At 39.8% G+C, this 57,671-nt stretch carries 43 protein-coding genes (2 of these 43 running past the window's edge); 26 read left to right on the forward strand and 17 right to left on the reverse strand.

The window, feature by feature from the left end; translation table 11 throughout:
- The 3 genes in view from PL9214_RS03665 to PL9214_RS03675 are tightly spaced (at most 6 nt apart) and all read right to left on the reverse strand, a layout consistent with a single transcriptional unit that may run on beyond the window.
- Positions 1-919, reverse strand: partial view of a hypothetical protein gene (locus PL9214_RS03665; RefSeq protein ID WP_072717491.1) — the beginning only. 1,313 nt of this gene lie to the left of the window's left edge; 919 of the gene's 2,232 nt are visible here — the first part of the coding sequence; it begins with the start codon at positions 917-919; its stop codon lies off the left edge, out of view.
- Positions 920-925: 6 nt separating this feature from the next.
- Entirely contained in the window at positions 926-2,842 is a 1,917-nt protein-coding gene (locus PL9214_RS03670) for a GtrA family protein (protein WP_245824166.1), read from the reverse strand.
- A 6-nt stretch (positions 2,843-2,848) separates the two neighbouring features.
- Positions 2,849-4,525, reverse strand: a complete 1,677-nt coding sequence (locus tag PL9214_RS03675; protein ID WP_072717494.1) for a hypothetical protein — start codon at positions 4,523-4,525, stop codon at positions 2,849-2,851.
- A gap of 258 nt (positions 4,526-4,783) precedes the next feature.
- On the opposite strand from PL9214_RS03675, the gene glmM reads away from it, so the two are divergent.
- The 12 genes from glmM to rdgB all read left to right on the forward strand — a co-directional run bounded on the left by glmM (position 4,784) and on the right by rdgB (position 18,042).
- Positions 4,784-6,259, forward strand: a complete 1,476-nt coding sequence (gene glmM / locus PL9214_RS03680) for a phosphoglucosamine mutase (RefSeq protein ID WP_072717495.1) — start codon at positions 4,784-4,786, stop codon at positions 6,257-6,259.
- A gap of 184 nt (positions 6,260-6,443) precedes the next feature.
- A complete protein-coding gene (gene hpsL / locus PL9214_RS03685; RefSeq protein WP_072717496.1) occupies positions 6,444-8,060 on the forward strand; it encodes a hormogonium polysaccharide biosynthesis protein HpsL in 1,617 nt (538 codons plus the stop codon).
- A 92-nt stretch (positions 8,061-8,152) separates the two neighbouring features.
- Positions 8,153-9,142, forward strand: coding sequence for a hormogonium polysaccharide biosynthesis glycosyltransferase HpsN (hpsN, locus tag PL9214_RS03690; RefSeq protein ID WP_072717497.1), 990 nt, complete (start codon positions 8,153-8,155; stop codon positions 9,140-9,142).
- A gap of 85 nt (positions 9,143-9,227) precedes the next feature.
- The gene (gene hpsO / locus PL9214_RS03695; RefSeq protein WP_072717498.1) at positions 9,228-10,400 is read left to right on the forward strand and encodes a hormogonium polysaccharide biosynthesis glycosyltransferase HpsO; all 1,173 of its coding nucleotides are present in this window, start codon (positions 9,228-9,230) and stop codon (positions 10,398-10,400) included.
- A gap of 205 nt (positions 10,401-10,605) precedes the next feature.
- Positions 10,606-11,097, forward strand: coding sequence for a hypothetical protein (locus PL9214_RS03700; protein WP_072717499.1), 492 nt, complete (start codon positions 10,606-10,608; stop codon positions 11,095-11,097).
- A gap of 23 nt (positions 11,098-11,120) precedes the next feature.
- Positions 11,121-11,297, forward strand: a complete 177-nt coding sequence (locus PL9214_RS31110; protein ID WP_186440292.1) for a hypothetical protein — start codon at positions 11,121-11,123, stop codon at positions 11,295-11,297.
- A 199-nt stretch (positions 11,298-11,496) separates the two neighbouring features.
- A complete protein-coding gene (gene accA / locus PL9214_RS03705) occupies positions 11,497-12,477 on the forward strand; it encodes an acetyl-CoA carboxylase carboxyl transferase subunit alpha (protein WP_072717500.1) in 981 nt (326 codons plus the stop codon).
- A gap of 59 nt (positions 12,478-12,536) precedes the next feature.
- Positions 12,537-14,105, forward strand: coding sequence for a HAMP domain-containing methyl-accepting chemotaxis protein (locus PL9214_RS03710; protein WP_072717501.1), 1,569 nt, complete (start codon positions 12,537-12,539; stop codon positions 14,103-14,105).
- A gap of 169 nt (positions 14,106-14,274) precedes the next feature.
- Entirely contained in the window at positions 14,275-15,000 is a 726-nt protein-coding gene (locus PL9214_RS03715) for an SDR family oxidoreductase (protein WP_072717502.1), read from the forward strand.
- Positions 15,001-15,068: 68 nt separating this feature from the next.
- The gene (gene folE, locus PL9214_RS03720; RefSeq protein WP_072717504.1) at positions 15,069-15,788 is read left to right on the forward strand and encodes a GTP cyclohydrolase I FolE; all 720 of its coding nucleotides are present in this window, start codon (positions 15,069-15,071) and stop codon (positions 15,786-15,788) included.
- A 142-nt stretch (positions 15,789-15,930) separates the two neighbouring features.
- The gene (locus tag PL9214_RS03725; RefSeq protein WP_072717505.1) at positions 15,931-17,361 is read left to right on the forward strand and encodes a phosphoglucomutase/phosphomannomutase family protein; all 1,431 of its coding nucleotides are present in this window, start codon (positions 15,931-15,933) and stop codon (positions 17,359-17,361) included.
- 108 nt (positions 17,362-17,469) lie between these two features.
- Complete coding sequence (rdgB, locus tag PL9214_RS03730; RefSeq protein ID WP_072717507.1) at positions 17,470-18,042, forward strand: RdgB/HAM1 family non-canonical purine NTP pyrophosphatase; 573 nt, start codon at positions 17,470-17,472, stop codon at positions 18,040-18,042.
- 61 nt (positions 18,043-18,103) lie between these two features.
- Here rdgB and PL9214_RS03735 read toward each other — a convergent pair whose 3' ends face one another.
- A complete protein-coding gene (locus PL9214_RS03735; RefSeq protein WP_072717508.1) occupies positions 18,104-18,442 on the reverse strand; it encodes a P-II family nitrogen regulator in 339 nt (112 codons plus the stop codon).
- 30 nt (positions 18,443-18,472) lie between these two features.
- Positions 18,473-18,607, reverse strand: coding sequence for a hypothetical protein (locus tag PL9214_RS32645; RefSeq protein WP_281250302.1), 135 nt, complete (start codon positions 18,605-18,607; stop codon positions 18,473-18,475).
- Between the two features lie 649 nt (positions 18,608-19,256).
- Between PL9214_RS32645 and ilvB the strand changes: the two genes are divergently transcribed.
- Both ilvB and PL9214_RS29980 read left to right on the forward strand, forming a co-directional pair.
- The gene (gene ilvB / locus PL9214_RS03740) at positions 19,257-21,092 is read left to right on the forward strand and encodes a biosynthetic-type acetolactate synthase large subunit (protein WP_072717509.1); all 1,836 of its coding nucleotides are present in this window, start codon (positions 19,257-19,259) and stop codon (positions 21,090-21,092) included.
- A gap of 365 nt (positions 21,093-21,457) precedes the next feature.
- Positions 21,458-23,371, forward strand: a complete 1,914-nt coding sequence (locus tag PL9214_RS29980; protein ID WP_083579869.1) for a tetratricopeptide repeat protein — start codon at positions 21,458-21,460, stop codon at positions 23,369-23,371.
- Between the two features lie 21 nt (positions 23,372-23,392).
- Here PL9214_RS29980 and PL9214_RS03765 read toward each other — a convergent pair whose 3' ends face one another.
- From PL9214_RS03765 to PL9214_RS03775, 3 genes are all read right to left on the reverse strand, one after another.
- Positions 23,393-24,109: a DUF928 domain-containing protein gene (locus tag PL9214_RS03765; protein WP_072717510.1), complete on the reverse strand. Its 717-nt coding sequence runs from the start codon at positions 24,107-24,109 to the stop codon at positions 23,393-23,395.
- 69 nt (positions 24,110-24,178) lie between these two features.
- Complete coding sequence (locus PL9214_RS03770; RefSeq protein ID WP_072717511.1) at positions 24,179-26,053, reverse strand: CHASE2 domain-containing protein; 1,875 nt, start codon at positions 26,051-26,053, stop codon at positions 24,179-24,181.
- Between the two features lie 180 nt (positions 26,054-26,233).
- Positions 26,234-29,362, reverse strand: a complete 3,129-nt coding sequence (locus PL9214_RS03775) for a tetratricopeptide repeat protein (protein ID WP_072717512.1) — start codon at positions 29,360-29,362, stop codon at positions 26,234-26,236.
- 554 nt (positions 29,363-29,916) lie between these two features.
- Between PL9214_RS03775 and PL9214_RS03780 the strand changes: the two genes are divergently transcribed.
- Positions 29,917-31,512 carry a tetratricopeptide repeat protein gene (locus tag PL9214_RS03780; RefSeq protein WP_083579870.1) on the forward strand — a complete coding sequence of 532 codons (1,596 nt, stop codon included), beginning with the start codon at positions 29,917-29,919 and terminating at the stop codon, positions 31,510-31,512.
- On the opposite strand, the gene PL9214_RS03785 is transcribed toward PL9214_RS03780, so the two are convergent.
- Positions 31,487-32,263 carry a 16S rRNA (uracil(1498)-N(3))-methyltransferase gene (locus PL9214_RS03785; protein ID WP_072717514.1) on the reverse strand — a complete coding sequence of 259 codons (777 nt, stop codon included), beginning with the start codon at positions 32,261-32,263 and terminating at the stop codon, positions 31,487-31,489. The genes PL9214_RS03780 and PL9214_RS03785 overlap by 26 nt on opposite strands.
- Positions 32,264-32,327: 64 nt before the next feature.
- Positions 32,328-34,322: a sulfite reductase, ferredoxin dependent gene (gene sir / locus PL9214_RS03790; protein ID WP_072717516.1), complete on the reverse strand. Its 1,995-nt coding sequence runs from the start codon at positions 34,320-34,322 to the stop codon at positions 32,328-32,330.
- A 209-nt stretch (positions 34,323-34,531) separates the two neighbouring features.
- Here sir and PL9214_RS03795 point away from each other — a divergent pair, with 209 nt between their 5' ends.
- Positions 34,532-34,789, forward strand: coding sequence for a CRR7 family NDH-1 assembly protein (locus tag PL9214_RS03795; protein ID WP_072717517.1), 258 nt, complete (start codon positions 34,532-34,534; stop codon positions 34,787-34,789).
- A gap of 194 nt (positions 34,790-34,983) precedes the next feature.
- Here the strand turns inward: PL9214_RS03795 and PL9214_RS03800 are convergent, their stop codons facing one another.
- Positions 34,984-35,529, reverse strand: a complete 546-nt coding sequence (locus PL9214_RS03800) for a DUF2854 domain-containing protein (RefSeq protein WP_072717518.1) — start codon at positions 35,527-35,529, stop codon at positions 34,984-34,986.
- A 156-nt stretch (positions 35,530-35,685) separates the two neighbouring features.
- Here PL9214_RS03800 and PL9214_RS03805 point away from each other — a divergent pair, with 156 nt between their 5' ends.
- The 4 genes from PL9214_RS03805 (at position 35,686) to PL9214_RS03820 (ending at position 38,750) form a co-directional block, all read left to right on the forward strand.
- Positions 35,686-35,952, forward strand: coding sequence for a hypothetical protein (locus PL9214_RS03805; protein ID WP_072717520.1), 267 nt, complete (start codon positions 35,686-35,688; stop codon positions 35,950-35,952).
- Positions 35,953-35,989: 37 nt separating this feature from the next.
- Positions 35,990-36,670, forward strand: a complete 681-nt coding sequence (locus tag PL9214_RS03810) for a response regulator transcription factor (protein WP_072717522.1) — start codon at positions 35,990-35,992, stop codon at positions 36,668-36,670.
- A complete protein-coding gene (locus PL9214_RS03815; RefSeq protein ID WP_072717524.1) occupies positions 36,633-37,967 on the forward strand; it encodes a sensor histidine kinase in 1,335 nt (444 codons plus the stop codon). Before PL9214_RS03810 ends, PL9214_RS03815 begins: the two co-directional genes overlap by 38 nt.
- A gap of 204 nt (positions 37,968-38,171) precedes the next feature.
- Entirely contained in the window at positions 38,172-38,750 is a 579-nt protein-coding gene (locus PL9214_RS03820) for a PepSY-associated TM helix domain-containing protein (RefSeq protein WP_072717526.1), read from the forward strand.
- Between the two features lie 188 nt (positions 38,751-38,938).
- On the opposite strand, the gene PL9214_RS32650 is transcribed toward PL9214_RS03820, so the two are convergent.
- A complete protein-coding gene (locus PL9214_RS32650; protein ID WP_281250303.1) occupies positions 38,939-39,145 on the reverse strand; it encodes a protein kinase domain-containing protein in 207 nt (68 codons plus the stop codon).
- A gap of 470 nt (positions 39,146-39,615) precedes the next feature.
- Here PL9214_RS32650 and PL9214_RS03830 point away from each other — a divergent pair, with 470 nt between their 5' ends.
- Complete coding sequence (locus PL9214_RS03830) at positions 39,616-41,766, forward strand: polyribonucleotide nucleotidyltransferase (protein WP_072717529.1); 2,151 nt, start codon at positions 39,616-39,618, stop codon at positions 41,764-41,766.
- A gap of 122 nt (positions 41,767-41,888) precedes the next feature.
- On the opposite strand, the gene PL9214_RS03835 is transcribed toward PL9214_RS03830, so the two are convergent.
- On the reverse strand, positions 41,889-46,238 hold the full coding sequence (locus tag PL9214_RS03835) for a Calx-beta domain-containing protein (RefSeq protein WP_072717531.1): 4,350 nt from the start codon (positions 46,236-46,238) through the stop codon (positions 41,889-41,891).
- Between the two features lie 514 nt (positions 46,239-46,752).
- Between PL9214_RS03835 and PL9214_RS03840 the strand changes: the two genes are divergently transcribed.
- On the forward strand, positions 46,753-46,938 hold the full coding sequence (locus PL9214_RS03840) for a hypothetical protein (RefSeq protein ID WP_072718638.1): 186 nt from the start codon (positions 46,753-46,755) through the stop codon (positions 46,936-46,938).
- A 104-nt stretch (positions 46,939-47,042) separates the two neighbouring features.
- On the opposite strand, the gene PL9214_RS03845 is transcribed toward PL9214_RS03840, so the two are convergent.
- On the reverse strand, positions 47,043-47,996 hold the full coding sequence (locus PL9214_RS03845) for a GDSL-type esterase/lipase family protein (RefSeq protein ID WP_072717533.1): 954 nt from the start codon (positions 47,994-47,996) through the stop codon (positions 47,043-47,045).
- A 150-nt stretch (positions 47,997-48,146) separates the two neighbouring features.
- A complete protein-coding gene (cpcD/petH, locus tag PL9214_RS03850; RefSeq protein ID WP_072717535.1) occupies positions 48,147-49,349 on the reverse strand; it encodes a bifunctional rod-capping linker CpcD/ferredoxin--NADP reductase PetH in 1,203 nt (400 codons plus the stop codon).
- Positions 49,350-49,669: 320 nt separating this feature from the next.
- On the opposite strand from cpcD/petH, the gene PL9214_RS03855 reads away from it, so the two are divergent.
- Positions 49,670-50,467 (forward strand): sulfite exporter TauE/SafE family protein, encoded by a 798-nt coding sequence (locus PL9214_RS03855; protein ID WP_139294960.1) that lies wholly within the window; start codon positions 49,670-49,672, stop codon positions 50,465-50,467.
- Positions 50,468-50,523: 56 nt separating this feature from the next.
- Here the strand turns inward: PL9214_RS03855 and PL9214_RS03860 are convergent, their stop codons facing one another.
- Positions 50,524-51,537, reverse strand: coding sequence for a tetratricopeptide repeat protein (locus PL9214_RS03860; protein ID WP_072717538.1), 1,014 nt, complete (start codon positions 51,535-51,537; stop codon positions 50,524-50,526).
- A 522-nt stretch (positions 51,538-52,059) separates the two neighbouring features.
- A complete protein-coding gene (leuS, locus tag PL9214_RS03865; protein ID WP_072718639.1) occupies positions 52,060-54,627 on the reverse strand; it encodes a leucine--tRNA ligase in 2,568 nt (855 codons plus the stop codon).
- Between the two features lie 156 nt (positions 54,628-54,783).
- Between leuS and PL9214_RS31115 the strand changes: the two genes are divergently transcribed.
- The 3 genes from PL9214_RS31115 to dxs form a co-directional block, all read left to right on the forward strand.
- Entirely contained in the window at positions 54,784-54,960 is a 177-nt protein-coding gene (locus tag PL9214_RS31115) for a hypothetical protein (protein WP_186440330.1), read from the forward strand.
- A gap of 134 nt (positions 54,961-55,094) precedes the next feature.
- Positions 55,095-55,670, forward strand: coding sequence for a DUF924 family protein (locus PL9214_RS03870; protein WP_072717540.1), 576 nt, complete (start codon positions 55,095-55,097; stop codon positions 55,668-55,670).
- 153 nt (positions 55,671-55,823) lie between these two features.
- Positions 55,824-57,671, forward strand: partial view of a 1-deoxy-D-xylulose-5-phosphate synthase gene (dxs, locus tag PL9214_RS03875; protein ID WP_072717542.1) — the 5' portion only. It continues 66 nt past the right edge of the window; only the first 1,848 of its 1,914 coding nucleotides appear in the window; its start codon is at positions 55,824-55,826; the stop codon falls past the right edge of the window.

Here is a 57,671-nt window from a genome sequence, read left to right on the forward strand (position 1 = left end):
ATAAAATAGTTGTTTTTTTAGGTAAAAATAATGATAAAATAGAAGCACATAAATAAACCGCTATAAAATATATTGCTCGATCATAAATATAGAAAAAACTACTGGGAATTGATGCTCCAATTAAAACCGATAACCATTGTGCTTGGTTTGTTCGCGTTTCAGCTATTCTAAAAAACCGTAAGGTTAAGGCTAATTGAATAATAAAACTGGTTCCTCTGCGTCCATCGAATTTATAAAAAATTCCATCGAAAACACAAAATAAAATACAGGATATCAAAAATATTTTTAATCTATTTTTATGAATGTTAGCTAAATTAATTAATTCCCACAATATCCAAAAATAGCCTAAACAGGTGATCACATTTTCTAAGTTAACAAATAACCGAGTTAAAGCGATTCCATTATCTTGAGTGGCGAGATTTGTAGCTAACCAACTGGGAAGAACATCAACGCCATACCCATGAATTAAAATAGTATTGATAAAGGGTTTTGGAAGTTGTAGAAAGTTAGGTAAAAAGCCTAAAAATTCTCCTTCATGAAACGAATCCTTTAAGGTTGAATTAATTCTAAATTGGTTAAAAGGAGTATTAATTAACCAAGTCAGGAGTAAAATAGAACTGACTCCTATCCAAGTATAACGATGGTTAATAACCTCTAAAATTGCTGTTATTGGTTTTTGCTTGAGGTTTAAAACCAAAGTAGCAATTAAGGGGGGAGTCAGAAGTAAAATAATATATTTGAGATAGTCTGTATAGGGACTAATATTCTCAATACTGGCTAAAGAAATTACCCCAGTTTGATTATTTCCAAAAGGGATTTTAATGGAATTGACCCAAGGAACTAGAATTAACCAAGTCGCTAAAGTAATCACGAAAATAGCGGTTAAATTAACCTTAGCTTGTTGTTTTTGTTCAGACATTGTTAATTAAGATTGCAGTTCAGAAACTTGATTAGATGATTGATTTTGGGATGAAAAGGAATACAATTTATGTCCGGTAAAACTAATCATAGCGACACAAGCAGCACTCGCTAAACGAGATAGGGTTGGATGCCAACCTAATTCATTTATTAACAGTTGTAATAGCCCTAAATTAGCTAATAAACTATTTAAAGCAACCGTCGCAAACACGCCATATTGGACAAACCAATTTTTCCAATACACTCCAAATACAAACCGACGACTTAACCAAAAGTTGGTACTTAATCCCAAAAAATAACTAATTCCTAATGCAAAAACATACCATAATCCCGACTGGATGAGAATCGAAAAAACGAGAACATCAACAACCGTAGCCGCGCCGCCTGTGAATAAATAGCCGCCAAATTCTCGTAAAGTTTTTAAGGTTTGACGACGACGGGATAGGCGAGTATTGGTTGCTGCGGTTGTGGCGGCTTCTGCATGAGCTTCTTCCACATATTCACTATCACTATTAACATTCCAGAGGTTATGTTTACCGGGAGTTACAACGTTCTCCGCCGCAAAAATTCCCATTAATAAACTATGGTCTTGATTATTATACTTAAAAGCACCATAGCGTCCCACTAATTGCAAGTTTTGAAAGGTTTGTAAATAGCCTTGAATTTCTGATAAAGCAGACTGGTAATTTCCAGCATAAATAGGATAAGTTCGAGGTAAACGAACAATAAAGCCATCAGAAATTGCTTGATTTTTTAATAATCCAATTTTCCTTAATTCTTTTTCGGCTAATATTCGCAGTTCATCTTCTGGACATTGCCATAAATCATCGCCAAAATTACACCAATATTCACAACACAGGGGGGTTTGTTGAGTATTGGCTAACATTTCTGGCGACCAGTTAGCAAAATTTGTGACTCGTCCAACTTGAACTCTGGGGTCATTAATATATAACCAATTATCAGGAAAAAGATTTCCACCTTCTACCATTAAATACACTAAAATTGTATTTCTAAATTTAAGCGACTTAGCAGCCTCGATAACTTTTTCAGGGGGGGAAGATTGCAGTTGCTGAATAAAATGTGTCAGAGGAATAGAAGAAATCACACCCCCACAAGCAACGGTGTTTTCCTCCTTGGTGATGCGGTTTCTGAGGGTAATATGGGTGACTTGGGAATTTTGATGATGAACTTGAATAACTTCTGTATTTAATAAAATGGGTTGTTGATGTTGTTGTAAATAGTCGGCAATTTTTTCATACAGTTGACCCGAACCCAAACGGGGAAATTGAAACTGGTCTATGAGATTTTTAACTTTTCCATCATTGCCTAAAATAGCATTTTTAATCGCTTTTGATAAGGATAAACCTTTAATTCGTTGTGCAGCCCAATCTGCACTAATTTCTGTACAGGGAATTCCCCATAATTTCTCGGTGTAACCTTCAAAAAATATCTCAGATAGGCGTTTTCCAAATTTATTTTCAACCCATTCTGCAAAGTTATTAGTTTGAGATTTAGGAAATAATCGAACAGCTAAATAGGAGATAATAATTCTGAAAGTTTCAACTAATCCTAATGCAGATAAAACTTGTTTGGCTTTTAAGGGATAACTAAAATATTTTTCCCCATAATAAATCCGAGTCAGACGATTAACCGTAACTTGTTCATCTCCTAAAACCTCATCCCAAAGTTGCAAAACCGGAGCAATTTTTGTATAAAATCGATGGGGGCCGTAATCTAAGATAAAGCCTTGATATTCTATACTTTTAGCTAATCCTCCCACTTGACTATCACGTTCAACGACAACAACGGATTGACCTTGTTTTGTTAATGTATAAGCCGCTGCGAGTCCGGCTGGGCCAGCACCTAAAATATAAATGGGTTCCATCACACCTAATATTATCGTTGGATAAATTGTCTCTATCATACAAGATTAGTTCGATAGTTTAACAAACTGACCCGATGAATACAACAATAAATCCTGAAAACGGCTAGGATTGTTCAAATTTAGGGTGTAGGATTGGGGTTGTACATTGTTGATGTGATAATCTTGAGTGACGACTGTATTTTTGGGCGTGAGAAAAAATGTGGTTTGGGGATTGGATAATTGAAATTGATATTGATTGAGTTGGGGAGAATTAACAAGAATTTTGTCAGTGGGTTCTAGCAGCGTATTCATCATAACCAATAAAATGTTATCGGTATAGAATCTAACTTTTTCAAAGGGTTTATCGGTTGGTTTTTGCTCAAATTGAACGTTAAAGCGATTCTCAGGATCAAAAAGATAAAGACCTTGAATTAATCCGGTTCTGTATACATAAGCTCCTCTATAGTTATCGGGAACACTGGTAATTATAGGTGATTCTATAGGAATTTTTTGCAAACTAGATAATAAACTTTGAGAGAGTTCGCCTGCAAATTTCCAGTTTTGGTTAATAGAATGCAGGGATAATCCTAAACTGACTAATATAATCGAGGATAGAATTAAAGTCAGTTGAAAATTACTCACTAAAATTGTGATCACTAAGGCGATATAAATAGAGGTGAAACTAGAAGCCCAATATAAATAACGTTCTCCTTGGGTATCAAAGGGAGAGACAGAAACATTAATAGCGGGTAAAACACAAATCCAAAATCCGACAATGAGTAAAATTAAGGTTTGAGGAATTTGAGAGTTTAGTTGATGTTTATAATAACTTAAAAGGAAAACCAATAAAGAAATTAAAATAATGCCTATAAAATCTATAATCCAGACGGTAAAACTAGAAGCGTTAAATTGAGGAGGTAAAAAGCTACGAGGGGGATAAATAATTAAATTGTATAAAATTTGAATGGGATTAAACTGAAGATGAATACCTTTTCCATATCCCCCGATAAAGGTTCCTAACTTTAGATATCGGCAAACAAAATAAAACCCTAAGAATATTACATAAAATGAAACGATTGTCAAGAGTTTATTCAAAGTTCGAGGTTTTTCTTGTAAATATTGGTAGAGTTCATAGGCTAAAATTAACCCTGGAAAACTGACAATTGATTCCTTACACAATAACGCGGCTAAAAAGGCGGCTAAAGATATCCATAATTGTAAGGGTTGATAAAATTGTTTAAAGGTTAAATAAGTTGAAAAGGACAATAAGGCAAAAAACGTAGCAATAACATCCGTCCGAGCAGAAATCCAAGAAACAGCTTCTGAATGGGAAGGTAATAATAGAAAAATAAATCCAGCAAAATACGGAATAAATCGTTTTAATTTTAATTCTAATCTTAAATTTAAACTTAATAAATAGGTGATTCTTCCCACCAAAAAAGAATTTCCTAAATGAAAGCCAAAATTAGTGAGATGGTAGCCAAAAGCATTTAACCCCCAAATTTGATAATCTAAAAAACTAATTAATCCCAATAAAGGTCTAAAAAATAACGATTGACCGTGTTGTTGATTCATCCATAATCCCAACGGCCCTAATTTAGACAATAAGGCAATTAAAACAAAATCATCTGAGAGAAAAAAACTATTAAAAATGTTAGAATAAGCCATCACCCCCGTTAGGGTAATAATTCCCATTAAAATCATTGAATAACGATAGACTTTAGAGAAAGATTTTGTCTTCATTACCGTGCTAAAATTTAGGCAAGCCTATTTGAGGTAGGTTTATTTAGTATCGAGTTTGGAGGTGTTCCTGTCAAGCCATTAATCTGTCTAACACTATTGAAACGTTTGGTAAAATATAAATTTTCAACGCATAGTATTAAATGAGTGAATTTTTTACCTCGTCATTGTACATATCTTTGGCTAAAAGACTTCACCTCCGTTTCTGACGTGCTATGCTCCACAAAGAGTGTGTGAATATATTTAAGAAGAGTGAATTTTATGGTCGCAATACCCCCTCAAACCCAGAACTTAAGTTCTTTCCAAAAAGAAGTCAACACCGCCCAACCTCGAACCATATCTCATTTCGGCTTTACCGATCAAGTTGGGGAACTCCCCAGCACCCCCCTATTTGGAACCGATGGTATCCGGGGACGGGTTGGAGGACTCCTGAGTGCCCCTCTGGCTTTACAAGTGGGCTTCTGGGCGGGTCAAGTTTTACGACAACAAGCCCAGCATCCCGGCCCGGTCATTTTAGGCCAAGATACCCGCACCTCTGGCAATATGTTAGCAATGGCCCTTTCTGCCGGATTAATTGCAGCCGGGTTAGAAGTCTGGCACATTGGAGTTTGTCCCACACCGGGAGTCGCTTATTTAACCTCCCAGTCTGAAGCCCTGGGTGGAGTGATGATTTCCGCCAGCCACAACCCCCCAGAAGACAACGGAATTAAATTTTTTGGAAAAGATGGTACAAAACTATCCACCGCCCTACAACAGCAAATAGAAGCCGGAATTAGAGGAAATGCCGATTTTCCGATTGTTTATAGTGACTGCGGCCAGCACTATTACCGTCCAGAACTGATTCAACAGTATGCCCAATCTCTACATGGGCCGTTACTCCCCCTCACCAATTTACACCGAATGCGGGTGGTTTTAGATTTAGCTTGGGGCGCCGCCGTTCCCCTCGCCGCCCAAGTATTCACAGAAATGGGGGCTGAGGTGATTTGTCTCCATGATCAACCCAATGGCCATCAAATTAACGTTAATTGTGGGTCTACCCATTTACAACAGCTACAACAAGCAGTTTTAGAATATAATGCCGATATTGGATTTGCCTTTGATGGAGATGCAGATCGAGTTTTAGCGGTTGATGGTCAAGGGCGGGCTGTTGATGGAGATTATATTCTGTATTTTTGGGGCCAAACCCTCAGCCAAGCCGAACAACTCCCCGACAATTTAATTATTTCAACGGTAATGGCTAACCTCGGTTTTGAACGAGCTTGGCAACAGTTCGGGGGCCAATTGATTCGTACCCCCGTCGGCGACCAACACGTTCACGCTGAAATGAAACGCACCGGGGCGATGTTAGGGGGTGAACAGTCGGGACATATTCTCTGTCACCATTATGGAATTAGTGGGGATGGGTTACTGACGGCTTTACATTTAGCAGCCTTAGTCAAACGTTCCGGTCAATCTTTAGCAGAATTAGTCAATCAAAGTTTCCAAACCTATCCCCAACTGTTAAAAAATATCCGAGTTGAAGATGTGTATCAACGCCGTCATTGGCAAGAGTGTGAACCATTGATGAAAACCATTGAAACCGCAGAAGCTGCGATGGGAAATCAAGGCAGAATTTTGGTTCGTGCATCAGGAACAGAACCCCTGATTAGAGTTATGGTAGAAGCAAAGAGTGCAGATTTAGCCGACTATTGGGCAAATCAGTTAGTATTAGTCGTTCAGCAACATTTAGCCGTTTAACGTTTTTTAAATACAGACTTTATCGCTGGTCAGGAAGAGTTCGATTATCGCACCATCCGCCAGCGATTTCGTTTGTTGTTTTTCCACAGCCCCTTAAAACTTGATCTATAATGAAGGCTAAATTTATAGCATCTATTTTTTTAATCCCTAACAAATAACTTCTGACTCCTAACTCTTAACTCCAATGGTTACAAAAGCCAAAAAAAAGCGAAAGAAGGTTAAAAAAAAAGCTAAAGCCAAAAAACCTACATTAAGTAAACAAGAAATTAAACTTCGCCAAAAGCAACGAGTAAAAGCGATTCAAAAAGTTATTTCTTCATCATCAGGAATTATCACAACGGCTGTTGTTGTGGGAGCGATTTTATTTGTGGTTGCTGGCCCTAAATTAGCGATCGCCGGGGGAGGAGGAATTTTAGTGGTTTCCCTATCCTATCTTTACCCAGATATGGCATTATGGGGATTTTTAATTTACCTCCCCTTTAATGGCACAGTTACCTATTGGATTGGGGGAGGAAGCCCCATTTTTCAACTCGCTAAAGATGGCTTTTATTTTCCAGCCTTATTTGCCAAATATAAGGAATGGAAACGCAAAGGAATGCCCATGATTGTTCCTAAAGCCTTAAAGCAACCTTTGATGGTACTTCTTGCCATCTGTGGTTTAACGTTACTCTTAGTTAATGGATTACAACAACTCAAACCCGAAGGCGGCGACAAACCCATTTTGCTCGGACTTATGGGGTTAAAATCCTTTATTGGATACTTGCCATTAATTACCTGTTCTTACTACCAAATTAAAGGAAAAAAAGAACTCTTATTTTTAACTCGTTTAACCTTGGTTTTAGCCATCATTTGTTGTGTTTTAGGAGTCATTCAATATCAAATGCTGGCTAGTGGTCGTTGTAAAGGAACCGGTGACCTCACCGGAGATGATTTATTTAAAGCTACCATTGATGCTAAATGTTTTGTGGGCGGATCTTTAGTCTTTAGTCCCTCCCAAAATATGATTCGTTTACCGGGAACTTTTGTGGCACCTTGGCAATGGGCTTGGTTTTTAATTGCTAATGCTTTTTTTACCTTTGCGAGTGCTTTTAGTGATCCATCTCCCCTCTGGCGAACAATGGGTTTAGTCGGAATGGCACTGGTATTTGTAAATGCTGTGATTTCCGGTCAACGAATTGCCTTAGCGTTAGTTCCCGTTGTCACCATTATTCTATTAGTTTTAACTGGACAAGTTGCCAACTTAAAACGATTTCTTCCCATTGTCGCCGGACTCGGTTTAGTATTAGGAATTGCAGCAGCAGCCAGCCCCGCATTTTTGCAAGAACGAATTGATAGTTTTGTCAGTCGTTGGAATGCTTCACCCCCCACCGATTTCATCTCAGAACAGTTTGGAAACAGTAGCGGAGGACAAAAAGGGATTTTAGGAAAAGGGTTAGGACGAGCAACCAATGCAGCTCGCATTTTTGGAAAAACTCAGTTGATTGAAACCTACTATCCTAAAATGATTTTTGAAATAGGGCCAATTGGAGTCGCAGGTTTTCTCTATCTCGTTACAACCATGACTATTGTTGGGTTTAAATCCTATCGTTCTGTGAAAGATAAAAATTTACGGAGTTTTGGGGCTTCTTTTTGGGTTTTTGTGTTAGTCATTAGTTACAATACCTATTATTACCCTCTGGATGTTGATCCAGTTACAGTTTATTATTGGTATTTTGCAGGTGTCCTCTTTAAATTACCCGAAATTGATCGGGAAGAACGGAAAAAACTGATCGAAGCAGGTGAACTTGATCCAGATTCTTAAATCATGATCTGAATCATTCAGTGGGTGCATTGAGAGTAATTTTTTATAAAAACTATCCAATCAACGGTTAAACAATTTAAGGAGAAGAACTCATGAATTTACCCTTAATTTCTGTTATTATTCCAACCTACAACCGAGAACAAGTATTACGAGAAACCTTAGCAGAAGTCTTCAAACAAAATTATCCGAATTTTGAAGTTTTAGTGGTGGATCAAACCCCAACCCACGAACCCGAAACCCAAGCTTATTTAGAAGAATTAGCCCAAGCTAAAAAAATCAAATGGTATCGTTTAGATTGGGCGAGTTTACCCGGTGCTAGAAATTACGCTGTCCGGCGTTCTCAAGGCGATATTCTTTTATTCATTGATGATGATGTTCAACTTCCTGAAGGGTTTTTAATGGCTCATGCTCACAATTATATTCCTGGAGAAACTTCTGCACCCGAAAAGATTGGAGCCGTTGCTGGACGAGTTTTTGATCGTATGAAATTAAGTGATTCCGGTGGAGAATTAACCATTGAAAATTTGCCTCCCGAAGCTTATGATCCTGGCATTGCTTGGTATCATATTGATTTAGTTCATACCATTAAACCTCAACAAGTAATTTCTGCTAGAGGATGTAATATGTCCTTCCGCCGAGAAATTTTTGATCAATTTGGGTTAACCTTTGATGAACGATTTAAAGGCAGTGCGGTGCGAGAAGAATCGGATTTTTGTTTAAGATTAAGACAAACAGGTTATGTGATTTGGTATGACCCGGACGCTTATTTAATTCATTTGGGAGAAGAAGCGGGAGGGTGTCATGATATGAGTACCCGTTCTGTTCAATATCAGATTACCTTTTATCATAATCACTTCTTGATGGGTTTAAAAAACTTAACTCCGGGTCAATGTTTCCGCTTTTTTGCTAAATTATTCGATTGTCATGTTTTAGGTCATCCCCCTTGTAATAAAAGTGGTTCTCCTCTCAAAATTATCAGCCGTTTCTTCTTCTATAAATTAGGCTTACTTAAAGCATTAGGAACCTGGATTACATCCCTTTGGGATCAAGGACAAATTTACACACAACAAGACCATCTATAGTCTCACCTGCTGTTGCTCAATCACAGCAACAGTTTGATCAGAATTATTCACCCGACCCAGAAAACCGTTAATTAGGAGGAAATTAATGAAAATTTTAGTTGCAAGTCATACCTATATTGTTGACTTAAACCGAGAAAAATTCAGAGCCTTAGCTCGTTTACAGCCTAATATCGAAGTAACCCTTGTTGTTCCCAAACGTTGGCGACCCGGAGGGGTTCAAAATAAAATTATTGAGTGTCAATATTTGGATGAAGGGAATTTTAAGGTTGTTCCTGTTTCTAATTTCAGCGAAAATAACCAAGGTTTACTCACCTTTGGCTTGGATTTAGTTTCCCTTTTAAAAACCTTTAATCCGGATATTATTCAAGTTGAACAAGGGTCTAAAGCCTTAACCTATACTCAATTAATTACCTTGAATAACCTTCTGGGTTTAAAAGCAAAAAACGTCTTTTTTACTTGGTGGAATTTGCCTTATGAATTAAAATTTCCCGTTTCTGTGTTAGAATCCTATAACCTAAAATATACCGATGGTATTGTTGTTGGAAATCAAGACGGAAAAGATATTTTAAAACAAAAAGGATATACCAGAAAAATTGAAGTCATGCCCCAATTAGGCGTTGATGAAAACCTGTTTAAACCCGAACCCCAACCCCAATTAAAAGCCGAATTAGGAATTAACCCGGATGAATTTGTTGTCGGGTTTGTGGGGCGGTTTGTTGAAGAAAAAGGATTGATGACTTTAGCAAAAGCCTTAGCTGGGTTAAAAGATTATTCTTGGAAATGGATATTATTAGGTCGGGGGGAATTGCGATCACAACTTTTAGAAATGGCTGAGAATTTAGGATTTAAAAACCGATTAGTTTTAATAGAAAGTGTCCCTCATGATCAGGTACAACGCTATATTAATTTAATGGATACCCTGGTTTTACCCTCAGAAACAACCTACAAATTTAAAACCCTAACGGCTGTGGGGTGGAAAGAACAATTTGGTCATGTTTTAATTGAAGCAATGGCTTGTCAAGTTCCCGTAATTGGTTCTGACTCCGGCGAAATTCCCCACGTTATTTCAGATACAGGATTAATCTTTCCTGAAGGCAATGAACACGCTTTACGAGATGTTCTCAGCCAGTTAATCACACAGCCAGAATTCGCAAAACAGTTAGGACAACGAGGCTATCAACGGGTAATGACGCACTACACTAATACAGCACTGGCTCAAGAATTATTGGCTTTTTATCAGCAACTGCTCACTAATTAAGTTATAGCATTTTAGGAAATTACCTCTAAATGATCTTACCTGAGAATCAGATACAGAGAAGTTAGACTTAAGATAGTTGGTATGAAACTACCATTAGCTTAGTCTAAAACTTGGTATTCTTCATAAAGAATGCTAAAATAAGGCTGTATTCTATATCTCCGTACCTTATGGCCATAATTTTTTGGCAAGGTTGGATAATATTTTAATGTCAAAAGTAAGAATTAATAAGCAGTACAATTTATTATGTTGCATAAAATTTCCTGAATCAAGTTATTATCAAGAAATCAGAATTGTAAATCCTCAAAACTTTAGCAAGGATTTTTTGATTACCTTTGATCGTGTTTTAAATTTAACAGAAATAGATCCTGATTTAGATGAGGAAGAGGAAGATGAGATCTTAAATCCTTCAAATTATGCAATCTCACAATCAGTGGAAAAATTGACCCAACTATATCAAAAATTAAATCAATCTTTTCCTCGTGGTTTCTCCTCTTTGGAAAGTCGAGGAGGAGTTGATTTGATTTGGTCTAATCAAGATTTTGACAAAGAAGTTTGGGTTAAAATTCCTTTTAATAGCCAGCTTGAAGAGTCTGTTTATTATAGAAAAGGCAATGATAGCGAGTTAATTAAGAATCCTTCCTTAGAGAAAGTTTCTGACCTTCTTTTCTGGCTCTCTAATCAGCAACCTATTATTTAGTTAAGCATCTGTGGATAAATTATATGATGATACGATACTGTATCGAGCTATTACAAAAAAAGCCTGATCATGTAAAAATTATTAATGTTCCTAATCCTGAAACCCAGGAAAAAGAAGCAAAAGATATTGCGGCTAAGTTAGCTAAAAGAGCACAGTTGGTTTTAGATTGTTTAGATAATCCTATTATCAATAAAAAGTAGATTCCTATTATATTTAATTATCTCCTTCTTCTCCGTTGATGTTGAGGTTTAACATTACAAATGATTTGGCTTACTCCAAGTTTTGTGAAAAGCTAATAGGCTTTGCTTGGTTGGGTATTTTTGAGGCTTAGGGATCAAACATCCCCGTTTTCAGATAAAATCTTAAAAAAGATTCACCCCTGTAATAGTAAATTTGAGTGTGGCTACTTCCAATCGAAAACCAATTCTCCTTGACTTTGAAAAACCTCTAGTCGAACTAGAAAGCCGTATTGACCAAATTCGTCAATTGGCGAGTGAAAATGGTGTGGATGTGTCCGAAGAAATTCGACAACTCGAAACCCGCGCCAATCAACTACGACAAGAAATTTTCAGTAGTTTATCTCCCCTACAACGGCTACAACTCGCCCGCCATCCCCGACGACCCAGTACCTTAGATTATATTCAGGCGATGACCGATGAATGGATGGAACTCCATGGCGATCGCCGAGGCTATGATGATCCGGCCTTAGTGGGAGGAGTTGCCCGTTTAGGGGGACAACCTGTGATGATTCTAGGCCATCAAAAAGGACGGGATACCAAAGATAATGTCGCCCGTAATTTTGGCATGGCAGCCCCCGGAGGCTATCGCAAAGCTATGCGGTTAATGGAACACGCCAACCGTTTTGGAATGCCCATTCTCACGTTTATTGATACTCCGGGGGCTTGGGCTGGGGTAGACGCGGAAAAACTCGGTCAAGGCGAAGCCATTGCCTATAACCTCCGAGAGATGTTTGATTTAGACGTTCCGATTATTTGTACAGTTATTGGTGAAGGGGGTTCGGGTGGGGCGTTAGGGATTGGAGTTGGAGAAAAACTCCTGATGTTAGAACATTCTGTCTATACCGTCGCCACTCCTGAAGCCTGTGCTGCGATTTTGTGGAAAGATGCGGGTCAAGCACCCCAAGCTGCCCAAGCCCTGAAAATTACCTCCCAAGATCTCAAACAATTAGGCATTATTGATGAAGTTGTATCTGAACCCGATGGGGGAGCCCATAGCAACCCTTTAAAAGCGGCAGAACTGCTCAAAAATGCGCTCTTAAAATCCTTAGCTGAACTCCTTCCTTTAACGTCCCAGCAGCGTCGAGAAATGCGATATCAGAAGTTCAGAAATATTGGGGTTTTTGCCGAAGCCAAAGTTTAACGATCAGATCATACCAGGGAGAAAAAAGTAGCAGTCAGAAAATCAAAAGATTTGAAAATATGACGAACAAAATTCCTTTAGAAGTTAAAATTAGTGGTTCATTTTTCGCCCTGGTATTTGGTATTGTTCTTCTTGGTTTATATGGTGTTTTTCGTCTCAATGGACAAATTGAAAAATTGGGGTATAATACAATTCCCAGTATTCGTTCTTTAAGCAAAATTAATCAAGGGCAAACCCAAATTCAATCCGCAGAACGGCTATTGCTGAATCCTTTGTTAACTGATCAAGAACGAGAACAAGAATTAAATCGGATTCAAAAAGCATGGGAACAAATTAATCAGGGATTTGAAGAATACGCCCAAGCCGGAAAAACAGAAGCAGAACAAAAGAGCTATGAAAAATTTTTAATCGATTGGGATCAATGGGTTAAATTTCATAAAAGTTACTTAGTCTTAGAAGCACAATTTAATCAATTAGGCATCCGAAATCCCTGGAATAGTTTACTGCTTTTAAAAGCTCAAAATCCGATTGATAGAGCCGAAATTTCTAAAGTAGAAGAAGCTTTAAGATTAAGAACTGAACTGGATAAAATTCATCAGGAAAAACGAGAAAAATTTGCTCAAGTTTTTCAATCTATTTTTGCGGTTTTAGAAATTAATGATGAGTGGAGTGAACTCACCCAACAAGAAGCGATTAATGATGTTAAAATAATTACTTTTTTAATGATAGCTGCATTGATTGTTTGTCCCCTCCTGGCGTTAATGTTAGGTAAAACCTTAAGTCGAGGAATTATTAAACCGATTTTAAATAGTATTAATCAAATTGCCACTTCTTCGAGCCAAATTGCCAGTAGTGTTGAAGAACAAGAACGAATTACGGCTCAACAAGCTGCTGCGGTGAATGAAACCACAACCACTATTGATGAATTAGGCTCTAGTTCTCGCCAGTCGGCTGAACAAGCAAAACTCGCCGCCGACAATGCGGTTGAAGTCGCTCATATTTCCGAAGAAAATAAACAATTAGTTCAAAAAACCTTAGATGGAATTTCGATTTTACAATCAACCGTTGAAGAGATTGCTAACAAAATTACCGGTTTACATAACCAAATGAATCAAATTGGTACCATTACTAATTTAGTCACCGATTTAGCGAATCAAACCAATATGTTAGCTTTGAATGCTTCTGTCGAAGCCGTGAGAGTCGGAGAATATGGCAAAGGGTTTGTTGTGGTTGCGGGAGAAATTCGCAAATTAGCCGATCAAAGTAAAAATTCGGCTACTCAAATTAATTATTTAATTACAGAAATTCAAAAATCCCTCCAGACAACGGTTTCGGTTACTGAAACAGGCAAAAAAAATGCTGTAGGGGGAATTAAATTATCTCAACAAACCGCTATAGCACTAGAAAAGTTGTTTAATGGGATCAATGATGTCATGGTCATTAACCAACAAATTTCTTTAACCTCCCAACAACAAGCCCAAGCAGTCGAACAAGTTGTCACTGCCATGAATATGATTAACCAAGGGACTAAACAAAGTATCTTAGGGATTCGGGAAACTCGGAGTAGTGTCCACCAACTCAACCAAGTTGCCATTAATCTTCAGAACCTGGCGGGTAAAAAAAGCTGAGGAACCCAATCACGCACCTTGATCTCGATTGCCCAGGAAAATCTAAATTCCAAAAGCTTTTTAGTGATATAATCAAAACAGTAACAAATCTTTACACATTTCTCAGATTGAATTATTTACAGATTTGTGACATCTGTTCGAGTCCCATTGGAGACGACTTAAAGCGGACATGACTTCTCCCATTCAAAAAAGAGCCTTGATCACAGGAGCCAGCAGTGGCATTGGTCGGGCTACAGCCCTCGCCTTTGCGGCATCCGGGATTGACATTGCATTAGTCAGTCGCCAGGAAGATCGCTTAGAAGCGGTAGCCAAAGAAGCCCGAAATTTCGGGGTAGAAGCGAAAGCCTTTCCCCTGGACTTGGCAAAAGTTGAACAAGTCCATGCCCAAATCGATAGTATCGTAGCTGCGTTTGGCCCGATTGATATTCTCGTCAATAATGCAGGCATGGGATACACCGGAGACTTAATCAACACATCCCTTGCAGATTGGCAACGAGTGATCGATTTGAATCTGACCAGTGTTTTCCAGTGTGTGCAAGGGGTTTTACCAGGAATGCGAGATCGGGGGTCTGGAACCATCATTAATATTGTCTCCATTGCTGGTTTGCAAACATTTCCCAACTGGGGCGCGTACTGTGTCAGTAAATTTGGTTTGATGGCCTTATCCAAAACCCTGGCGATGGAAGAACGTGCGAATGGAATTCGGGTGACAGCCCTGTGTCCAGGTTCTGTGAATACTCCTATTTGGGAAACCGAAACCGTTAAAGCCGACTTTGATCGCGCTGCCATGCTGACACCAGAGATTGTAGCCGAGTCAATTCTCTATGTCGCCTTATTGCCGACGGTTGCCGTTATTGAAGAATTAACGCTCATGCCGAGTATCGGCACGTTTTGAATCGTTCTTCCTGTCGATTCTAAAACCATTCACCTTTGTCGTTTCTAAACCTTGATTCAAGATACACCATGACTATCTCACCAAGCACCAATGGGGTCAAAAATTTAGAGATCTCCATTACAGAAGCCAAAAATGAAGACACCAGTGGGTTTCCCATTAGACCCGATCGCACTTTATCTCATGGTCACAGCACCCACTCCCAACCCTGCACGGAAGTGAGTGATGAACAAATGATGGATGCGGTTCGCACTATGCTGTTAGGGGTCGGGGAAGATCCTGAACGCGAAGGGTTACTCAAAACACCAAAACGGGTGGCTGAAGCCATGCGGTTTTTAACCAGTGGTTACAATCAATCCCTCGAAGATCTGGTGAATGGGGCGATTTTTGATGAAGGCCATGAAGAAATGGTGCTGGTGCGGGACATTACGTTCTTCAGTATGTGCGAACACCATATGTTACCGTTCATGGGTCGGGCGCACGTTGCTTATATTCCCAATCAAAAAGTCATTGGGTTAAGCAAACTGGCTCGAATTGTGGAAATGTATAGTCGCCGTTTGCAAGTTCAGGAACGTCTGACTCGCCAAATTGCTGAAGCGATTAAAACTATTCTTGAACCTCAAGGGGTCGCGGTGGTGATGGAGGCAACCCATATGTGTATGGCGATGCGCGGCGTTCAGAAACCGGGGTCTTGGACAGTTACCAGTGCCATGGTGGGTCTATTCCAAGATGAACAAAAAACCCGTGAAGAATTCCTGAATTTAATTCGCCATCAACCTGCATTTTTTTAAGTAATAGGGATTTTAGCTGGGAATTAAGAATTTAAGATTGAGAATTAAGAAAAATTTAACTTATGCTAGAAACAGCTTAAAGAGTATCATTCTTAGTTCTTAATTCTTAATTCTTAGTTCAACGTTAACTGCAAAATTCATGATGACTCAACCCATCAAATTTGGAACCGATGGCTGGCGGGGCGTGATTGCTTCGGACTTCACCTTTGAACGAGTCGCTTTAGTGGCTCCCATTGCAGCCCAGGTTATCTATCAAACCTATGGAGAAAGTACCGGAAGCCGGACTGTAATTGTCGGCTATGATCGGCGTTTTTTAGCTGAAGAATTTGCCCGATGTGCCGCGGTCGCCATCCAAACGGCAGGATTTGATGTCAAACTCAGTGAAACATTCGCTCCTACTCCGGCTTTTTCGTTGATTGCTTATCAACAACAAGCTTTAGGGGCGATTGTTTTAACCGCTAGTCATAACCCAGGTAAATATTTAGGGTTAAAAGTTAAAGGAGCTTTTGGCGGTTCAGTGGGGCCAGAAATTACCCAACAAATTGAAGCGTTATTAACGGAACCTCCTACTTTTGAAACAACACCCGGAACTTTAGAACATTTTAATCCTTGGCCGAGTTATTGTGAAACGTTGCGTTCTAAAGTGGATATTGGAGGAATTCAAGAGGCACTGAATCAAGGAAAAGTAACGGTTTTTGCTGATGTCATGCACGGGGCGGCGACCGGAGGATTAACCCAATTATTGGGGGATAAAGTTCACGAAATTAATACAAATCGTGATCCTTATTTTGGGGGCGGTGCGCCGGAACCTTTACCTCGTTATATTCCTGAATTATTTGAAGAATTGCAGGCTTTTCAAGCTGCTGATGGGGGTTTAGCCATTGGGTTTGTGTTTGATGGGGATAGCGATCGCATTGCGGCGGTGGATCAAAATGGCAATTTCCTGAGTTCTCAAATTTTAATTCCCGTTTTAATTGAACATTTATCAACTCGTCGAGGATTTACCGGAGAAATTGTTAAAACCGTCAGTGGTTCTGATTTAATTCCTCGCATTGCTAAATTATTCAATTTATCGTTGTATGAAACTCCGATTGGTTATAAATATATTGCTGATCGAATGTTAACCACTGAAGTCTTAGTCGGGGGTGAAGAATCTGGCGGGGTAGGCTACGGAACCCATATTCCTGAACGAGATGCGTTGTTATCGGCGCTGTATGTCTTAGAAGCCATGGTACAGTCGGGGGAAGATCCGACGCAAACCTATCAACGTTTACAACAACAAACGGGTTTTGATTCGGCTTATGATCGGATTGATTTACCGTTAGCGAGTATGGACGTGCGATCGCGCCTTGTTGAACAATTGGACACTCAACCGTTACAGGAAATTGCGGGACAAGCTGTTGTTGATTGTTTAGCTGTCGATGGTTACAAATATCGCCTCGCCGATGGTCGGTGGTTATTAATTCGTTTTAGTGGGACAGAACCCGTTTTACGCCTCTATTGTGAAGCACTCACCTTGGATCAGGTTCAGGAAACCCTAAACTGGGCTAAAAACTGGGCGAATCAATTCTAGGAATCAGTTATCAGTTATCAGTTATCAGTTATCAGTTTTTGGATAATTACGAATTACGAATTACGAATTACGAATTATGAATTATTAATAATAAGAGTTAATATAATTATGAAAAAACTAATTGTAGCAACGGGAAATCTGGGTAAGTTGAAGGAAATGCAGGCTTATTTGGAGGGTTTAGAGATTGAATTGCAGCTTAAGCCTCAAGATTTAGAAATAGAAGAAACGGGAACAACGTTTATTGAAAATGCGGGTTTGAAAGCGTCGCAAGTGGCGTTAGCAACGGGAGAATGGGCGATCGCGGATGATTCGGGGTTAGCCGTTGAAGCGTTAAATGGCGCACCCGGACTGTATTCTGCTCGTTATGCACCCACAGAAGCAGAATGTATTGTGCGACTGCTGAAGGAACTGGGGGATACTCCCAACCGCAATGCTCAATTTATCTGTGCTGTAGCTGTTGCGCCTCCCGATGGTTCTATTGCTATCGAGTATGAAGGAATTTGTCAAGGAACCATCACTCTGGAACCGCAGGGAACTGGGGGGTTTGGCTACGATCCGATTTTTTATGTTCCTGAAGTTCAAATGACCTTTGCCCAAATGCCTGCGGAATTAAAACATCAACTTTCCCATCGAGGTCAAGCCTTTCAAGGTGTTTTACCTCAACTTCAGGCTTTATTATAGGGAACAGAAAGAAAAACAGGGATACAACAAAGCCGTATCCCCCTTTTTGTTACACAAACAATTAAATGGCTTCTAAGTTTTTTTCTCCAGTACGAATGCGGATAATTTCTTCCACTGGAGAGATAAAGATCTTACCATCACCAATTTCCCCGGTGCGAGCGGCGGCGATGACTTTCTCCAAAACCATATCCACTTGGCTATCTTCTACAACAATTTCGACTTTGAGTTTTTGCAAGAACTCAACAGTATATTCCGAACCTCGATAACGTTCCGTTTGACCCTTCTGACGTCCGAAACCTCTAACTTCAGAAACGGTCATCCCAACAATACCGGCATTGACCAGGGCGATTTTGACCTCATCAAGCTTAAAAGGCCGAATAATTGCTTCTATCTTCTTCAAGATCCTCACTCCTCAAGCTGAATACTTCGTTTAGTCGTCACTAGAAAAATAATCGACAAAAATTGTTGTATTTGCCGATTCCCGTTTTTTCGGGATTTCTCCCACTCCCATTACTGGGGTAAAGTTCGCTTCGCCAATGTTATCTGAGCTTGTTAGGCTAACCACACTGTCTTACCCCTCGTAAGACTGTTTAATGGTCAACGATAGAGCCACAAACTAGCGTCGCATTCGTGGGTATCATGACTCAGGTAACGTAGTCCGTTGCGGACTCAGGCTGGTCAACTATCTAAAGTTAGAGGCAATGTTGGCAGTGCCTGCGCTCCGCCCATAGCCCCATCTCTTTAGAGCGGGGTGCTGACTTAGCATTCTATCTTTTGATATCACCGCCAAGAGACTGTTATTTGTAAAATATGCTACAATTGATCTCTAAAATGGAAGATGGGTTTGTTCCTCCTGACACCTCTATCCGAATTTAATCTAAGCCGGATGAACAACGAGGCAAAAGGGGGAACCAGCCCCAGAGCCAGAGAGATTTTACCATACTTTGGACAGTTGGCTTGACGGTTTCAGAATCGATCTGTAGATTCGGCAATTTTCAGCCGAAGAAAAATCTATCCGATTCCCTTAAAAACTGCACGCGGCTGATATTGTAAAATCTTGTTAAAAGTAGCAGTTTCTCAAGCGTGAGAGCTTGGTAACTTTTAAAATAAAACAACTATGTATGGGCAGGTTAATCAAAAGCATCTTTGAACGTGATTATGTGCATTGAAAAACCTACCCCCAAGTCAACTAAAACACAGTTTGAGGAATTACTGTGCAACTAAAAACTAAAATAGCTGCAAAACGGGCAACGGGTGCTTACGCTTTGATGGATAGTTTGAAACGCCATGGCGTAAAGCATATTTTCGGTTATCCAGGTGGAGCGATTTTACCGATTTATGACGAACTCTACCGCTTTGAAGCCACTGGAGATTTGCAACATATTCTGGTGCGCCATGAACAGGGAGCCGCCCATGCGGCGGATGGTTATGCACGAGCAACGGGTCGAGTCGGGGTGTGTTTTGGCACGTCTGGGCCGGGAGCGACGAATTTAGTCACCGGAATTGCAACAGCCCAAATGGATTCAATTCCAATGGTGGTGATCACAGGACAAGTTCCTCGTGCTGCCATTGGTACAGATGCGTTCCAAGAAACGGATATCTATGGAATCACCCTTCCGATTGTGAAGCATTCCTATGTGGTGCGTGATCCCAAGGATATGCCTCAAATTGTGGCTGAAGCGTTCCATATTGCCAGTAGTGGACGTCCTGGCCCGGTTTTAATTGATATTCCTAAAGATGTAGGTTTAGAAGAATTTGATTATATTCCCGTTAATCCTGGGGAAGTCACCTTACCCGGATATCGGCCAACGGTCAAAGGCAATACTCGCCAAATTAATCAAGCGATTAAATTAATTCGCCAAGCAGAACGACCGTTGTTATATGTGGGGGGAGGCGCGATTTCTGCTGGAGCCCATTCGGAAATTCAAGAGTTAGCAGAACTGTTTAACCTACCTGTGACAACAACCCTCATGGGTAAGGGGTCGTTTGATGAAAGCCATCCCCTATCGGTGGGAATGTTGGGAATGCACGGCACCGCCTATGCGAATTTTGCGGTGACAGAATGTGATTTATTAATTGCCGTTGGTGCCCGTTTTGATGACCGGGTAACGGGGAAACTAGATGAATTTGCCTCCCGTGCCAAGGTGATTCATATTGATATTGATCCGGCGGAAGTTGGGAAAAACCGCGCCCCCGATGTTCCCATTGTTGGGGATGTTAGACAGGTGTTAGTGGATTTGTTACGTCGATGTCATGAAACCGGAGGTGGAACTGAAACCACCCAAACGGCGGAATGGTTACAACGAATTGACCATTGGCGAGAAGATTATCCTTTAATTGTGCCGAACTACGAGGATGAACTTTCTCCTCAAGAGGTGATTGACACCTTGGGGAAAATGGCTCCAAATGCCTACTACACAACGGATGTGGGACAGCACCAAATGTGGGCGGCTCAATTCCTGAAAAATGGCCCCCGTCAGTGGATTTCCAGTGCTGGCTTAGGGACGATGGGCTATGGAATGCCCGCAGCGATGGGAGCAAAAACTGCCCTACCCAATGAAGAAGTGATTTGTGTGGCTGGGGATGCCAGTATTCAGATGAATATTCAGGAGTTGGGAACCCTGAGTCAATATGGCATTCATGTGAAAACCGTGATTGTCAATAATGGTTGGCAAGGCATGGTGCGTCAGTGGCAAGAAACCTTCTATGGCGAGCGCTATTCTTCTTCTAATATGCAGCCCGGAATGCCTGACTTTGTGATGTTAGCCCAGGCTTACGGGGTGAAGGGGATTAAGGTGACTCGCCGGGAGGAACTCAAAGATGCTATTGCAGAAATGTTGGCTTATGATGGCCCAGTGTTGATGGATGTTCAGGTGAAACGGGATGAAAACTGTTATCCGATGGTAGCACCGGGTAAGAGCAATGCTCAAATGATTGGTTTACCCGAACGGACAAAACTCGAAACCATTGAGTTAGTATATTGCAGCAATTGTGGCGCGAAAAATGTAGGCAGCAATCATTTCTGTCCTGAGTGTGGAACGAAACTTTAATTCACGTTATTAACAGGATAAGCAACCCCGATTTGGGGTTGTTTTTTTGTTGATTTAATGTATTGCTTAACCTCCTTAAGTCCTAATGCCCTGAAATAAATTTCGGGCTAAAAGCTCAAACCCGTTAAAACGGGTTAAGAAAGACAAGCCTTCAGTTATCTTTAGATGACTTTAGCTTTAAGCCTGAAATTTATTTCAAGGCTTTTAGGGTTAAGTTGACGGACTTTGGGCGTGCCTCGCCCCTATGATGACTTGGATTTTAAGTCATTTCTACAACTGATTTAGACTTGTTATAGTGATTGAAATAGACTACTCCTGAACCTTAAGGGAGACTATTTTTCACCTTATTCCCTATTCCCTTAATTATGTCTGAATTTCCTATTTCTGTTGATTTATATGTGGCTTCTAGTGAAGAAATTGTTGAGAATTTAATACCTTTTTTTGCTCGGCTTGATGATGATCGAGTTCAGAAAGCGATCGCTCATTTCTTTGTTAAATTTCAGCAAAAACCGGGGTTGGGTGCAGTTATTTATCAGAAATTAGCTACTTACTATTACCAACAAAATCAAGTTAATTTAGCCATTAATCTGTATCAGTATTCTATTCAATTAAATCCTAAATTTGAACTTGCTTATTATGAACTTGGAAATATTTTTACTCAACTTCAACAATGGGAAAAGGCTATAACTACTTATAATAAAACTTTAGAATTTCAACCGAATGCAGGTCATATTGATGAAAGAATTGCCGAGGTTTATTACCAACAAGAAATCTGGGAACAAGCTCGATTTTATTATCAAAAAGCGGTTAAATCTCAGCCGAATCTTTGGCTTTCATTTTATAAACTCGGTGAAATTTATTTTCGCCAGCAAGATTGGTTAGAAGCGATCGCCACTTACCAAGTTTCAATTTACCACAAATCAGACTTTCCTTGGTCATATTTCCGTTTAGGGGAATGTTTCGCAGTAGTAGAAAATTGGCAAGCATCAGCCCAAACTTATGAAAAAGCAATTGAATTATTACCAGATTTTTATTGGGGTTATCAAGCCTTGGGTCAAATTTATTTAAAATTAGAAGCTTGGGAAAAAGCGGTTAATCTGTACCAGCGTGCTAGTCAATTAAAATCAGATTATTATTGTTGTTATAAAGATTTAGCTTATGCTTATCTGAGGTTGGGAGAATGGGAAGAAGCGTTAAAAAATTATCAGAAAGCAGTTGAACTGAAAATAGAACTTTCTCCCCAAGATCAACACTGGAAAAATCTTTTAAACCAACTCAAAGATCAGCCTATTGAATTCAGCAATACTATTGATCATCTTAACAGTATTAAAATATTTCTTCCCTTTCCCATTAGTTCACCCTTGTTTAGTCCTGATAGTTATTTTGTGATTGAACAACTCAAAAAACATCATATTGAATTTACCTCTAACCCAGAACAGGCAGATTTAATTATTGCTGAAAATTTGAAGATTTTGGAACTTTTTAGTTATAAATATCAAGATTATAAACGATATTTTTTATATACGGAAGAACCTCGCTTTGATATCAATTTTTCTCAACAAATCTCTTTAAATAACATTAATATCCAGATTATGAATATCTATACTGAGGATGTTTTTATCAATAACTATACTTGTTGTATTTGGCATAAAAGGGTAGATGCTGTTAATCAATGTTTATCCTTATTAAAAGACAGTGATTTTAATCGCAAAAAACAGAAAAAAGTAGTAACATTAACGACGAAAAAGCAGAATTCTAGTTTATTGAGAGAGGGAAGGAATATTGATTTGAATGGGTTACGCTGTGAAATTGCCTTAACAGGGTATTATTTAGGAAAAGTTGATATCTATGGTCAAGGTTGGGAGGAAGGTGTGTCTTTAGAAGATTCTAGGGAGGGAGATTGGACAATTAGAAAATTTGAAATTTTACAAGATTATCATTTTAATCTTTGTTTCGAGAATACCATTGCTCCTTATTATTGTACGGAAAAGATTTGGGATGGGATTATTGCAGGGTGTTTACCGATTTATTATGGGGGAGAAGATTCAACAATTTATGAAGATTTCCCACCGAATAGCTTTATTGATTATTGTCAGTTTAACAGTTCCATAGAACTCTTCAACTATATTGATCAGATGGAATGGTCAGAATATCAGCACAGGATGAATTTATGTATTGATACGTTTAATAAAATGGCTAAAATTATGAAAGACAATCAATATTTTATCCCAAACCGCACAAAACGGTTAATTGAAAAAATCATCACGATGTTTGCTTGAAAAATTCTTAAAACCTAGTTTTTAAGGTTGAATTAGAGGCGCTTTTGCCACAGCATCAAGTTTAACACTTTGGAGAAGTTCTTGCCAATTCGATTCTAATTGGGGATTATTCGGTTCAGCTTGACGCAGGGTGGCTAAAGTTGCGATCGCATCATACCAAATTCCGGCTTTAGCATAGACTAACCATTGTTCAGCAGGAGTTTTTTGTAAGGCTTGAGTTAATTCAGGATTCGGTTGAATTCGCTTAATCCATCCTTGAACAGAAGGATCAATTGAATCAGTACAGTCTAAAGAAACAGTCCAACGATAGACAACTTCATCTTTTAGTTCCGGTTGATTTTTAGGCATTTCTATTGCTAGAATTCCGGGTTGTTTTTGCAGATTAATTTCTGTTTTATAAATAGGTTTATTCGATTGATCCTCAACAATAATAAATTTGACAATCTTTGCCTCGGTTTTTGGGATATAAATTAAAACTGTTGGATGGGGTAATGTGGTTAGTTCCAACGGTTGTTCTGTCCGTTGTTCTATAGCGGGAATTAGAGCGGTTAAGGATTGAGAAGTCGTATCGCCTAAGCACGTTCCCCGTGTCCCTCCTGGCTTCGTGTCTCCTGTTCCTCCTGTACCAGGGGGTACAGGGTCGTCTTGAGCTTGTAAGGGTAAGGGAATCAGCAATAGGTTTAAAGCCAAGGTAGAACCAATAAAAATTAGCTTTAAAAATAATGAGGGTTTTAGCATTCCAATTTTGCCCCCTGGATTTTAATTTTATCTAAATATATCATAAGTTGATGAGATTGATCCCATCTTTTAAAATTTTCCTAAAACTTGATAGACTGTAATCGGGATTTCTTTCCCTTTTAACGTTAGTTCTCCCCAGGATTCTACTACAAATCTGCCCTTTAAATAATTTAAGGTTTCTTGAGCGATTAAAATTCGACAGATGCCACCTTCTCGGTGTTTTTCGCAGCTTTCTAAACGGGATGCAATATTAACGCTATCTCCAATTAACCCATATTCTAAACGATTCTTTCCGCCTAAACTTCCGACGGTTACGGTTCCAGTATAAATTCCTACTCGCATTCCGACAGACGGTAATCCTTGTTGTTGCCATTGTTCGTTGAGTTGCTGTAAATGTTGACCCATTTCTAAAGCTGCATTAACGGCATTTTCAGCATCTTTTGCGATCGCTTCAAATGTAGTTCTAGCAACTGGAACCCCAAAGGCTGCCATTAACCCATCTCCGGTGAATTTACTCACAATACCTTGATGTTTTAAAACAATATCGGTCATGGCACTCAGGTATTCATTTAACCAAATCATTAAGGATTCTGAGGATTGCTTTTCGGCGATGGTGCTAAAGTTTTTTAAATCAGTAAATAGGATCGTTGCGGTTAGAGTTTTTGGGGGTAAAAGACCAGAGTTAATTAAATGCGATCGCTCTGTCCAAAGTGTTTCTGCAATATCTGAAGAGGTTTGTTGTCCTAACAATTTCATCACCATATATTGTTGCTGTTGAGATTCCCGAACTTGAGCAATCACCGTCCCAGTAAAGGTTAGAATAAATCCTAACATGGGTGCAGCCACCGGAACCCAAAACATCCGCAAAAAAAGTCCGTAACTGATGAGTCCTAATCCACTTAAACACAGTAAGCTGCCTCCAATTAAAAGACTGGTTTTTTTCCATTTAAACCCCAAATATCCTCCTAAGATTGCCCAAGTGAATATCCAGAGAATTTCGACAAGTTCAGACCAAAATCTAAACAAAGGTTTTTCATCTAAAACAGCACTGAGAATTTGACTAATGGCATGACCATGAATCACAACTCCGGGCATTTCTCGCAGTCGAATTTGACTGCTACTATAGGGAGTGGGGAAAACATCTTTAATGCTGGGCGCAGATGTCCCAATTAAAACAATTTTATCTTTAACCAAATTGGGATTAATTTTATTTTGTAAAATATCGGTTAATGTAACCGTATGAGCCAGATTTTTAGGGGTTCGATAATTCAATAAAAGTTTATATCCGCCTGCATCAATATTTTGATATCCGCCAGAGTTTGATTCTAGCTTTTTAAAGATGACGTTGCCTAATTGATATTCCTTATTAACCGTTAATTTTGGTTTAATGCCTAGGGGTTTAAGATAAGCTAAAGCTAACTGAACAGAAAAAGACTTTAACCCCGAAGTAAACATTAATTGACGACGCACAACCCCATCGGGGTCAACAGGAATATTAACAAACCCGATGCGTTTTGAGGGAAGCTTTGGGGGAGGCGGAATTGTCCTAATGTCCTCATCCCCAATTAAATTAATGCCAATAATATTTGGTTTTTGCAATTGTTGAACTAACGCTTTATGACCGGGATGAATAGCAATATCTCGAAATAAATCGATTCCAATCACACGGGGATTATAACGTTGCAAATTAGCTAAAACTTGGGCTAAAATTTCATCAGGTACAGGCCATTGTTCGATGGATTGTAAATCGTCTTCTGTAATTTCTACAATCAAGAGGCGAGGGTCAGGGTCAGCTTGAGGACGCACTCGCACCATGCTATCAAAGGCGGCTAATTCCAACGGTTGTAACCCCCCCAATTGTCGAATTACCAGTAAACCGATTATTGTCAAACTGGGGATTATTACCGTTCGCAGTTTAACAGGTAGCTTAAATTTTAGATTCATTTATGACCTAACCCCCCAGCCCCCTTTCCTGCAAGGGAAGGAGGAGTTATTATACTAAATACAACTTCTGATTTAAGCGTAACAAAAATTCTCCCCTCTCCTTGCAGGAGATGGGTCGGGGGAGAGGTCATAAAAATCTGCCTGGGAAAATGAAACAGTCCATTGCTTATTCCCAACTTCTTATTGTCCCTCACCAATTAAAGTAAACGCCGCCCAATAATAAGGATCAGGATATTGATTTTTAATCGTTAACATCGCTTGTCGTAACGCTTGGGCTTTGTTGGGTGTCGTCTGTAAGTTCTGATAAAATTGTATCATCAATTGAGAAGTTTTTCGATCATCTACAGCCCATAACGACATCACTAAACTCGGAACTCCTGCATTCAAAAACGAACGAGATAACCCAATCATCCCATCCCCGGTTAACTGTCCAAGTCCAGTGTCACAGGCACTTAAAACCACTAATTCTGCATTTAATTTTAAGTCAAAAATTTCATCCGCCGTTAATAATCCATCCTCCGAACCCCCAGGAGTTAATGCTACGCTACTATTTAAAGGTTGAATATTATCAACAAATCCGTGAGTAGCAAAATGAATAATTCGAGCAGTTTTCAAGCGTTCAACTACCGTTGATTCTGTTGCATTGGCTCCAATTAAAGCCGAAGTATTGAACATTTTAGCAATCTCAATCGCTTCTTTTTCAGCATAGCGAAGGGAAGCTAACGGTTGAGGTTCTTCCCCTTGACTCGGTGCAAGTTTCGGCATTTGTGGATTACCCACAATCACAATATCTTGGGCAGAAGAAGACAAATTTTGCCGTTGTTTGTGAGTCGTTTCTAACACAGTAATGGCAGGAGACATTACAATTGTATGTTTTTCAATTAAGAATTTTCCTTCCTCATCTACCAAAGCCGCAAAAGGTAGATAAAATAAAGCATCTGTGGGAACAAAAATCACTGGTTCATCTGGGTTAGTCGGTAATAAATCTTCAATGGGTTTAATTAACAGTTGATGGAGTTGTTTTAACTCTCGATATTGATGCGGATTAATATCGATATTTTGTGCTTTTACTCGACGATCATCAGCTTGAAAATTAAATAGAGGAGTGCTTCTCAAATTAGAACGAGTTACAACATTAGAACTAGCTGAAGCGGTAATAAAATCACTTCTACAGGCATCATCACCAAAGCAACGCGCTGCGAAAATGAGATGACCTAGAGAGGTGTTTTGTTGTTGCCAAAGAAGTTTAAGATCGGCTTGTCTAAACTCAACTTCTCCAGTGGGCTTAATTACCCAAATATATAATTCTGACTCTAGGTATTGTTGTTTACCGTCTTGTGAGAAATCATCAAAAATCCTAGAATATTGAACAATTGTTGCATTTTGTTGTCGAGCAATGGCTTGGAGTTGGGCTAAAGAAACAACCGGAGAAAAGGGTTCGGAATTGGGGTTGAATCGTTGAGTTAATAACTCGACTAACGCTCTCCCCCGACCTCGTTCAGAAACTTCTAAAGCTGGCTCAGTTTTATTTTGAGCAATTAAAACTTGTTGAAGCAGATTATAGGAATTGCGTTGAGTGTCGGAAAGAGATACTTTATCGAGGTCGTCTTGAATTCCTTGTCGCAGAGATTCCTTAACTTCGAGACTAGAAAACAGATATTTTTCAGCTTCAGGAAAATTCTTCAATTCAAACAAAGCAGCACCCAAACCTATGAGAGCATTTCCTTCTCCATTGCGATCGCCGATTTCACGTAAAATAGTTAAAGACTGTTGAAAAAACTCAATTGCTTTTTGATATTGTCCTAAGTTACGGTAAGCAATACCCAAATTATTGAGAGCATTTCCTTCTCCATTGCGATCGCCGATTTCACGTTTAATAGTTAAAGACTGTTGATAAAACTCAATTGCTTTTTGATATTGTCCTAAGCTATTGTAAGCATTACCCAAACCTATGAGAGCACCTCCTTCTCCATTGCGATCGCCGATTTCACGTTTAATAGTTAAAGACTGTTGATAAAACTCAATTGCTTTTTGATATTGTCCTAAGCTATTGTAAGCATAACCCAAACCTATGAGAGCACCTCCTTCTCCATTGCGATCGCCGATTTCACGGGCAATGGTTAAAGACTGTTGAAAAAACTCAATTGCTTTTTGATATTGTCCTAAGCTATAGTAAGCAGAACCCAAATTACTGAGAGCAAGTCCTTCTCCATTGCGATCGCCGATTTCACGGGCAATGGTTAAAGACTGTTGATAAAACTCAATTGCTTTTTGATATTGTCCTAAGCTCTTGTAAGCAAGACCCAAATTACCGAGAACACTTCCTTCTCCATTGCGATCGCCGATTTCACGGGTAATAGTTAAAGACTGTTGAAAAAACTCAATTGCTTTTTGATATTGTCCTAAGCTACCGTAAGCAGAACCCAAATTACCGAGAACACTTCCTTCTCCATTGCGATCGCCGATTTCACGGAAAATAGTTAAAGACTGTTGATAAAACTCAATTGCTTTTTGATATTGTCCTAAGCTACCGTAAGCATTACCCAAACCTATGAGAGCATTTCCTTCTCCATTGCGATCGCCGATTTCACGTAAAATAGTTAAAGACTGTTGAAAAAACTCAATTGCTTTTTGATATTGTCCTAAGTTATTGTAAGCAAGACCCAAACCTATGAGAGCATTTCCTTCTCCATTGCGATCGCCGATTTCACGTTTAATAGTTAAAGACTGTTGAAAAAACTCTATTACTTTTTGATATTGTCCTAAGTTACGGTAAGCAATACCCAAATTATTGAGAGCATTTCCTTCTCCATTGCGATCGCCGATTTCACGTTTAATAGTTAAAGACTGTTGATAAAACTCAATTGCTTTTTGATATTGTCCTAAGCTATCGTAAGCAGAACCCAAAGTATTGAGAGCACCTCCTTCTCCATTGCGATCGCCGATTTCACGGAAAATAGTTAAAGACTGTTGATAAAACTCTATTGCTTTTTGATATTGTCCTAAGCTATCGTAAGCAATACCCAAATTACCGAGAACACTTCCTTCTCCATTGCGATCGCCGATTTCACGATAAATGTTTAATGCAGTTTCCCAAGACTGAATTGCGGCTTGGTATTGGCTAGTTGTATATTGTTGTATTCCCTGATTGAATAATCGGTCTGCTTCGGCTTTTCGTTCTGTAACCGTTTGGGCGAATACTCTATTACCCCTCTCAAATTTTTTCCCCAATAGGAGTGGAGAGGGAATTGTTAAGGTTAAACTGGTTAATAAAGTGAGTAAAGCGATTAATCCTAGACGTGAGTTCATGGTACTGGGGTAGATACTTCGGGTATTAGTATCAATTTAACCTCGTTTTTGAGAATCGGCAAGATTTTTTGACAATTGTGATTCAGATTTTAGTCATTTGTCGGGGAAGGTGGGTTGATAACGGTATTTTATGCTAAAAATAGCAAAGAAAATAATTGAATAATTTTCAACATTTTTTGCTGATATAGAAAGAATCCTAAATGGATTATACAATCCTAATTATCAGGATTATTAATCCTAAAAAATAGACAGAAATCCCTGTTTAGGGTCGAGGCGTTCCCAAAGGGTGTCAACTTAAGTTGAAAAGCCCAGAAATAAATTTCGGGCTAAAAGCTGAAGTCATCTAAAGATGACTCAGATCATTCTTCATTAACCCGTTTTAACGGGTTTTGGCTCCGAAGCCCGAAATTTATTTCAAGGCTTTTCAACTTAAGTTAACGAATTTTGGACACGCCTCATCCCGCCGATAAATTTGATTTTAACTCATTTCTACAACTGATTTAAACTTGCTATAATTTGATAAAATTATAAAAAATAGTGGTAAAGATTTATTTATGGATAATCATTCGATGCTGGAAACCTATATTAATCTAGGTCAACAACATTATCAACAGAAGAATTGGCAACAAGCTCTGATCAATTATCAAAAAGTGATTAAAATTCAACCGAACACCCCTTTGATTCATTATCAAATTGGAGAGATTTATTGGAATTTGCAAGACTGGGAAAATGCGATCGCAGCTTTTCAACAGGAAATAACCCTTAATCCTAATTTTCCTCAGTCATATTTTTTTATGGCAAATAGTTTGATGCAATTAAGATTATGGAAACCTGCGATTGAAGCTTATTTAAAAGCTTTACAATTACAACCGGATTTTGTCTGGAGTTACTATGGTTTAGGTTATGCTTATTTCCAAGATCATCAATGGGAAAATGCGATCGCAAATTATTTAAAAACAATTGAATTAAACCCAGATTTAATTGATAGTTATCAAAACTTAGGTTATTCTTGCATTAAATTGGGTCACTGGAACCAAGCTTTAGAATATTATAACCAATTATTAACCTTTGAAGGAGCAGTTCTTTTTCCTCCCCATAACCATTTGCGAGAAATGTTAATCCAAGGGAAAACAGTTCAACTCTCAGATAACCCTAAACGTCCAGACTCAAAAATTATTAAAATTTTCCAAGCTGACCCCGGTTTATATAGTATGATTAATCAGCAATCTTCTGGTTATCAAAAACAAGTCTTTTCTGGTCTTAAAGATCAAGGAATTGAGGTGACACAAGATCTCCGAGAAGCAGATCTTATTATTTCTCAATATTTTGTCGTTTTAGAAAGTTTTGCTCGTCAATATGGTCAGATCAAAAAATACCTTTTATATACCGAAGAACCTCGGTTTGATCTAAATTTTGAGAATAAAATTAATGTAGAGGGTGTAGATATCCATATTATGAATATTTACACGGGAGACGTATTTTTAAATAATTATAGTTTATGTATTTGGCGGAGTAATGTGTTTAGCCAACCCTTAAACCCAATAATTGAGGATGATTTTTGGCGACCGCAAGACAAAATAATTGTGGCGTTGATGTCAAAACATCCGGTTGCTGGCTTTACGACTTTAGTTCGGGATGGAAATAGTATTGATTTGTATGAAATCCGAAATCACATTGCTTTAGAAGGTCATCGCTTAGGGAAAGTTGATATTTATGGAAAAGGTTGGGAAGCGGGAGTAACCATCGAAGACTCTAGGGATGGAGACTGGACAAATCGCAAGTTTGAAATTCTCCAAGATTATCATTTTAATCTGTGTTTTGAAAATACCATAGCTCCCCATTATTGTACTGAAAAAATTTGGGATGCGATTATTGGCGGCTGTTTACCGATTTATTACGGTGGACAGAATTCAACAATTTATGAGGATTTTCCCCAAAATAGTTTTTTAGACTATTGTGAGTTTAATCATCCTCAAGAGTTATTCCAATATATTGAAAAAATGACATTTTCGGAATATCGAGAACGGTTGAATTTGTGTATTGAGACGTTTAATCAAGTCGGGGAAACCTTAAAAAACAATAATTTTTATATTCCGAAACGGACGGATAATTTAGCAAGAAAAATTAGAAGTATTGTTTGTGTTCTATAATACCCATCATCTGAGATACTGCTACAATCGGTGCTGTAACGGCTCTTAAGATGCGTTTTCCTAACGAGACGGGTTGAAATCCCATACTAATCGCTGCTTGAATTTCTTCTTCCGTCCACCCCCCTTCTGGCCCTGTTGCAATCATGATTTTATCGGGTATTTTATCAGCTATAATTGACATTAATTCTAACATAAAAGGTTGATAATTTCCTCGACTTTCAAAAATATATTGAACAGAAGATTGAGTGTTACTTTTAAAGGTTGATAGGGTTAATAATCCTTGTGGAAACGAAACCGGATCATAAATTTTGGGAATAATCTGACGTTCCGATTGTTCTGCGGCTTCTGTAGCAATTCTGCGCCACCGTTCTACCTTTTGAGGACTGGGTTTTAAGAGAGTTCTTTTACTAATAACAGGGATAAATTGTGTTACACCTAATTCCGTACAACAGCGCACAATTTCCTCAAATCCATCTCCTTTGGGTAAGGCTATGATTAATATAATTTCAACGGGTAATTCAGTTTGTATTGAGACCGTTTCGATTAATTTAGCTTGGGGAGAAACAGAAGGTAAATTAACGATTAATTCTACTATCCACCATTGACCCTGACCTTCAATAATAATAATAAAGCGATCGCCCTGTTTCAACCGTAACACTCGACCTAAATAATGCTGTTGTTCAGCCGTTAAAATCAGGTGTTCGTCTTGAATTTGTTCAGGAGCGATCGCAATGCGTTGAAGTTGAACCATTGGTAATAAAGGATTAAAGACTCGGTTAGATACTCTAACCTAAAATCCTCCCCATTCAACCTAACTACTGGACTTTCAGTTTTTCTAAATATTCTTCAATTGCTTGAGTGGCTAACTCAACCACTGGTTTCCCCAATCGTTTAGATTCAGCTTTTAACTGATTATAAATGGAATCTCGAACACTAACCCGATGTCGGATTTTGCTCGTATCTAGGGGAGCATCAGAATCGCTAATCTCTGGTAGGGTCTGGCTACCCGTAAAAACGGGCGCTTCTTGAGTTTCAATGTTCATTGAGACAGTCGTTGAGTAAGAGGTTATAAACTTGCGAAGCGCATCAAAGCCGACACGATAGCAAAAATCCCCAAAACTCTCTCCGGGTTTCCGATCCTGTTTAAAATAAACTAAGATGGGAGTCAGAAAAGTTTCGAGATCATGAATCGATAAGCGATCCACAAAAGCTTCAGCCAATCGTGTCTGATTCGGAGAACCCCCTAACCAAATTTGATAGGTATCAGGAGCACTCCCAACAAAGCCTAACTCCGCCATGTAGGGTCGAGCACAACCGTTAGGGCATCCCGTCATCCGAATGACAAAATGCTCTTGTTGCAAACCCACATTGTCCAACAATACCCGAATCCGTCCCAATAGACTAGGGATGACCCGTTCTGATTCTGTCATCGCCAATCCGCAGGTCGGTAACGCCGGACACGCCATTGAATAACGTTCTAGGGGATCAATTTCCGTTTCGGTTTTAATCCCATGTTCTTTAAGGAGGGTTTGAATCTTGGGTTGAACCTCTGGGGAAATTTCATACAGAATTACATTTTGACTCGCCGTGACTAACATCGGGACGTGAAACTGTTCTACAATTTGGCGTAAAACCGTTTTCAGGCGGAAATTTCCTTCATCTTTAATCCGACCATTATCAACGGAAATTCCCAGGAATAATTTCCCATCTCCTTGTTCATGCCACCCTAAATAATCTTCATAGTTCCAAGCGGGTAAAGGTTTAAACGGTTGAAAGGATTTTCCGAAATATTCTTCAGCTTTTTCACGGAATTGATTCACACCCCAATCATGAATTAAATATTTCAGTCTGGCGTGACGTCGGTTGGTGCGATCGCCATAATCTCGTTGAGTCGCAACAATGGCTTTCACCACATCATAAATATCTGCTTTATCCACATAGCCAATTTCATCAGCCATACGGGCAAAGGTTTCTTCTTTATTATGAGTCCGTCCTAAGCCACCCCCAGCTAAAATATTAAATCCTTCTAACTCTCCGGCTGCATTAGTAATCACCACTAAACCCAAATCTTGAGTATAGATATCCAGGGAATTATCTCCGGGAACTGTTACCGCACATTTAAACTTGCGGGGCATATAATAAGTGCCATAAATCGGTTCTTCCGAGTCCGTATAATTCGTACCATTTGTATTGCGAAGACGAGCCGCTTTAACTTCTGGATCTTCTTCTGCGGTAATAAATTTTTCCCCATCTAACCAGATCTCATAATAAGCTCCTGTTTGGGGGGCAAGCAAATCAGCAATATTATTGGCATAAGTCCGGGCATATTCATACTCAGGACGATTTTTATAAGGTGCTGGAGGTGCTAAAACGTTGCGGTTAATATCTCCACAAGCTCCTAAAGTTGACCCCATACTATTAATAATAGAAGCCAAAACTGTTTTAAGATTTTTCTTTAAAACTCCATGTAACTGGAACCCTTGACGAGTGGTAGCCCGAATTGTATGGTTGCCATATTCATCGGATAAGCGATCCAGAGTTAAATACAATTGAGGTGGAATAAACCCCCCAGGACTGCGGGTTCGCAGCATCATTCCATAGTCTCTTTCCTGTCCCTTAACTCGATTATCTCGGTTATCTTGTTGGTAAGAACCGTGAAACTTGAGAATTTGAATCGCATCCTCAGAGAAGAAGTTCAAATCGTTTAACAGTTCTGTTGCGAGGGGTTCCCGCAAGAAATTGCTACGTTCTTTCAGTCCTTCAACTTTCGATGGTTTACTCACCTTGGGAGATGTTGCAGATAGAGTCATGAGCGTGTGATCCCTTCTTCAATAAAAAACTTCTACGGGTTCAGCGTTGCGGTTGTGATCAACTCCAGTTCAACCCGATTGTTTTCAAACCCCAGTAATTCGGTCGGAATTATCGGTATTCAACTTGATCGTAACATGGGGGTAGTCACAATTGTCCCGTATTATGACCGTCTTCCACTCGATCACAATCAAATATTAAGAAATTACCTATGCCAGATGCCTTAATGTACAACGAAGACACCTTTGTGGTGTTAGAAACGAACCAACCCGAACAGTTCTTGAGTGCTGAGGAACTGCTGTCTAAGCTCAAATCAGTTTTGGCGGAGTGTCAAGACAACTTACCCAGAGATTTACAGTGCTTTACCACCATTGAAGAACAAGCCAAGTATCTGCTTGATACAAGCTGTGACCTAGATGTGGGTGCAGGTCAATATCTGCAATGGTATGCGGTGCGGTTAGAGAAGTAACTTTCACCCCCTGACGTTGACCAACGCTGTAGAAAAGTTTAGAAATGATCTGGGGGGGGGTGACAAAGAGGGTTAAGATATAGACCTAATAAGGGTTACAGCATATCAACAGGGTTGATAAAAGCTTGGCTGTCTATTTTTCCCCCATCAGCATTTCGGGCGGGTTGCCACCCCCCAGCCTTATTTCCTAGGATTTAATTTTCTACAATTAAAGCCACATCAATCTGTTCTTCTTGGGGTTGGGTAATTTCAACTTTAAGACCAGGGCCAAAGAACTTAGCGATTTTCTCTTGTTTATTTTGCCAAGTGTCTAGGGATATCAAGGGGGAATAAAACTGTAAAATCAGGGTATAGGAACCATTAATGAGGGTTTCTCGAATCCCTTGGAGGACAGGACGTTCTTCTCGGTTGGAGCCCAGTGCCAGACGTTCTAAGGTATCAGATAAATGGGCTTCTTGGCCATAGCGATAACGGGTGACATCTTTGCGGATTTGATTCTGAGTCTCTGTGGCTTGTTGCTCTCGTACCGCTAAAACCTCAGAGGATGTCGCTTGAGTCATCGGAATGGGTTTTAATTCTGCTGCTTTGAGGGCGAGTCCCCCCAATAATAGGGGAATACCATAGAAAAATCCAGCTAAATTTAAGGTAGCATTATCTGCAAAATAAGCTGCAAAACCCACTACGGTTAAAATTCCACCTACCACTAAACCCAGGGCGCCCAGAGAAGTTTGACGTAACATATTATAAATCACTATTCGTCCGCGAAAATTCACTCTCTGATTTTAAGCTAGGACTCTGTTTAATGGTTTATTAGAGAAAACCTATATTTCTATATTCAACGCTGGCTTCTGGAAACAAAGCAGGGTTCGGATATACCTTGTCATCGGACGTTCAACATGACAACTAACGACGAAGATCAATCAACTGCTAATATTAAACGCAAACTACTAGAGCAGATTAACACGCTCAAGCGCGAAGACGAACGATTGTACAACATCCTAGCTATCGATGTTTGGGCTTTAGCGAAAACGATGGATGAGTTTCAACCCGGCTTTTGGAGTGCTTTTATGAAAAACCGCGAAAAAGCTTTAAAACGGTTCCTCGCTGAATCTGCTAAAAATAAACCCGATACTGATACAAAACGACCCCCTTTTCTACGGTAGCCTTGGATTAAATTTTAGGTTGTATTGATTAACAAACATGAGGATTTTATTAGTCGAAGATGATGAACGAATTACAAAAGCCTTAGCTGAAGCCTTCATGGATCATCATTATGTAGTGGATGTTGTTCATGATGGTCAGATGGGGTGGGAGTTTGTGGAATCGGCTGCTTATGATGTGATTATATTAGATGTGATGTTACCTCGACTCAATGGGATTCAGTTTTGTCAACAATTAAGACAACGAGGGAATACAACACCTGTATTGATGTTAACAGCCAAAGATACCAGTGCCGATAAAGTATTAGGGTTAGATGTGGGGGCTGACGATTATGTGATTAAACCGTTTGATTTACAAGAGTTATTAGCTAGAGTTCGAGCTTTATTAAGGCGAGGAAATTCCGCTTTGCCTCCTGTATTAGAATGGGAAAATCTTCGCCTAGATCCCAATAGTTGTGAAGTAACATATTGTGAAAAAATTTTATCTTTAACGCCTAAAGAATATGGGTTGTTAGAATTATTTTTGCGAAATCCTGGACGAGTGCTTTCACGAGAAATGATTTTAGATCACCTTTGGTCTTTTGAAGATATTCCGGGTGATGATACAGTTAAAACCCATATTAAACGGTTAAGGCAAAAACTGAAAATAGTGGGAGCATCCTCTACATTAATTGAGACAGTATATGGCTTGGGATATCGACTCAAAACGCAACGTGATTAATCCTGAATTTAGATCTTTAAGCTGGCGGTTATTACTCTCCTATTTAGGGGTGATGATGGCAATCTCTGCAACTTCAATGATTGCTGTCTATGAATTTTTTTCCTTTAGTTTATATCAACAACTAGACCGTCAATTACTAACCTTAGCAGATGCAGCTATTCATAGTTTAGCAGAAATAAAAGAACAGAAAATAAATATTAAAGAGCCTAATTATCTGCAATTAGATAATGATGGGGATTTAGATATTCCTTGGCAAAATATTCAGCAACCGAGTCAAGGAGTTGAATGGTTTGATCAGAACCGCCAACGAATTGCTAAAGCAGGGAAAGTTTTTCCTCTTATTGATTTATCCCATTATAATCAAACTTATACCGTCAATAATCAGAAAATTCGTACCCTAACTTTACAAGTGAACCAAGAACCCAAAGTACAAAAAAAAATTATGGGTTATGTCCGAATCAGTGAGTCTACAGAATCTATTGAAATGGTACTCAAAAAATTAAGATTAGGGATGATGTTGGGGGGAATTTTAGTATCAGGATTAACAGCTTTTGGAGGAATGTGGTTAACCAAACAATCTTTAAAACCCATTGAACGAAGCTTTGAAAAACTCAAACAATTTACCGCCGATGCGTCCCATGAATTGAGAAATCCTTTAGCGGGAATTAGAACTTGTGTAGAAGTTATGCAAAGTCATCCCGAACGCATTCATCCGGCTGATATTGATAAATTAAAAGCCATCGCTAGTGGTATCAATCAAATGACAAGCTTAGTAGAAGATTTATTACTCCTAGCGCGCACAGATCAACCCTCTATTTCTATCAGTACAAAGTGGATAATTATTCCTCTCCATGAACTGTTAGAAGATTTAGTCGAATTTCTCTCTCCTAAAGCTGAACAAAAAGAAGTTAAGTTAAACTTAGATATTCAGAGTGAAGTCAACTTAAAAGGCGATGGAAATCAACTTTGGCGATTATTCCTAAACTTAATTGAAAATGCAATTTATTATACTGATACTGGGGGAAAAGTTATGGTATCATTAGAAAAAAGAGAAAAATGGGTTTGGGTGTGCATCAAAGATACGGGAATTGGGATTTCTTCTGAACATTTACCCTTAATTTTTGATCGGTTATGGCGTGCTGATCAAGCTCGAACTCGACGAGAAGGCGGATGTGGGTTAGGATTAGCGATCGCTCAAACTTTAGCCCAACATCATCAAGGAGAAATTACCGTTACCAGTGAATTAGGAAAGGGTAGCTGTTTTATGGTGCGTTTTCCCAGTCTACCTAATCCCTAAAGCTCTATAATCATCAGTAAATTTAATGGGTAACTTCTGAAGTCGTCACCAGTTTGTCACTTTTTAGGTTTATCTTGAAATTCAGGGTTAGAATCATCGTCTTTCTCAATTTTATCGTAAAAACCCTTTTGATTTCATCTGTTAACCTTGAAAGACGAAAAATTTTACCTTCCTACAATCCTATCATGATTCAGGTTAATCATAATGCAAAATCTTCAATTTCGGAAATTTCATCGTAAAATTGCACCGATTGTATTTATTCCTTTATTTTTAACAGCCTTTACCGGAATGACTTATCGTTTGGGCAGAAATTTGATGGGGCTGTCAGAAGAAAAAGCAGATTTTTTACTGATTATTCATCAAGGGGAATTTCTAGGAGAAGGGTTAGTTCCGATTTATGTATTATTGGTAGGTTTGGGACTCATTGCTATGATTGTCACCGGATTAACAATGGTTCGGTTAGCACAAGAAAAACGTAAAAATGCCCCAAAAAACTCACCTTTAAATGCCAGAAAAATTCATCAAATATTAGCACCAATTGTATTCTTACCTTTATTTTTGAGTGCATCAACGGGCATTTTGTATCGACTTGGGGATAGTTGGTTTCATATTCCCGATAAGATTTCTGAACTCTTATTAAGAGTTCACCAAGGTACTTATTTCGGCTCCTTTGGAAGAACCATTTACGTTGCTTTAATAGGTTTAGGATTAATTGCTATGTTAATTACAGGGCTTAATCTAACCGGAATTTTTCGTAAAAAACGGGCTAAAATTTCAGAATAACCCGAAGTTTAAACGGAATTAGAAATCAAATTTTTTACTAAAGAAGGGAGTTGTTCGGTTAGGGAACACGATTTTTAATTAGTCTGATCGCCAACAAAATAACACCAACGATTAACACAACTCCCGGCGGAGGAAAAGTTAAATTTTTGTTAAAATAGCGATCGCAATTAACCAAATTCCCGCTCCCATCAATGACGAGCAATTCCAAAATCAATTAATACAGGTTCTAAACTATTATCTCGAATAATAATGTTTCTTGGCTTTTTTACATCTCGGTGTAATATATGTCTTTCGTGAACTGTCTGCAATGCTTCACCAATGTGTCGAATGTAACGTATTGCTTCAAATTCTGATAAAAAGTTAAAATTAGCCCAAAACCCAGTATTTAAAAACACCCGGTTAATCTCAGTTCCGTTAAAATCACATTTGTTGACCCAAATCGAGAGGATTGAGAAGGTCAGGAACTATAATGAAAAACTGAACTCAGGTTTCTCAAACACTCATAGTCAGTCGAAATCAACCTCAATTCAGGGTTCAGATGAGATTGAAGAACAGAAACCTTAGTCCAACTTTAAAACTCCCTCTCTGTTTGTGACATCGTGATTTTTTCCAAGTTCCTAAACTTGAATGGCCGATCCTTTCAATCACAAGGGTTCCCAACTCAGGAATAGAATCTTAAAAAAGCGATGATAAGGTTGTTAGGGATCAAGAGTAACGGTAGAGGCAATAATCAAGGCAGCTATACAGTTCACTGTTGATAACTCAGGGTTGACTGCCAACGTGTAAACGCTCCCGACCGATCATCATCACCGTGTTACGATGGCGACAGAGAGAGAATCGTGGAAGAAGAAGGAAGATAAAATACATGGAAGAGATCATTAAGTCAATATCCTTTGATGGACGGGATATTAGACTCAAAATAGGTTTACTTGCGCCACAGGCAGGTGGAGCCGTTTTAATCGAGTCTGGAGATACATCAGTTTTAGTGACTGCGACTCGCGCCGAAGGCAGACCTGGAATAGATTTTCTGCCCTTGTTAGTAGACTATGAAGAACGACTGTATGCAGGGGGAAGAATTCCAGGGGGATTCTTACGTCGGGAAGGTCGTCCGCCGGATCGGGTCACTTTGACGAGTCGTTTAATTGACCGTCCCTTACGTCCTTTAATTCCCCATTGGGTCAGGGATGATATTCAGGTTGTCGCCACAACATTGTCCATGGATGAACAGGTGCCACCGGATGTGTTAGCCGTGACAGGTGCTTCTGTAGCCGTCATTTTAGCTAAAATTCCCTTTTTCGGGCCGATGGCTGCGGTACGAGTCGGATTAGTTGGAGATGATTTTATTATCAATCCCACCTACCGGGAAGTAAAGAACGGGGATTTGGATTTAGTCGTGGCGGGTTCCCCCGATGGCGTAGTCATGGTAGAAGCCGGGGCGAACCAACTGCCCGAACAGGATATCATCGAGGCGATTGATTTTGGTTATGAAGCGGTTTGTGATTTAATCAAAGCCCAAGAAGAATTGATGCGAGACTTGGGGATTGAATTAAAACCCGGAGAACCCCCGGAAGGAAATACGGGTTTAATCCAATTTATCCGCGATCGCGTGACTCTCCCGGTTAAACAAGTTCTCCAACAATATGACTTGGATAAAACGGCACGGGATGCCCACTTGGATGAAATTAAGGAACAACAAATAGTTACCCCCATTGAGGCGTTACCCGAAGATGATCCACTGCGGGTGGCGACAACCGAGGATTCTAAATTGGTAAGTCAGATTTTCAAGGACATTACCAAGGAATTAATGCGTCAGCAAATTGTCCAAGATAGCGTCCGGGTAGATGGTCGCAACTTAGATCAAGTCCGTCCGGTATCTTGTAAGGTGAGTTGTTTACCGAAACGGGTACATGGAAGTGCCTTGTTTAATCGGGGTTTAACTCAGGTGTTGTCCATTGCGACTTTAGGAACGCCAGGGGATGCTCAGGATTTAGATGATTTGCATCCCCAAGAAGAAAAACGCTATATGCACCATTACAACTTTCCGCCTTATTCCGTTGGGGAAACAAAACCCATGCGGGCACCGGGACGGCGAGAAATTGGTCATGGAGCTTTAGCAGAAAGGGCCTTAGTTCCTGTGTTACCCTCTAAGGATCAGTTTCCCTATGTGATTCGGGTCGTATCAGAAGTATTATCGTCCAACGGCTCAACTTCAATGGGTTCGGTCTGTGGATCAACATTAGCGTTAATGGATGCCGGGGTTCCCATTTCCAAACCCGTAAGCGGGGCGGCGATGGGGTTAATTAAAGAAGGGGAAGAAGTTCGGATTCTCACCGATATTCAAGGAATTGAAGACTTTTTGGGAGATATGGACTTCAAAGTGGCAGGAACCGATAGTGGAGTCACCGCGCTACAAATGGATATGAAGATCACTGGGCTACCGATGAAAACGGTGGCAGATGCTATTTATCAAGCGAAACCTGCCCGACTGCATATCCTGGAAAAAATGTTAGAGGTCATTGGCAAACCTCGTTCTGATTTGTCTCCCTTCGCGCCTCGGTTGTTAACCTTAAAAATTGATCCTGATTTGATTGGTTTAGTCATTGGCCCTGGTGGGAAAACCATTAAGGGGATTACCGAAGAAACCGGAGTCAAAATTGATATTGACGATGATGGTACTGTGACAATTGCTTCAACCGATAGTGAGAATGCCGCCCGTGCTTATCAAATTATTCAAGGCATGACCCGCAAACTGAATGCTGGGGATGTGTATGTGGGCAGGATTACGCGGATTATCCCGATTGGAGCCTTTGTAGAATTACTTCCGGGTAAAGAAGGGATGATTCATATTTCCCAATTAGCAGATTACCGGGTTCCTCGTGTTGAAGATGAGGTTTCTGTCGGGGATGAGGTCATTGTCAAAGTTCGGGAAATTGACAGCAAAGGTCGGATTAATCTGACTCGTCTGAATATTCATCCTGATGAAGCCGCCGCTGCCCGTGCTGCCGCAGTGAAATAGTCAGTCATATCAGTTATCGGTTTTTAGTTTTTAGTTCTGGGTTAACAACTATTAACTGACAACTGACAACTGATAACTGATAACTGATAACTGATAACTGATAACTGATAACTGATAACTGATTAAATCAGTTGAGATTCAAATGCCCCAATGTCAATGATATTGTTAACAATCCGGGTAAAGTTAGGCCCCCGTTGGTCAAATAGTCCGGGGTCTGTATAGGGGATAGCAAAGCTATTATTTCCTGCATTAATCGCCAAGCTAGTGCTGTCTAAGGCTAAAGTCGGTGTGGTGCCCCCATTATTTTGTAAAGGACTCAGTAATGGATCAATGGGGGTAGTGCTACTGCCTACAATATCATTCTTAACCCCATTGACTAAGCCTTCCCCTCCAGTTCCGTCTCCAATTAAGTTGTTACCACCACTATTGAACGCAAACTCAATAGAGGCTCCCACATCAGGATCAAGAGGAGCCTTGTTACTGGCAATGATCGTGTTTTTCAGATTGCTGACCCCCCCAATATTTCGGACACCGCCACTATTTCCGGTCGCTTGGTTGAAACCTACCGTGCTATTAGTCATTGTCAACTCCGCCACAGAGTTAAACACCCCACCCCCGATGTTAGCTGTATTGTTAGCAATGGTGCTATTAATAATTTGGACTTGACCATCAATAACGATAACACCGCCCCCGTTACTACCTTTATTATTGCTAATAGTGCTGTTTTGGATGGTCAGTTTACCGGAGTTGGCGATGGCTCCTCCGTTATTAGCTTGGTTTCCATCTAGCCAACTATCAATGATCTGAACATTACTCGTCGATGAAGTAATATTAATTGCACCGCCTCGGCTGCCGGTGGTGGTACTGGAGCTACTGGGTATGGTTCCCGACGGGAAGCCATTGGTGAGTTTCAATCCATCAATCGTGACATTGCCTCCATTGACGTTAAAAATGTTATAGTCCCCTCCCGTATCCCGACGAATCGTAAGTTGATCTGCTTCTGGGCCGTCGAAAATGATATCGCTGTTGAGGGCAGGTAAAGCACCTGTGAGGTTAATCACCCCCGATGAAGCGTTGTCAACAAAAGTAATCGTATCTTCTCCAGTGAGGGATTCAGCATTCAGAATCGCTTGACGTAAGGAACCTTCTACTAAAGCATAATCTTCTGGTGCTTGACTGGTGGTATCACCGAGTTGGGTAACGGCGGTATCATTGGCTTGAATCGTAACCGTTGCAGTGTTTTCTTTCGGACTAATCTTGTAATCCCCTTCCGCCAAAGCCAAGGTCAAGGATTCATCAGCTTCTGCGGGAATATCATCAATCGGAGTCAGGATAATATCGATGCTGGTTTGGTCATTGGGAAGAGTAAGAACGGCGGTAGAGTCATTGTTAATCGTGATGGCTTGCCCTGTTGAAGTTGTCAGAGTGTAGTCGTTGGCAGTGATTTTATCGGGTGTCAGCGCGAGATTAATTGTTAAATCTCCATAAGTATCAGGTGCGCGACTAATGCGATAAATTCCGTTTTTGGGCTTTTCATTTTCGACTTTCGTGGTGGTGGGTTCGGTCGCAATAGCTTCTACAGTCGTGAGACTCAGGGTAGCCTTATCATCATCATTAATGGTGACAACGGTTGTGGGGTTGTCGTTTCCAGCTTGTCCATTTTTATCAAAATTAGCAAAGGAAAGTTGCAGGGTTCGGTCAGGCTGAACCCGTACATTGCCAATAATCTCAATCGGAACCGTTTGCTTATCTTGATTGGGAGCAAAGGTCAGTGGTATTGCCCCAGCCTTGAAGTCTGTACCGGAGATAGCAGTACCACTGGTCAACACTACATCAACGCTTGACTGTTGACTAAGATCTCCTGAACGAGCGACTTCAACTTGATTAAACTGACTAGACGTATCCCCTTCTTCAACCTCATAGTTGTTCTGTACGAAATTATAGGTGGGCGGGGAATCATCATCTGCAATAGTCAGAATAGCGTCGGGTGCAGTTGTTCCGGCTTGGCCCTCATTATCAAAGTTGGAAAATGACAGAGCGATCGCTTCATTAGATTCAGATACTTCGTCTCCTTTGATAGTAATTTGTAGGGTTTTGCTGGTTTCTCCCGGTTGGAATTGTAGGGGGATTTCAGAGGGGGTATAGTCTTGTTCTGGGGTAGCTCCGTTGGGGGAACCTGTATTCAAATTAACTGTAACTGATGAAGCTAGATCAACTTTTCCTGAACGAATTACGGTGACTTCACTGTAGGTAATGTCGGTATTATTTTCCCGCACTTGATAAACATTATTCGTGAAATCATAGGTTGGAACATTATCGTCATCAATCACCAGTAAATCCGCAGTGGGATGGAGATTTCCAACTAAACTGCCTGGAGGAACACTTAAGGATAGATTAATGGTTTTGTTCTGATCAGATCCAAGATCCCCTATAATCGTAATTGGAACAGTTTGGCTGATTTCTCCGGCTTTAAAATTAACCGTGATTGGCCCTGGAGCAAAGTCTACATTGGGAACAGCATTAACTCCGGTCAGATTAACATTAACAGAAGAATCTAGATTAATATCCCCAGAACGCTCAATTTTAACAACCTGAGTCACATTGGTTGAGTTACCTTCGAGGGTTTGGAAGAATTTGTCGGCGAAGTCATAAGTAGTGGGGCCATCATCATCGTTAATATTGAGGGTGGCTTGGGGGTTGATAGTTCCAGGTTGTCCACTGGGTTGAAAGTTGTCTGGATCAAATGACAAGATAATGACTTCGGACGGCTCAATGGTGTTATCCCCGATAATAGGGATTTCAAATGTTTTTTGACTCTCGCCTTCAGCAAAATCTAGGGAGATTTCCGTCGGTTCCACGTCAATGCCCGGTGTTCCGCCGTTTTGTAAAGCAGGAGTCAGGAGAATTTTGACACTAGATGCCAAATCTGTATCAAAGCTGCGGTCAATGGTGATACTAGCTTTCTGAGGAATGTCTGGATCACCTTCAAAGACGGAATATTCAGCCTGACTAAAATTATAAACTGGAGGTTTGGGTGGAGGATCTTCGCTAGTGATGGTTCCTAGAGCGGTGGATTCTTGGGGATTGGCACTGTACAGAAAGCCGGATTCTACCAAAGTCAGATCAATGGTTTTTCCAACTTCTTCAAATTGATCATCATTAATGGGAAAGATTGTAACTGTTGCGGTAGTGACGTTTGCTGGGAAGGAAACACTGCCTTGGGTATCGGTAAAGCTACTATCCCCAGTAACGGTATAGTTTTCTCCGAGTTTAGCTGTACCCCCAACACTGAAGTTAACATTAATCGGCAAATCTAGTGAGCCACCCTGACGGGTGAAGGTATACACTAAGGGTACTTCGGAGTCTTCTGCAACTGTATCAGGAGATAGAGACACACTAATGGTGGAGGGGGAGGGCGGTAGGGGAATGAAGATAGGTGATGTCGTTGGGAGTGGGGAAGAAGATGAACTGACATCATTTTCTGTGATGGTGACAGCTACTGCCTCAGATTCTCCAAGGGTTGCACCACCTTTCGGGTTCGATAAGGTTAACTGAAAGCTTTCATTGGGTTCGGGTTGCTGATCATCGACAATATTGATCGGAACGGAGACAACCTTGAAGGTTTCATAAGGTTGAAAGATGACTTCAACGGCTTCTAAACTGACATCGCTGGATGTGGCGGTATCGGTTTTTAAGCCAAGGGTGGCACTAACCGTATTTAAAGGAGAACCAGCCCGTTGAACATTGACTAATAGGGCTGAAGTTTCACCTTCTTGAACTTGCAGGGGAGTGGTATTGCTAAACTCAATAATCGGCGTACTGCTTTCAATAGATTGAGTAAAGTTGGCTTGATTATTGAGGGCTGTGGCTTCGATTTCTTGAACTAGAATAAGTTGTTGATTACTTAATTTATCTTCAATAACGGTATCGTTGCCGACTTGTACGAACCGTAAATCGCTAAATTTTAAGTTATTGGTTAATCCAATTAAATCGACTCCAATCCGAAAATCAGTCACAATATCAAGTTGACCGTCGAGCAGTTCTCGACCAATTACAAATACATCGGAACCTCCACCGCCGGTAAGTTCATTGACTCCGGTTCCACTATAAAGTAGGTCGTTTCCTCTATCTCCAAATAGCAGATCATTGCCACCACTATCAAATAAGGTATCGCTGCCTTGTCCACCAAATAGCAGATCCGCACCTTCACCGCCATTGAGTTGATCATTTCCAGCATTGCCATAAATCAGGTCATCTCCTGAGTCTCCTTCTAGGGTATCGTTGCCAATATCCCCAAATAGAAGATCATTACCGATACCCCCAGAGAGCAAATCTTGATCTTGGCCTCCGTTGAGGGTATCGTTTTCGGCTAATCCTTGTAAGGTGTCATTTCCAGCAAATCCTAGGATTTCATCGGGTTCGGGTGTCCCGGTTAATAAATCGTTGCTGGCTGTGCCAATAAGTTGTGTCATATCCAGAAGCCCCATTTATGTTGGTGATTGATTTTAAGTCAGGAATGGGTTAAACCGTATATTTTTCTGTATCGTAAAATACAAAATATCTTAGTAACCCTATTCGGGTGTATCCTATCCCTGGATCGGTTAGTCCTGTGCTAAATGTTTAGCTTAAGTAGACGGTCAAAATATTAAGGAAAAATTTAATTAAGCTATACGTCTTTTCCAAACTGAGAACGGGTTTTTAGAGTTTTCATTTTTTTATGTCCACTGACTGGCATAGAAATACTCCTAATATTAGATAGTCTACCCATGAGTTTTGCTCCCGTTAACAAAGTTCAACGCTGAAATTACTGAGGGTTAGACTTTGGGGTGTATGTTATCTTCCTTGATTTGTAACGAACTGTAAAGATCATCCCCTAAACGATTAAACTTCGTTACAAGATGATTCAGTCGTACAAAAACCGTGATACCTTACCAATGACGACAAAACACTGTTCTAATGAAGGGAGAAAAACCTGTGAAGTTAGAGATGGGATACTCAACAACTTCTAATCATCAAGGCGTTAGTGCCTATGTAGCAGATCTACAACTGCACATGACGTTACAAGCTCGTAACTTAGTTCCCAACCTGACTCAAGCGCGTGATTCTCGCGAGCAAATGCTCCAGCAAACTCAGGCAGACCTAGAAAAATACATTTCTCGGCAAACTCTCTAGTCCAGTTTGGTTATCCACCGGGAAAACTAACAGCAGACAGGGGACGAAGCCTAATATGGGGTATGGGGCGAAGAAAAAGGGGATCTTTCTCCTCAATCCCCAATTCAGATCAATTGCGGGATTTCAATCACATCATCAATCGAGAGAACCTCAGATGTGAGGTTGTTTCGGATGGCGATTAAATCGCAATAGTCAAAATCGTCTCGCCCTAATGTGTTGAGGGTAATTTTTTGTAGGGTATCTCCGGGTTGAACAGGATAAGAAACCCAGAGGTAAGATTTTCCATCTAAGGGGAATTCTGATGATTTTTTTAACCAGTTTTGATAGTTATTATCTCGATTTTTAGTCAGGCGAGACTCTGTTTGTTTAAGGGCAAATTGCCAAACTTTGTAACCTTCTAGGCTGAGGTGTAAGCCATCGGTGGTTAACTCAGGGCGGATATTTCCCTGATTATCGGTGAATCGTTGATGAAAATCTAAATAGATGAGCCCTCGATTTTTAACCTGTTGAGCAAGATTTTGATTCAGTTCTCGAATTAAAAGATTAGGAATCGAAAATGTTAGGGCTTCTGTGGGTAATTTTGTTGGAAAAATAGATTGAACTAAAATTTGCGTCTCAGGATATTTTTGTTGTAGATAATCTAAAATTTTTTGATAATTTCCTAATATTTCTTTCACAGAAACCTTATTTTTTAAATCATTAATTCCCGCCAAAATATAAATTGCATCGGGCTGAATTTGATCAAAAATATCTAAACGTTGCCAAATTCTGCTTGTTGTATCCCCTGAAATTCCTTGATTTAACCATAATCTTCCTGATGGTAATAAAGGATTAGGAAACCACATACTTAAGGAATCTCCTAATAAAATATTAAGGCGAGATAAACCTATATTTTCAGAACTTTCCGTTTTAATTAAATTAACTTCCTGCTTTAATATATTCAGCCAATCTTGATAAGTGGGTTGATAAATCTCTCCTGATAAACGAGTATAAATTTGGCTTGTATGCAAAGCAAAAAGCCGTTGTTGGTACATTTCAAGTCCTGATTTTGGGGTCATAAGCGATTACTTTATTCTCTGGTTTCCAAATAATAAAAGCGAGGAATAAAATAATCCCTCGCACTTCAATCGATTAGAACGAGACTTCTTGAGAACGTTACTGAATCAGTGTTGATTTATGCAGACATCTGATGAAATCTATAAACTGATTTAGTAAGTTTCAACGTGCCAACGCTCTGCTTTTTTGAGTTGTTTTTGATAGTCACTCCAGTTGACATCAAATTTACCCGCAGCCGCAGACATTCCTTCGTCAATACCACCTTCCATACCTTTAAGACCACAAATATAGGTATGGGTATTTTCTTTCTGAACTAACTGCCACAATTCATCGGCGTTTTCTTTAATCCGATCTTGAATGTACATTCTGCCACCTTGGGGATTTTGTTGTTCACGACTGATGGCATAAGTTAAGCGGAAGTTATCAGGAAATTCCCGTTGTAATTGTTCCAACTCTTCTTTATACAGAATATTGGCAGTGTAGGGAATTCCAAAGAATAACCAAGCTAACCCTCGGAATTTATAATCTTGATGTTGTTCTTTGAACATCCGCCACAGGAAAGCCCGGAAGGGTGCAATTCCTGTACCCGTTGCCATCATCACCACAGTGGCTTCTTCGTCATCGGGTAATAACATTTCCTTACCCACTGGCCCAGTAATGGCAACATCCGCCCCCACTTCTAAATTACACAGATAAGTCGAACAAACCCCATAGACGGTTTCCCCGGTTTCAGGATGTTTATATTCCAGTTGACGAACACACAAGGAAACGGTTTTATCATCCAGTTTGTCACCATGACGAGTGGAGGCAATTGAATACAGCCTTAACTTGTGGGGTTTACCTTTGTTATCGTTTCCAGGGGGAATAATCCCAATACTTTGACCTTCGAGATAACGTAAATCTCCGCCGGAGATGTCAAAGGTGAGGTGACGGACTGTACCTAAACCTCCTTCACCCACCAGTTCATAGTTCTCGATACATTGCCCCATATAGGGCTTGTTCGGACGGTAGATATTAATAGGAATATCTGTTTTAGCCTTGGCGTGAGTCATGGGCTTAGTTTTTTCTTCAGATGGTTGGCTCTGTTGTCCATTTACGGGAGCCACGGTCGTTGCAGCATGAGGTTCACCTGCAGGGCGAATACTGACAATTTTTCCTCCCATCCGGGAAATGCGACGCATTTCTTGATTCATGCGGTCATAGGGTACAGTCAGGTAAACTGCACCACTGCGACGAATTGGAAAGTTGAGTTTGTCTGTATTCTCCCCTTGTCGCATTCCCTCGACTTCAAAGATAAAGACGCGGCTATTGGCTCCTGTCTTTGTTGCAACACCAGTTCCACTTGGACGATACATTCGTTTCTTCTCCCTTAGAATACCGAAGCTCTTAACTAACAAAATGTGACTAATACATCACTTCAGGTTTTTTTAACGTGCAATTGACAAAAATAGTCAAACATACCTATCCCCTCTCACGCTGGGCCAGGGGTCGTTGCTGTTACCAATTTGCACTTTGCACTATTTTACAGCGTAGTGTTCATCGGCTAATCTCAATTGGGAAGAGCTTGACAGAGGGGGAACTCAGAACTGAGGGGGAAAAAATTATGAGACAATAAAGTTCACCCTTAAAAGTTGAGTGCAAAACGTACAGCTTAAAACTTCTTTTGAGGATTGTTATGATGGGAATTCTACCTTGGGTTTTATTAGTAGCACTGGGACTAACGGCTGGAACCGCAGCAGGATTATTGGGAATTGGGGGAGGGATGTTGGTTGTTCCAGGGTTATTTTATATTTTTAATTTAATGGGGTTTCCGCCCAGTTTGGTGATGCACGTTGCGATCGCAACTTCGATGAGTATCATGGTTTGTACAGCAACTTCTTCTATTTTAGCCCATCATTCTAAAGGAGATGTGCAATGGGGAGTATTTTGGAAAATTGTTCCGGGTATTTTATTGGGTGTTTTATTGGGTGCAGCCTTAGATAATACTTTATCAAGTCATTGGCTAAAAATTATTTTTGGATTATTTTTATTGTTGATTTCTATAAAGCTATTGTTGGATTTTAAACCCCAACCCAAGTCAGAAACCTTACCAAGATTAGCAATTATTAATGTGGTGGGTTTGGGAATTGGGTTTAAGTCGGGACTTTTAGGGGTGGGAGGCGGTGCAATTAGTGTTCCCTTTTTGATTTATTGTGGATTACCGATGTATGAAGTGGTGGGTACATCATCATCTTTTAGTTTACCGATTTCGATTTTAGGAACCCTTGCATTTCTGTTATCTTCTCAAGGGGGTGCTTCTCTTCCTGGATTTACAGGATATATTTATTGGCCGGCTTTATTATTAATTGCTCCCTTTACTATTTTAGGAGCTTTTTGGGGAACAACGCTATCCCATGTTATTTCAGGGGAAAAACTACGAACAGCGTTTGCTTTATTTCTTTTATTAATTAGTTTAAATATGTTATTTTTTTAAACCCAATTAAAGTGTGGCTATCCCAGCGCCAGAATCATCCCATTTCACCCCTATTTTTATTCATTTATAAATTCCGCTTCACAGATCGTTGACTCCCGTTGTTCTAGGTCTTCCGTATCCCATAAACCATTGAGAAAAGTTGTATAAAAATATTCTCCTCCTTGTTGAACGTCAATTTTAGGAGCATTTTTAGAATAGGGAGCGTGATCGGAAATTCCCCGTTGAGCTTGATAATGAATATAGGTATCTGAGTTCACGCACATGACATGATAAAAATCTTTATTTGCACCGGATTCATCCCCCAATTTATAACGAGCTAATCCTCTGTTTAAATAAGCTTTAATAAAATTAGGATCAATATTGAGAACTTGATCAAAATCAGCAATTGCTGATTGATATTCTTTTAAACTATGATAAACACAACCTCGGTTATAATAGGCATAAACATTATAGGCATCTATTTGTAAAGCCCGGTTATAATCTCGAATAGCTCGCTCATGATTTCCTAATTGATGATGACACAATCCTCGATTAATATAAGCTTTAATATAATTAAATTCTAATTCCGTTGCTTTATTAAAATCCTCCACTGCTTTTTCTTTATTTCCTAATAAATAAAAGGCTCGACCTCGATTGTAATAGGTTTTATGATTGTTGGGATTTAGACTAATGGCTTGATTGTAATGATTAATAGCATCTTGATAACTTCCTGATTGGGCGATCGCTAATCCCAAATTATTATAAACTGCATCACTTTTGGGATTAAAATTTAGAGCCACCTTAAAGTCCTGAATTGCTTTATCATATTTTCCTAAATGTCGCCAAGCATTCCCCCGATTTAGATAAGCATCAGGTAATTTTGGTTCTATTTCTAAAGCTTTTGTTAAATCATTAACGGCTTGTTGATACTCTTTCAAATAATAGTAAACTAGACCCCTATTATTATAAGCGTTGGCATAATTTGGGTTTAATTGAATCACTTGATCAAAATCTTTCAAAGCACCCCGATAATTGCCTTGGCGTGCTTTTTTTAAGCCTTGTTCATAAAAACGCTTAATATTATTAAACATGAAACTTCCTCTTGATTGATTAAGCTCTATTAGATGTTGGAAAATCATGAAACTCTATTAAAATCAACAAGCTCGACTCAGGATTAGGATTTAGGTTTTGAGCTTGATGAACTCATCCATTGATAATAAAGAAGTCTAAACACAACCAGAGACTTCTTTACCCTTTCAGGGATAGCCCTACACACTTTCTATGATATCAAATTAAGAATTTAGGTGGGAGCCTCGCTGAGATCCAACTCATGATTAACAATCTTGACACCAGTTTTTAATTAAAGGGTCAATTCAAGAAGTGTCCCCTTGATACCAGCGCTAAAACTCAATATCTGATAAGCGGTTACGCCGAATTTGCTTAAAGGAACAAGGAAAAGGAAAGAGGGAACAGAACAGAATTTGGGTTGGAGTTTGATCATATTTCAAGATGCGGTTTAAATGCCTATGACCTTATTTAATTTATTCCCAATAAAAAACCCCCAAACCGGAAAAGTTTGGAGGAAAATTAAGATAATCGATTAAGTTTCTGGGTTAAGCAACAACAAAATTCACTAATTTCCCAGGGACAACAATCACTTTTTTAATGGTTTTGTCGCCGATATGACGTTGACTGACTTCAGAATTTCGGGCATATTCTTCTAAAGTTTGGTGATTAGCTGCTGCTGGGACTTGAAGCGTACCGCGTGTTTTACCATTAATTTGAATCACTAAGGTAATTTCATCAACCACTAACGCTTCTGGGTCATACTGAGGCCAAGTTTGAGTATGAATTGAACCTGTTTTACCAATCAGTTGCCATAATTCTTCGGCAATATGGGGGGCAAACGGTGCTAATAATTTCAACAGCGTTTCAATTCCTTCTAAATAGGTAGGAGACGCTTTACAATCGGCTTCAGATAAGGCATTACTAAGTTTCATTAATTCTGAAACCGCCGTATTAAATTGATAGTCTCCGTCTAAATCCTCGCTGACTTCTTTAATTGCAGTATGAATCGCCCGTTTTAAGTCTTTTTCGACTTTACTTAATTCCCGATTCTTAGGTTTAGAAGTTTCAACTTCAGCAAATTCAGTCACAATTCGCCACACCCGATTTAAAAAGCGAAATTGTCCTTCAACATCAGCATCATCCCATTCTAAATCTTTCTCAGGAGGAGCTTTAAATAAAATAAACATCCGGGCGGTATCAGCCCCATATTTACCCATGACTTCCAACGGATCAACGCCATTATATTTCGATTTAGACATCTTCTCAAAGAAGACTTCTAACTTTTCTCCGGTTTCAGGATCTTGGGGATTACTAGGACTCACTTGTGAAGGTGAAAAATACTTTCCAGTATTACGATTTTTATAGGTAATTCCCTGCACCATCCCTTGAGTTAATAACCGTTCAAAGGGTTCTTTACAATGTAATAATCCGCGATCGCGCAATACTTTTGTAAAGAATCGAGAATATAATAAATGTAAAATCGCGTGTTCAATTCCGCCCACATATTGATCAACACTCATCCAATCATTTGTAATCGCTGGATCGAACACTTGTTGATCATTGTTAGCATCAGGATAACGCAAGAAATACCATGAGGAATCAATAAACGTATCCATCGTATCGGTTTCCCGTTTAGCAGGAGTTCCACAGTTCGGACAAGTAACATTAACCCAATCTTCTAATTGCGCTAAAGGAGACGGCCCCCGACCACTAAATTTAACCTGTTCAGGCAATTTTACAGGTAAATCTTCATCAGGAACAGCCACCGCTCCACACTTCGGACAATGAATAATCGGAATCGGTGTACCCCAATATCGTTGACGAGAAATCAACCAATCTCTTAAGCGATATTGAATAATTCCTTTGCCATATCCTTCATCTTCTGCATAGTTAATAATGGCTTGTTTAGCGTGTTCAGAATGTTCTCCACTAAAATTACAGGATTCGACTAAAATTCCCGTTCCGGTATAAGCCATTTTAACTCGATCATTTTCCTCATTATCATTATCCGCATCATCAGGAACAATCACCTGTTTGATGGGTAAATCATATTGAGTGGCGAATTGAAAATCACGGGTATCATGGGCGGGAACCCCCATGACCGCGCCTGTTCCATATTCATATAAAACATAATCCGCAATCCAAATCGGAATTTCTTCCTCATTAAAGGGATTAATGGCTTTTCCACCTGTAGGAACACCTCGTTTGGGTTTATCGTCAGAGGTGCGATCCGTGTTACTTTGATTTTTAACCTCTTGAATAAATGCTTCTACCGTTGCTTTTTGTTCAGGGGTTGTAACTTGAGAAACTAAGGGATGTTCTGGGGCTAATACCACATAGGAAACCCCGTAAACCGTATCAGGACGAGTGGTAAAAACAGCAATGTTTTCATTTAACCCAATAATCGGAAATTCTAACTGTGCGCCAATAGATTGTCCGATCCAGTTGGCTTGCATTAATTTAACCCGTTCTGGCCATCCGTTTAAATGTTCTAAATCGTTGAGTAATTCGTTAGCATAATCGGTAATTTTTAAGAACCATTGCCGCAATAATTTCTGTTCAACAATTGCCCCAGACCGCCAAGAACGTCCTTCATTATCAACTTGTTCATTAGCAAGTACCGTTTGATCAATGGGATCCCAATTAACTGCTGCTTCTTTTTGATAAGCCAGTCCGCACTTATAAAATTGTAAGAAAATCCACTGTGTCCAACGGTAATATTCCGGGGAACAGGTGGTTACTTCTTTTTCCCAATCAATCGAGAACCCTAATTTTTGCAATTGTTCTCGCATTTGGGCAATATTTTGATATGTCCATTCCGCCGGAGGAACTCCTCGGTCAATGGCAGCATTTTCGGCAGGTAGTCCGAAGGCATCCCACCCCATCGGATGTAAGACACGATAGCCTTGCATCCGTTTGAGTCGGGCGATCACGTCAGTAATAGTGTAGTTGCGAACGTGACCCATGTGTAGACTCCCCGACGGATAGGGGAACATGGAGAGTGCATAAAATTTGGGCTTGTCTTTGTCGGTTGGGGTTTTGTACAACCCCTGTTGTGCCCAGGTTTGTTGCCACTTTTGTTCGAGGGATGCAGGATTATATCGGGACTCCACAGCCATACTTCGTGCCGGATACGTTTTCTTGTTTCTTTATCATTTTTGCATATTGTCGGGTATTGGGTGTTGGATGTTGGCTGGTGCGTTGCTGAGGCATCCTACAGTTAGGGATTTTTCGTCTATGATGGGTCAAAAAAGGGAGGAATTTGAGTTATGTTAATTCGAGAGAAAATGCAAATGCAAACGATACAGTTAAAAACAGTGCTTGGGGAGGATGGAATTTTACAGATTCAGATGCCTCCTGAATTGAAACATAAAAGTTTAGAGATATTAATTGTGTTTCAGTTTTTACTTGATAGTAATTCTTTGCATAGATGGTTTAAAGATTGAAGATTGGCAGGATAGTTAAAGTTGAGTTGGGTTAAAAATCGTATTAGAGTATATTGGCTAAGGTAATTTTTTCCCATACTAGGTTAGAGAAGCTTAATATTATTACAATAAATTGCTAGGGATTGAAAACAATTATGGATAAATTTGAAGAAATTTTAAGCTTCTGGTTTGGTCATCCCCATGACCCCAACTATGGAAAACCTAAACCTGCTTGGTTTATGACAAATCCTACTTTTGATGAAGAAATCAGGACTCGTTTTCTGACAACCTATGAACTCGCAGCGACAAACCAACTTGATATTTGGCAAAATTCACCGTTAAGTTGTTTAGCGTTAATTATTACTTTAGATCAATTTCCTCGCAATTTATTTCGCGGAACACCCCAAGCCTTTGCCACCGATGAAAAAGCATTAACCATCGCGAAGTATGCCCTTGATCAAAGATATGATCAACAGATGATCAGGGTACAACGGGCTTTTATTTATCTTCCTTTTGAACATAGTGAAAATTTAGCCGATCAAACTCGTTGTGTAGAATTATTTGAAACTTTAAAAGGTGATCCTAATACTGCATCCATGTTTGATTATGCGATCGCTCACTTTAATATTATTCAAAAATTCGGACGCTTTCCCCATCGTAACGTGATTTTAAGCCGTCCTAGCACTCCTAGTGAACTAGAATTCCTTACCCAACCTAACTCGTCATTTTAAGCTGATTAACAGTCAACCGTTAACTGTCAATACCCCATCACCCTCTTCCCTGCTACCATGACATTGATGTTGATAATTCGGCCTAATGCCTGGAAAATTGGGCCATTTTCCCGAAACGTTAACTTCATGGTGACTTGAAGGTATTTAACAAATATGCACCTAAGCGAAATTACTCATCCAAATCAACTACATGGTTTGTCGATCCATCAACTCGAACAAATTGCCCGCCAGATCCGCGAGAAACACTTAGAAACCGTTGCCGCGACTGGAGGACATTTAGGGCCAGGGTTGGGTGTGGTGGAACTGACGTTAGGATTGTATCAAACCCTGGATCTTGATCGAGATAAAGTTCTTTGGGATGTGGGACACCAAGCCTATCCTCATAAATTAATCACCGGACGTTATCAAAATTTTCACACGCTAAGGCAAAAAGACGGCGTTGCAGGCTATTTAAAACGCTGTGAAAGCAAATTTGATCATTTTGGTGCGGGACACGCTTCTACCAGTATTTCTGCTGGGTTGGGAATGGCTTTAGCACGGGATATGAAAGGGGAAAACTTTAAAGTCGTTGCCATTATTGGAGATGGGGCTTTAACGGGAGGAATGGCATTAGAAGCCATTAACCACGCCGGACATTTACCTCATACTAATTTAATGGTGGTTCTCAATGATAACGAGATGTCAATTTCGCCCAATGTGGGGGCAATTTCTCGTTATTTGAATAAAATGCGACTGAGTGATCCAGTTCAGTTCCTTACGGATAATTTAGAAGAACAATTTAAACATTTACCCTTCGTCGGAGAAGCTTTTACTCCCGAAATGGAACGAATGAAAGAAGGGATGAAACGTCTTGCGGTTCCTAAAGTTGGGGCGGTGTTTGAAGAATTAGGTTTTACTTATGTTGGGCCTGTAGATGGTCATGATTTACAAGAATTAATTAATACGTTTCAACAAGCGCATAAAATACCGGGGCCTGTGTTGGTTCACGTCGCAACGGTGAAAGGAAAAGGCTATGCGATCGCAGAAAAAGATCAAGTCGGTTATCATGCTCAAAATCCCTTTAATTTAGCCACGGGAAAAGCGATTCCCGCCAGTAAACCTAAACCTCCGAGTTACTCTAAAGTATTTGGAGAAACCTTAGTTAAATTGGGAGAAAATGATCCTCGAATTGTCGGGATTACGGCGGCAATGGCAACGGGAACTGGGTTAGATATTCTCCAGAAAAAACTGCCCAAACAATATATTGATGTCGGTATTGCGGAACAACACGCGGTTACAATGGCGGCGGGTTTAGCAGCAGAAGGAATGCGTCCGGTTGTGGCAATTTATTCCACCTTCTTGCAACGAGCTTATGATCAAATTGTCCATGATATTTGTATTCAAAAGCTCCCGGTTTTCTTCTGTATGGATCGAGCCGGAATTGTGGGTGCAGACGGCCCAACTCACCAAGGAATGTATGATATTGCTTATCTGCGGTGTTTGCCCAATATTGTGATTATGGCGCCTAAAGATGAAGCCGAATTACAACGGATGTTAGTAACTGGAATTGAGCATACAGATGGCCCCACTGCGATGCGTTATCCGCGTGGATCAGGGTTAGGTGTTCCGTTAATGGAAGAAGGCTGGGAACCTTTACCCATCGGCAAAGGAGAGATTCTCCGCAATGGCGATGATCTGCTATTAATGGGTTATGGCAGTATGGTAAATATGTCAATGCAAGTCGCTGAAATTCTCAGTGAACATGGCATTGAAGCCACCGTAATTAATCCCCGTTTTGTTAAACCTTTAGATATCGAATTAATTGCGCCTTTAGCTCAACAAATGGGTAAAGTTGTCACGATAGAAGAAGGCTGTTTAATGGGCGGTTTTGGTTCGGCTGTTGCTGAAGCTTTATTAGACAATAATGTTGTGGTTCCTGTGAAACGTTTCGGGGTTCCTGATATTTTAGTCGATCATGCTGAACCTAATGAATCTTTTGCTGATTTAGGCTTAACCAGTTCT

Origin of the sequence: Planktothrix tepida PCC 9214 (assembly GCF_900009145.1) — a bacterium.
Classification (GTDB): Bacteria; Cyanobacteriota; Cyanobacteriia; order Cyanobacteriales; family Microcoleaceae; genus Planktothrix; species Planktothrix tepida.

Bases quoted from the DNA above. Each gene is read 5' to 3' on its own strand.
- PL9214_RS03845 (WP_072717533.1), bottom strand. From the start codon at position 47,996: ATGACCCCAAAATCAGGACTTGAAATGTACCAACAACGGCTTTTTGCT.
- PL9214_RS03715 (WP_072717502.1), top strand. From the start codon at position 14,275: ATGACTTCTCCCATTCAAAAAAGAGCCTTGATCACAGGAGCCAGCAGT.
- PL9214_RS03670 (WP_245824166.1), bottom strand. From the start codon at position 2,842: ATGATAGAGACAATTTATCCAACGATAATATTAGGTGTGATGGAACCC.
- rdgB (WP_072717507.1), top strand. From the start codon at position 17,470: ATGAAAAAACTAATTGTAGCAACGGGAAATCTGGGTAAGTTGAAGGAA.
- hpsO (WP_072717498.1), top strand. From the start codon at position 9,228: ATGAAAATTTTAGTTGCAAGTCATACCTATATTGTTGACTTAAACCGA.
- PL9214_RS03710 (WP_072717501.1), top strand. From the start codon at position 12,537: ATGACGAACAAAATTCCTTTAGAAGTTAAAATTAGTGGTTCATTTTTC.
- PL9214_RS03835 (WP_072717531.1), bottom strand. From the start codon at position 46,238: ATGACACAACTTATTGGCACAGCCAGCAACGATTTATTAACCGGGACA.
- PL9214_RS03800 (WP_072717518.1), bottom strand. From the start codon at position 35,529: ATGTTACGTCAAACTTCTCTGGGCGCCCTGGGTTTAGTGGTAGGTGGA.
- PL9214_RS03820 (WP_072717526.1), top strand. From the start codon at position 38,172: ATGCAAAATCTTCAATTTCGGAAATTTCATCGTAAAATTGCACCGATT.
- PL9214_RS03725 (WP_072717505.1), top strand. From the start codon at position 15,931: ATGACTCAACCCATCAAATTTGGAACCGATGGCTGGCGGGGCGTGATT.
- PL9214_RS03810 (WP_072717522.1), top strand. From the start codon at position 35,990: ATGAGGATTTTATTAGTCGAAGATGATGAACGAATTACAAAAGCCTTA.
- PL9214_RS03855 (WP_139294960.1), top strand. From the start codon at position 49,670: ATGATGGGAATTCTACCTTGGGTTTTATTAGTAGCACTGGGACTAACG.
- PL9214_RS03805 (WP_072717520.1), top strand. From the start codon at position 35,686: ATGACAACTAACGACGAAGATCAATCAACTGCTAATATTAAACGCAAA.
- hpsL (WP_072717496.1), top strand. From the start codon at position 6,444: ATGGTTACAAAAGCCAAAAAAAAGCGAAAGAAGGTTAAAAAAAAAGCT.
- PL9214_RS03830 (WP_072717529.1), top strand. From the start codon at position 39,616: ATGGAAGAGATCATTAAGTCAATATCCTTTGATGGACGGGATATTAGA.
- PL9214_RS03795 (WP_072717517.1), top strand. From the start codon at position 34,532: ATGCCAGATGCCTTAATGTACAACGAAGACACCTTTGTGGTGTTAGAA.
- PL9214_RS03785 (WP_072717514.1), bottom strand. From the start codon at position 32,263: ATGGTTCAACTTCAACGCATTGCGATCGCTCCTGAACAAATTCAAGAC.
- cpcD/petH (WP_072717535.1), bottom strand. From the start codon at position 49,349: ATGTATCGTCCAAGTGGAACTGGTGTTGCAACAAAGACAGGAGCCAAT.
- glmM (WP_072717495.1), top strand. From the start codon at position 4,784: ATGGTCGCAATACCCCCTCAAACCCAGAACTTAAGTTCTTTCCAAAAA.
- hpsN (WP_072717497.1), top strand. From the start codon at position 8,153: ATGAATTTACCCTTAATTTCTGTTATTATTCCAACCTACAACCGAGAA.
- PL9214_RS03675 (WP_072717494.1), bottom strand. From the start codon at position 4,525: ATGAAGACAAAATCTTTCTCTAAAGTCTATCGTTATTCAATGATTTTA.
- PL9214_RS31110 (WP_186440292.1), top strand. From the start codon at position 11,121: ATGATGATACGATACTGTATCGAGCTATTACAAAAAAAGCCTGATCAT.
- PL9214_RS03780 (WP_083579870.1), top strand. From the start codon at position 29,917: ATGGATAATCATTCGATGCTGGAAACCTATATTAATCTAGGTCAACAA.
- PL9214_RS03870 (WP_072717540.1), top strand. From the start codon at position 55,095: ATGGATAAATTTGAAGAAATTTTAAGCTTCTGGTTTGGTCATCCCCAT.
- PL9214_RS03775 (WP_072717512.1), bottom strand. From the start codon at position 29,362: ATGAACTCACGTCTAGGATTAATCGCTTTACTCACTTTATTAACCAGT.
- PL9214_RS03840 (WP_072718638.1), top strand. From the start codon at position 46,753: ATGGGATACTCAACAACTTCTAATCATCAAGGCGTTAGTGCCTATGTA.
- PL9214_RS03700 (WP_072717499.1), top strand. From the start codon at position 10,606: ATGTCAAAAGTAAGAATTAATAAGCAGTACAATTTATTATGTTGCATA.
- PL9214_RS03770 (WP_072717511.1), bottom strand. From the start codon at position 26,053: ATGAATCTAAAATTTAAGCTACCTGTTAAACTGCGAACGGTAATAATC.
- sir (WP_072717516.1), bottom strand. From the start codon at position 34,322: ATGACTCTATCTGCAACATCTCCCAAGGTGAGTAAACCATCGAAAGTT.
- PL9214_RS03815 (WP_072717524.1), top strand. From the start codon at position 36,633: ATGGCTTGGGATATCGACTCAAAACGCAACGTGATTAATCCTGAATTT.
- folE (WP_072717504.1), top strand. From the start codon at position 15,069: ATGACTATCTCACCAAGCACCAATGGGGTCAAAAATTTAGAGATCTCC.
- PL9214_RS03765 (WP_072717510.1), bottom strand. From the start codon at position 24,109: ATGCTAAAACCCTCATTATTTTTAAAGCTAATTTTTATTGGTTCTACC.
- PL9214_RS31115 (WP_186440330.1), top strand. From the start codon at position 54,784: ATGTTAATTCGAGAGAAAATGCAAATGCAAACGATACAGTTAAAAACA.
- PL9214_RS29980 (WP_083579869.1), top strand. From the start codon at position 21,458: ATGTCTGAATTTCCTATTTCTGTTGATTTATATGTGGCTTCTAGTGAA.
- PL9214_RS03860 (WP_072717538.1), bottom strand. From the start codon at position 51,537: ATGTTTAATAATATTAAGCGTTTTTATGAACAAGGCTTAAAAAAAGCA.